Source organism: Pseudomonas sp. Kh14 (assembly GCF_900291005.1).
GTDB lineage: Bacteria > Pseudomonadota > Gammaproteobacteria > Pseudomonadales > Pseudomonadaceae > Aquipseudomonas > Aquipseudomonas alloputida.
Window position 1 is genome coordinate 57274 of the sequence record NZ_OLKJ01000029.1, and the last position, 56776, is coordinate 114049.

Sequence of the window (56776 nt, forward strand, 5' to 3'; positions counted from 1 at the left end):
GTACCTGCTACTGGGCATTGCCGGGGCCACCTTGATGTCGCTGTTCGCCGCCTTTCCCGCCGTACTGATCGCTGCCCTGGCCGGTTTGGCCCTGTATGGCGCCATCAGCGAAGCCTTGGTCCGCAGCCTGGCAGAACCGGCCGAGCGCGACGCCGGGCTGTTCACCTTCCTGGTCACCGCTTCGGGGGTGGCTTTCCTGGGCCTGTCGGCGGCGTTCTGGGGGCTGCTGTTCGGCCTGCTGGCGCACGCGATGCTGAGGCTGCGCCAACCAGGTGCCCGGGAGGTGCTGCGCCGTACCCCATGAACTGCCGTGTTTCCAACGCTTTACCCATAAAAACAAGATCAAGAGAGCTTCGGAATGAACCACACCCCTTGCGTTGCCCTGGGCCTGACACTGCTCAGCCAGCCACTGCTGGCTGCCGAAGGCGGCTTCTTCGAGGACTCGAAGGCCACCCTGAGTGCCCGTAACTACTACTTCAGCCGCGATTTTTCCGACATTGTCGGGGCCAACAAACAGTCCAAGGCCGAGGAGTGGGCCCAGGGTTTCATCCTCGACTTCAAAAGTGGCTACACCCCGGGCCCGGTCGGCTTTGGCGTGGACGCCCTGGGCTTGCTGGGGATCAAGCTGGACAGCAGTCCAGACCGTACCAACACCGGCCTGTTGCCGGTGCATGGCGACGGCCGCGCTGCCGACGAGTACAGCCGCCTGGCGCCGACCTTCAAGGCACGGATATCAAAAACCGAACTGCGTGCAGGTGAACTGCAACCGAACCTGCCGGTGCTGACCTTCAGTGATATTCGCCTGTTGCCGCCCACCTATCAGGGCGTGAGTTTGAGTTCGGCAGAAATCGACGGGCTGACCGTGCAGGCCGGGCACCTGAAAAGCACCCACCTGCGCAACGAAGGTGGCGACGGCAAGATGAACGCGATGCTCGGCCATGTGCCGATGCGACAGGCCGAAAGCGACGCGTTCAACTACGTGGGTGGGGATTATGCGTTCAATGCCAACCAGAGCAACGTCAGCCTTTGGTACGGTCAGCTGGAGGACATCTACCAACAAGGCTTCGTTGGCCTGAAGCACAGCAAACCCGTCGGGGACTGGGTACTCAGCGCCAACCTGGGTTATTTCACCGCACGTGAGGAAGGCGATGCGCTGCTGGGCAACATCGACAACCAGGCGTTCTTCTCGCTGTTCACTGCCCGCCATGGCGGGCACAGCTTCCATGTCGGCTACCAGGGCATTTATGGCGATAGCCCGTTCCCACGGGTATTCGCCAACATCTCGCCGTTGGGCAATGAGGTGCCGACCTATGAGTTTGCCTACACCGACGAACGCTCGTACCAGGTGCGTTACGACTACAACTTCGCCGCCATGGGCGTGCCGGGCCTGACAGCGACCGTGCGCTACATAACCGGTAACAATGTCGATACCGGGCTGGGTTACGAAGGGCGTGATCGCGAGCGTGATCTGGATATCGGCTATGCGGTGCAGAGCGGGGCACTGAAGGGCTTGGGGATACGGGTGAGGAACGCCATGGCGCGCTCCAACTACCGCAGTGATATCGACGAGAACCGCCTGACGCTGGTGTACACCTGGCAGCTGTTCTGAGCCATTCAGGAGAATTGCGCATCAGGGGTGGATGGGGGTAGCGTGCGCAAACGACTTTTTCAGGAATCCCCACCTTGGACTCCATCACCCAAGCCGTACTTGGCGCGGCGCTGCAAGGGACCGTGCTCGGGCGCATCCAGGGCCGGCGCTCGCTGCTGTACGGTGCAGCACTGGGCACGTTGCCGGACCTGGATGTGATCATTCGCTACGCCGACCCGGTGTCGCAGATGACCTACCACCGTGGTTTTTCCCACTCGCTGTTCGTGCTAACGGGGCTGGCCTTGCTGCTGGCCTGGCTGGTCAACAAATGCTGGCCTGGCAAAGGCTATACCTTGCCACGGCTGTTCCTCGCATTCTGGCTGGTACTGGTTACCCACCCGTTGCTGGACGCCTTTACGGTCTACGGCACGCAGCTGTTCTGGCCACTGCAAGGCACCCCGCAAAGCTGGGCGGCGGTGTTTATCATCGACCCGGTCTATACCGTGCCACTGCTGCTGGCGGTCATCTATGCCATCGCCAAGGGCGTGACTGCCAGGGCTAAACGCCTATTGACCCTGGCGCTGGTATTCAGTACCGCATACCTAGGGTTTGGCCTTGCCGGGCGCATGGCGGCCGAGCAGCGCTTCGAGGCGGCGCTGCACCAGCGCGGTATCGCTACCAACGAGGTCCGCGCCGTGCCGATCGCTTTCAACAGCCTGGTCTGGCGGGTGCTGGCCAAGACTGCGGAAGGGGATTACTACGAAGGCATCAGCAGTGCATTCGACCGGCAACCGCCAGAGATGCAGCGTTTGTCACGTAACCTGCAGCTTGCCCAAGCGCTGAGCGATGATCCACTGCACCAGCGGTTGCGCTGGTTCACCGATGACTGGCTGCGATACGACCAGATCGGTGATGCGCTGGTGGTCACCGACCTGCGTATGGGTATTCCAGGTAACTACACCTTCCGTTTCAACATGGCCCACCGTGATAACCAGGGGCGCTGGATTGTCGATGTGCCTTCGATGTTCCAGGGCGCTGGCCCAGGTTCGATGTTCAGTGGTGCAGACCTGGCGTTGATCTGGCGGCGCATTATCGAACAGCAACCACCCTTGCCTCTGGCAGTGTGGACCGAACGTTATCTGGGCGTCAGCCCCGTAGAGCGCTAGCGCTTGCGCTCGGCCGGGCTGGATCTGGTCAAATGGACGGCGATGTTGACCATGGTCGTCGATCACTTGCGTTTTCTGTGGCCCGAGGCCGATAGCCTGTTCGTGTTGGGGCGGCTGGCGTTTCCGCTGTTCTGCCTGGCGATTGCAGTGAATGTTGGGCGAGCCCGTGCGGGGGCGCTGTATACCCGTGGCAACCTGCGCTACCTGGCGCTGATGCTGATGTTCGCGGTGCTGTCCGAGCCTGCGTATCGTTGGCTGGACAGTGGCTCGCAGACATTCAGCGTGATGCCGACCTTGTTATTGGGGTTGGTGGTTGCCTGGGGTGTGCATCACCCCTTGATATCGGCACGCGTGCTTGGCATCGCCGGCCTGCTGGCGGGTTGGTTGTTGCGTGAGCAGCTGATGTATGGGTTGCCGGGGGTGTTGCTGCCGGGCGCCTGGTTGATGGCGCGCAGGCAAGGTGGGGTTGCCGGGTTGTTGCCTTGCCTGTTGGCTGCGGGCGGCAATCTGACCAATAGCTGGTTGCGCGAGCACCTGTTGGCGCCGTTCACGGTGCTGACACTGACTGCTGCAACTCTGGCGATTCCGCTCGGGGTGCTGTTGTTACGGCAAGATGAATGGCGGGTGCCCGTGGTGGGGCGCTGGGGTTACCTGTTCTATCCGGTGCATTTGCTGGTCATCAAGGTCCTGTCATGAGCCAGGCATCGGGCCGCGGTGAAAAAGGGGATCGGGAGCCCGGCGTTGGGCCCCCATTGCCCGCGAAGAGGCCAGTACAGGAAGACGCTCAGCTGCGTGCCAACCGCCCACTCACATAATGCGCGACATCATTGAACCCTGGGGTCGACGCATGCCCCGGCGTCACCAGTGAGTCAATGAACGCCTCGTCCTCTGCGGTGATCTTCACCGCCAGCGCACCCCCATAGGTCTCCCACTGTTCCTCGGTGCGAGGCCCTACGATTGCGGAACTCACCAGCTGGTTGTTCAATACCCAGGCAATGGCGAACTCGACGATCCCCACACCTTTGGCCTCGACATAGGTCTGGATCTGCCGGGCAATCGCCAGCGATTCCTGGCGCCACTCCACCTCCATGATGCGCTTGTCCTGGCGCCCGGCACGGCTGCCAGCGTCCGGCACCGCGCCCGGCGCATACTTGCCACTGAGCACGCCCCGGGCCAGCGGGCTGAAGGGTACGACGCCCAGACCATGGGCGGCGGCGGCAGTGAGCTGTTCGGGCTCGGCCTGGCGGTTGACGATGTTGTACAGCGGCTGGCTGACTACCGGCCTGGGCACACCGAGGCGCTCGGCAACATGGCAGACCTCGGCAATGCGCCAGCCACGGAAATTGGACACCCCCCAGTAGCGGATCTTGCCCTGGCGCAACAAGTCGCCAATGGCCTGCACGGTCTCTTCCAGCGGTACCTTGTGGTCTTCGCGGTGCAGGTAGTAGATGTCCAGGTAGTCCATGCCCATGCGGGTCAGCGTGGCATCCACGGCATTGAAGATGTGCTTGCGCGACAACCCGCTGCGGTTAGGCAGGCCGTCGGCCGGGCCGAAGCCGACCTTGCTGGCGACGATCCAGTCATGGCGATGGCGCGCCACGGCTTCACCGACGATTTCTTCCGAGCGCCCGGCGTTGTACACGTCGGCGGTGTCGATGAAGTTGATGCCTTGGTCCCAGGCCTTGTCGATGATGCGCAGGGCATCCTCGGTACTGGTCTGCTCGCCGAACATCATGCTGCCCAGGGTAAGGGCGGAAACCTGCAGGCCACTGTGGCCGAGGGGGCGGTAGATCATGCGCGTGGGTCCTTATGCAGTGGGCTGACCTACCTGTTTTACACACAACCGGGATGCATTGAAAGGCACCCCTCAGCCAATGAGCGCCACAGCCTCCTGCAGGCTCAAGGGGCGCTTCAGGCGTTGCGACAGCGTCGCCATGGCATCGGAGTAACCCTTGGCGATAACGGCCTCGACGCGTTCATCCACACACTGCAGGGCAATGAAATCGCCGTTTTCCGGCTCTCCGACGAATTCGATCCGGTTCCAGTCTCTGGCATGGCCTAGCACTTCATAGGTACGGCCATGCTGGTAGGTCCAGAAGAAGGGTACATCGGCATAACGGCGTTGTTCGCCAAGCATGTTGGCGGCGGCGATAACCCCGTGCTGCTGGGCCAGGCGCCAGTGCTCGATGCGCACCGGGCGCCCCGTGAGCGGGAAGGTGGCGATATCACCGGCGGCCCACAAACCGTCAGCTGCGCGCATTTCTGCGTCGACCCTCACCGATTTGTCTTCGCCAAGCGGCACGCCTTGAAGGAACGCGGTGGCGGGCTTTACCCCGGTGCCGAGCAGGACCAAGGGGGTCTGCAGCCGTTCACCATTGGCCAGTTGCACCGCTTCGACCTTGACCAGGCCTTCGAGCCGCTCGACCTCGGTGGGGCCGTGGAAAGTGATGCCTTTTCGTTCATGCAGCGCGCGAATGCAGCGCCCGATCCGCTCGCCCAACTGTCGGGCCAGAGGGACTTCGTGGCGCGAGACCACGTGCACCTGCAAGCCATACTTGCGCAATGCCGAGGCTGCTTCCAGGCCGATAAAGCCGTCACCGACGATGACCACCGGTTGGCCAGGCTCGGCTGCGTCGAGCAACTGTGCAGCATCTTCCAGTGAGCGGAGGGTGAACACCCCGGGCAGGTCGGCACCGGGAATGTCTGGGCGCAGTGCTTTACCACCGGTGGCCAGCAGGCAGGCGTCGTAATCGATCTGCTGACCATCGGCGAGGGTGACCTGGCGCTTCTGGCTGTTCAGGGTGCGCACCTTGCCGTGCTTGCGCTGCAGTTGGCCCTTGCGCAAGGCGTCGGCTTCGAGCAGCGCGGGGACCTCATCGGGCGGCATCTGCCCGGCAATCACGAATTTGCTCAGAGCTGTGCGATCGTAGGCCGGCTGGCGCTCCTGATCGATCCATACCAGCCGCCCAGCGAAGCCATGAGCCAGCAGGGTGGCGACGGCGGCGCTGCCGGCGGCACCGGCGCCGACCACCACAAAACAGCGGGCATCGCTGTGTCTGGGCGGTTCGGTTGCCGGCAGGGGCTGGTCATCGACCCAGACTTCATCGCCCTTGATCCACGCCTTGTAGCGGCGCAGGTCGGCGAGTGCAGGCGGCTCACAAACCACGCCGTCGTCAACGGCGAACGCAGCTTTGTGCCAAGGGCAGACCAGCAGGCCACCGCAGACTACACCTTCGTCGAGTGGGGCCCCGGCATGGGGGCAGTTGCCTTGATAAGCGTGTACCTGCTCCCCTTGGCGGACGAGGATGAGTTCTTCGCTACCGGCCTGCACGCGCAGGGGGCGGTGTTCGTCGAGCTGGGCCAAGTGGGCCACGGCGTACTGGGTCATGGGGCTTCTCCAAAGGGGCCTTTGGAACCATTTGACGCCTGGGGCGGGAAGGGGATGCGTTGAGCTGACGATCGGTGGAGGGTGTGGCTTGAGTGGGCTTCATTGCAGGCTTGCCCGCGCCCACAGGCTTGAAAACCTGTGGGTGTGGGCAAGCCGGCCAATGCCTCAACTCGCCCGTGCAGTACTCAGCGAACCCGCTCGCGTTACACGCAAGGCCACCAGGCTACCCAATACGATCAACGCCGCGAGCGAATACAGTGCGGCATCGGTTGAGCCGGTCTGGTCCTTGATGAACCCGACCAGGTACGGGCTGAGAAACCCCGCCATCTGGCCTACCGAGTTGATGATCGCCAGACCTGCCACGGCGGCTCCGGCACTGAGCAGCGCAGTCGGCATTGGCCAGAACATCGGCAAACCGGTAAGCGCGCCCATGGTGGCGATCGACAAGCCAAGAATGGCAATAGTCGGGTTGCCGGCGAAGTTCACCGCAATCAGCAGGCCGACGGCGCCCATCAGCATTGGCACCACCAGGTGCCAGCGGCGCTCGTTGCGCAGGTCGGCCGAGCGCCCGCAAAGGATCATGAACACACCCGCCAGCAGGTACGGGATGGCGCTGAGCCAGCCGATCAGCAGCGGGTTGTCGAAGCCCATGCTCTTGATGATCGAGGGTAGCCAGAAGTTGATCGCGTACACGCCGCTCTGGATGCAGAAGTAGACGAAGCCGAAGGTCCAGATCAGCGGGTTGGTCAACACGGCCAGCACGCTGTCGCTGGTGGTGTCCGGTGTGCTTGCGGCATCGGCCTGCAGGTCGGCAGCAATCAGTTGACGTTCAGCCGGGCTCAGCCAGGCGGCTTTCTGGTAGCCGTCACTGAGCAGGAATACCGCCAGTACGCCCAAGGCCACGGTTGGCAGGCCCTGGATCAGGAACATCCACTGCCAGCCGGCCAGGCCGTGCTGGCCGGCGGCAAAATGTTCGAGGATCCAGCCGGAGAACGGCCCGCCAAGCAGGCCCGATACCGGGATCGCCGACATGAAAAGGGCCATGATGCGGCCGCGCCGGGCCGCCGGGAACCAGCGCGAGAGGTACAGCACCACACCCGGGAAGAAGCCGGCTTCGGCAGCGCCGGTGAGCAGGCGCAGGGTGTAGAACTCGGCAGGGGTGGTGACGAACAGCAGGCAGGTGGACAGGCTGCCCCAGGCGATCATCATCAGCGCGATCCAGCGCCGTGGGCCGAAGCGGTTGAGGGCCAGGTTGCTTGGCAGGCCACACAGTACGTAGCCGATGAAGAAGATGCCGGCGCCAAGGCCGTACACCGTTTCGCTGAATTTCAGGGCGTCGAGCATCTGCAACTTGGCAAAGCCGACGTTGACGCGGTCCAGGTAGTTGAACAGGTAGCAGATGAAAATGAACGGAATCAGCCGCAAGGTGATACGCCGGTACAGCGCGTTGCGGGTGGTGTCCGTGCCTTGGTCAGGGGCGGGGCTGTGTGCCATGATCGGGTTCTCTGTTGTTATGGTTTTCGCCGCGTCGCCTGTTCCGGCGCTCGCCCTGACGAGTCTCGGGGACTGCGGCCAGCCTGTCTTTGTGCTTTTGCACAGCGCTTGGCCCAGGCTGCTGTGCCCGAGCCCAAAAGCCAAACACCTAAAGGACCCCGCAATGTTCGAACTCGACCATGACCTGGCGCAGGATATCGTTGACCGGGCAATGGCCATCTTGCCTTGCAACGTCAATGTCATGGACAGCCAGGGGTTGATCCTGGGCAGCGGTGAGCCGGAGCGTATCAACACCCGTCACGAGGGCGCGCAGCTGGTCTTGGCCAATGGCCGGATCGTCGAACTGGATACCGACGCGGCCAAGTGCCTGAAGGGCGTGCAGCCCGGCGTGAACCTGCCATTGATGCTCGATGGGCGGCTGATGGGCGTGTTGGGCCTGACTGGCGACCCGCAGCAGGTGCGCACCTATGGCGAGTTGGTGCGCATGACCGCCGAAATGCTGCTGGCCCAACGCAATTTACAGGCTGACCAGCAATGGCGAAGGCAGCGCTGTGACGACCTGCTGGCGCTATTGCTCGGCGGCAGCGGTAACTCGCCGCGCTTGCTGGACGAAGCCCGTCAGTTGGGCCTGAAACCTCAGCTACCGCGGATACCGTGCCTGTTCGAGATTACTTCCGGGCCACCTGCCGAGGCGCTGGCCGCATGGTTGATGAGCCGTTATCCGGATAGCTGGTGCGTCAGCCCGGCTCGCCAGTCGTTGCTGTGGTGCCGCCCGGCAGGCGTGGCCCTGGATGAATTGCGCCTGCTGGAACGCCTGCAACGCCACGGCTGGGACATTGAGCGACTGGCCCTGGGCAGTGCAGCGCAGAGCCTGGAGCAGTTACGCCGTGGTTACCGCCGGGTGCGTGACTTGCTGGCCTACGGCCGCGAGGTATTGCCCAGCGAACGATTGCTCAGCCTGCAGCGCTACCGGCTGCCGGCGCTGCTGTGGCGCCACCGTAACGACGATGCGCTGGACGAGCTGCTGGAGCCGTTGCAGCGCATCCGCGCCAAGGACAGCAGTGGCCAGTTACTCGCCACCCTGCGCGCCTGGTGTGCCCATGACGGCCAGAGCCAGTCCTGTGCCGACGCCCTCGGCATCCACCGCAACAGCCTGCGCTATCGACTGGAGCGCATAGCCGAGCTGGGTGAGGTCGACCCGCTGCGCCTGGAAGGGATGCTTAGCTTGTATCTGGGGTTGCAGCTGTTGCCAGCTGACTGAAGGATTCACTTGCCGGCGATTGGGCCAGAACAGGCAAAAGGCATCTGCCCAAACAACCCGGCCGGCGTTTTGTGCATTTGACCGAGGTCACCTTGGCTGCCACCTGTCAGCATGCCGCTCATCAGGACAGGAGAAACCTCATGAAGATCGTCATTGCCCCCGACTCGTTCAAGGACAGCCTGGACGCTGCCGGTGTCGCCCGCGCCATCGCTGCGGGCCTGAGCGAAGCGTGGCCGGAGGCTGAACTGGTCGAGTGCCCAATGGCAGACGGTGGCGAAGGCACCATGGAGGTGATCCTGGCCGCCAGCTGCGGTGAATTGCGCCGCCAGACAGTGCGCGGGCCATTGGGGCAGCACGTCGAGGCTGGCTGGGGCTGGTTGCCGCAAAGTCGCACCGCAATCATCGAAATGGCCCAGGCCAGTGGCCTGCAACGGGTGCCAACCGGCCAGCGCGATGCTTGCCGCAGCAGCACCTGGGGGACCGGTGAGCTGATTGCCGCAGCCCTCGACGCCGGAGCCCTGCGTGTGGTGCTGGCCATCGGCGGCAGCGCCACCAACGATGCCGGCAGTGGCATGTTGCGAGCGCTTGGCCTGCGCCTGCTGGACGCTGACGGGCAAGCGCTGGAAGAGGGCGGCCTGGCCTTGGCCAAGCTGGCCCGTATCGACGCCAGCGGCCTCGACCCGCGCCTGGTCGGGGTGCAGTTTGAAGTCGCGGCGGATGTCGACAACCCCTTGTGTGGCGCCAACGGCGCATCGGCGATCTTCGGCCCGCAGAAAGGTGCCAACCCGCAACAAGTGGAGGCGCTGGACCACGCGCTAAATCATTTTGCCGACCATTGTGCGCTGCTGTTGGGCGAGGATGTGCGCGATTACCCTGGTTGTGGCGCGGCCGGTGGCATGGGCTTCGCTGCCCGGGCATTCATGGACGCGCAGTTCCGCCCTGGGGTGCAAGTCGTGGCTGAGCTGGTTGGTCTTGACGCCCTGGCGCAGGGGGCAGATCTGGTGGTGACGGGCGAGGGGCGTTTCGATGCCCAGACACTGAGCGGCAAGACGCCGATGGGGGTGGCGCGGGTTGCCAAGCGCCATGGCGTGCCGGTGGTGGTACTGGCCGGGACCTTGGGGGAGGGGTATCAGCAGTTGTATGCCCATGGGGTCGATGCTGCATTTGCACTGGCCAGTGGACCGATGAGCCTGGAGCAGGCGTGTGCAAATGCTGCCGAGCTGTTGCAGGCCAGGGCTTGTGATATCGGTCGGCTGTGGCGCTGCGCGAAACGAGGCTGAACACCCTGTAGAAATAGCCTTATTGCTGTGTCTCGAACATGGCAATGAAGTTGGCCAGCGCTGGTGAAGCATTCTGGGCGCTCCATTTCATGTACAGCCCAAGCCCTGGGGCGGGCTGGTCATCGATAGGGCGGATGGGGCAAAACTGCACGCGTTCGCGCGGGGTGGAGCGGACGAACGACTCCGGCACCAGGGCCACGCCAAAGCCGCAGGCCACCAGGCCAAGCAGGGTGTGGATCTGCGCCGCCTCCTGCACGACCTTGGGGTAGAACCCGGCCGCTTCGCACAACGCAACCAACTGCGCGTGGTAGCCCCCGCCCAGCGCTTGTGGGGTGAACACGAAGTCTTCATCGGCAAACTCGCGCAGGTCGACGGCCTCGTGCCGCGCCTTGGGATGGCTGGCGGGCAGCGCCATGACGATCTGCTCGTCAAGCAGCAAGCGTGCCTCCAGGGTGCCGGCCGGCAGCGGTAGCCTGCGCATGAAGCCGATGTCCGCCTCACCGGCCAGCAAGGCCTTGGCCTGAGAGGCGGATGGCATCTCGCGGATGGTCAGCTGCACGTTCGGATAAGTCTCCCGAAAGCGGCGCAAGCGGTTGAGCAGCGAGTCGTAATAGGCGATGGAAATGGCCGTGATGGTCAATTTGCCGCTGACCCCCGCAGAAACGTTGCGCGCGTACTCGATCCCTTGTTCCAGTTCAGCAAGCGTGCGGTAGGCGGTGTCGAGAAACGCTGCACCCGCTGCGGTCAGGCGCACCCCGCGCTTGTTGCGCAGAAGCAGGCCGAAGCCGAGCTTTTCCTCGAGCCGGTTGATCGCCTGGCTCAGCGGCGGTTGCGCCATGTGCAAACGCTGGGCGGCCTTGTGAAAGTGCAGCTCTTCGGCCACGGCGATGAACTGCCTGAGCAAACGTGTTTCGATCATCCAGCATTCCTGCAGCGCGGCGACTCGGCGGTGATATTCATGGGATATCAAAGTTGCATGCTTTTAATATTAAGTCATTGATTTTTTTGTTGATATCGTAAAAAGGAGAACTGAAGGTAGTCAGAAATGCCCGTTACAGACCCTTTTCATACTAAAGTTGCGGTCATCACCGGTGCCGCACAGGGCCTGGGCTTGGCCTATGCCATGGCGTTGGCCGAACGCGGCGCGCGGGTAGTCATCAGCGACCTGGGCACTGACCGTTCGGGGCAAGGGCAAGATGGCTCGGCGCTTGAGCACGCACTGGCGGCCATGCGTGCCAAAGGCTTCGCAGTGGTTGGGCACGCCGGCCAACTGGAAAGCGAGGAAGGCTGCAAGCAGCTGGTCGAGTTGGCCATCGAGCATTTCGGTGCGCTGGATATCCTGATCCACAATGCCGGCTGGGTCGATTACCAACGCATCGAGGTCCAGGAAGATGCCTTCCTGCAACGCGCCCTGGGCATCAATGTGCAGGCCCCCGTATGGCTGGCCAAGCATGCCTGGCCACATCTCAAGCGCTCCGCAGCGCCACGGGTGGTATTGACCACCTCGGACCGCGCCATGTACCAGCGCTATGCGCAACCCGGCCTGGTGGCCTATGCCGCGGGCAAGATGGCCCAGGTCGGCATCATGAACGCCCTGAGCATGGAGGGCCAGGAGCACGGTATTCTGGTCAATGCCATTTCGCCGGTGGCCAAAACCCGCATGTGGGGCATCAGCCAACCACCTGAAGAGCTGAAGCCCGAGTGGGTGACGCCCGGCGTGCTTTACCTGGCCAGTGCGCTGTGCCATGACACGGGTTACATCTTGCGCGCCAGCAACGGCCAGTTCACCGCCACACGCTTCAACGAAAACAGCGGCGTCAGCTACCCTCGTGACCTTGGCCGCGTGCAGGCCAGCGACCTGGCGCAGGTGGCCGAGCGCTGGAACCGCATCAAGGAATGCAATTACGTGCCAGTCAAAGTTGCCAACACGCGCGCGGATCTTGGTGAAAGCCTGGTCTGGGATGAGCGCAGCGGCGTATTGTATTTTGTCGATATCTCTGGCGGGCGCATCAACAGCCTGACACCCGATGGCGAAGTCGAGTGCCTTTACGAGTCGGCCGCGCGCATTGGCGCCTTGGCGCTGACCGACCGGGGTAACCTGATTTTCACCGAGGATGCCAGCGTGGCCATCTTCGATGTGCCAGCACGCAAGGTGAGCCAGCATTCGGCATCAGTGCATCCGCGCTCGACTTACCGCTTCAACGACGGCGCCTGCGACCCGCAGGGACGCTTCGTCACCGGTCTGATGGACGAGGCCCTCAGCGGCAGTACCGGGGCGCTTTTTCGTTTTGACTGGCAATTGAGCGACCAGGTGATCCACGATGACATGGCTTTGCCCACCGGCCTTGCCTGGTCTCAGGACGGCCACACGGTGTACTTCGTCGATTCGGCGGCGCGTGCGATCTACCGCGCCGAGTACCTCATCGAAGGCCGGCTGGGTGCTGTTACGCTGTTTGCCGAAACCCCCGCCGAACTGGGCCGGCCGGATGGCCTGGCGCTGGACCGCGACGGCGGGCTGTGGGTGTGCCAGTACCATGGCAGCTGCCTGCTGCGCTACGACCGCCACGGGCACCTGACCGACCAGGTGTTGATGCCAGTACCGTGCCCCACCAGCTGCTGCTTTGGCGGGCCCGGGATGAACACCTTGTACATCAGCACCGCGCGTTACGACATGACGCCAGAAGACCTGCACCATTATCCGGACGCTGGCGACCTGTATGCCATCCGCCCGGAAACGGGCGGCGTTGCCAGGCACAGCTTCAAGGAATAAGCGGTTGCACCTGACTGGCCGGTAGCACGGCCAGTTCGCCAAAACGCTGTGCCGAGTCGATGTAGCGCAGCGCCGACTTGGCGTCTTTCCAGCCCACATAGCTCATCAGCGACTTCAGCTCCCAACCATTGGCCGTGGCCCAGGTGGCGAAGCCACGCCGTAGCGAGTGGCCGGTATACAGTGCCGCCGGCACCCCGGCGCGTTCCAGCATGCGCCGCAGCAGGCCCACCAGGCTGTTGCTGTTTAGCGCGTTGTCGCCAAGGTTGCCCCAGCGGTCGAGTTTGCGGAACACCGGCCCATGGGCAATACCGGCGACTTCAAGCCATTGCAGGTAGGCTGTGACAGGGCACAAGGCCTTGAGGGCAGGGGTGCGGTGCTGTACGCCCAAGGCTTCGCGGTCGCCCTTGCTGCGCGGCAGGAAAAGCGTAATGCCGACACCGGCTTGCGCCTGGATGTGTTCGATGCGCAGGCGTGCCAGCTCATCGCCGCGAAAACCACGCCAGAAACCCAGCAACAGCAAGGCGCTGTCACGGCGAGCCCGGCGCAGGGCTGCCAAATCATGGTGCTCGCGGGCTTGTCGGGCTTCTTCTTCAAAACACGCTACAGCGGTTTGCAGGTGTTGCAGCAACAGCGGGGCGGCCTGTTTGGGTGGCGTGGGGTGCAGGGTGCGGATGCCGCGTAGCACCTGACGCACCAACGGCGCCTTGGTCGGATCGGGGAAGCCTTGGGCGACGTGCCATTGGCTGAGCGCGGCCAGGCGTTGACGCAGGGTGCTGACTGCATGCTGGTCGGCATGATCTGCCAGGTAGCGAGCAATACTTTCGGCGGTGGCCGGGAGAAAGCCGCCCCAGTGGCTTTCGAAGTGCTCGATGGCGGCCTGGTAGCTGCGCCGGGTGTTGTCACGGGTGGCGGCGCGAAGGTAGCGCTCGATATCGGTCATGGTGCGGGTGTCGGTGTGTGATCGGTACACGATAAACCGAAATGCGTTGTCTGTCCTTGCCCAACGTCCTCGGCAAGCCTGTCGTTGCGCTCAATACACGCATGCCTTGTCCTCGACACCGTTGAAGGGCGGGTAAGCCCACAGCTGCGGCAGCGACAGTGGCCGGCTGAAGTGGTAGCCCTGGGCGATATCGCAGCCGGCAAGCTTCAGGTACACCACCTGCTCACGGGTTTCCACCCCCTCGGCCACCACTTCCAGGCCCAGGCGCTTGGCCAGGATGATGGTGGAGGACACGATCGGGCTGTCGTCATGGCTGTTGGACAGCGCCGCGATCAGCGAACGATCAATCTTCAGCTTGCTCAGGGGCAGTGAATGCAGGTGGGCAAAGCCGGCGTAGCCACGGCCAAAATCGTCCAGACTGATACCCAAACCTGCGCCGCGCAACGTATGCAAGTGAGTCACCGCCGTGCCTTCGGGGTCGAGGATGGTGGTTTCGGTAATTTCCAGCTCCAGCTGCTGGGGCGCGATGCCATGATGCTGTAATTTGCTCAGCAGCCGGTCAGCGAAGTCGGCTTGACGCAGCTGCAGGGCGGAGACATTGACGGCCAGCCGTGTCTTGCGGCCCTGGGCATCCCAGCTCGACAAGGCTTCACAGGCCAGCTGCAGTACTTCCCAACCCAGCTCGACAATAAAGCCACTGCGCTCGGCCAGGTCAATGAAGCGGTCCGGGTACAGCAGGCCGAACTCAGGGTGGTCCCAGCGCACCAGCGCCTCGTAGCCCTGCACCTGGTGGGTGTCCAGGCGCATCTGTGGCTGGTAGTGCAGCACGAACTGACGTTCGGCCAAGGCACTGCCGAACGCTTGCTCAAGGGTGAAAGCCTGGATATCGGCCAGGTTCAGCGAGGGGTCGAAAAAGCGATACTGCGCGCGTCCTGCCTGCTTGGCCGAGTACATGGCAGCATCGGCACTGCGTATCAGGCTGTCGATGTCCTGGCCATCACGCGGGCAGATGCTCACCCCTACGCTGGGGCTGGTGTTGACCTCTTGGCCATCCAGGGCGTACGCGGCCGACAGTTTCTGCACCAGTTCGTGGACCCAGGCGTTGATCTGTTCCTCGCTGCGCTCGCCGGCCAGCAGCACCACGAATTCGTCGCCGCCAAAGCGCGAAGCCTCGTCGCCGGGCTCCAGCAGGCGCTGGATACGCCCGGCCACAGCCTGTAGCAGCAGGTCACCAATCTTGTGTCCGAGCGAATCGTTGATCGACTTGAAGCGGTCCATGTCGATGAACAGGATCGCCATCAGTCGGCGCTTGCCACGTTGCCGAGTCAGCGCCTGGCTGGCCACTTCAACGAACTGGCGGCGGTTGTGCAGGCCGCTGAGGTGGTCGGTGGCGGCGGCGTGGCTGCTGCGCCGGTGTTCATCCTCCAGGCGCACGATCAGTTGCTGATTGACCTGCTGGGCATGTTCCAGCGCGTCGAATGCCTCCTGGCGTTTGCGCAGCAGGCGCAAGGTCCATAGCAGGCTGGCCAGGATCATCAGGGTCATGCTCAGGTTCAACCAGAACTGCCGGGAATAGGCCAGCGTCGAGGGTGCGAGGATTTCTGCCTGGCGCTGGCTGACCACCACGCTGAAGCCGTGCTCGGGTACATGGCGGTACAAGCTTTGGTAGGCATCACCCGCTACGTATTGGGTCAGCATGCCTGCTTCGGTGTTTAGCGCCGGCAGCGGTGGCTGCAATAGGTCGCCCGCAGTCACCACGCCGCTGTTGTCAATGCGCAGCCGCTCCAGGCCGTCATCCTGCAGCAGACACACCAGGCCACTGTTGCCCAGGTCGATAGGCTGGAACAGCACCGCCAGGTAGCCGACGTCCAATTGCACCACCAAAAGGTTGTCGATTTCCCGGCCGGTCGAATTGGTCAACGGCAGCAGGAAGGGCAGGCGCCCAGTGGGCGGGGCAGCGTCTTGGCTGACAGGCTGAATGCTCGGCAGGAAAGGTTTGAAACCGTAGCGGTCAATGTGCCGCTGCAGTTGGCGCAACCAGTCTGCCGGCAACTCGGCGGCCTCATCGGTATGGCTGGCCGCTAGCAGCCGGCCTTGTCGGTCGTACAGGCTCAAGCGCTTGAACACTGTGTCTGCTGCCAGGCTGAGGTTGCCTTGGCGCCGCGCTTTCATGTCGTCCTGAGTAACACGACCCACCGCCTGGGCGCGGTCAACAAGCTGTCGCAGGCTTTCGCCCACGATGCTGGCCAGGTTCAGGTGCTCGATGGCCTTGGTCGACAGTGCATTCTGTCGGGCGGCGGCTTTCTGGGTGACGTGCAGCCCCCAGAGAAACGCCAGGGTCGCTGCACAGAGCATCAGGATCAGCAGTCGCAGAAGGCTGGTGGAGGAAAGCGAACGGCGAATCACTGCTGATAGTTCCCGACCCTGGGTAATGCTCGGAAAATACGACAATAAGATGACAGCCTGATGACTGGTGGCCAATAGCCTTTAGGGGCCACACTTCCAGCGCGCCGTCGCCGCTGAAACCGCCGTTGGTGGATTGATTGGCAATGGCCGCGTCGCTCATGGCGGATGTCTGCATTGGCTTAAGTCTCGCTCATAGGTTGGGTAGTTGAAGTAGTGACAGGCGCGGCGCCCTCGGGTATACCTGAGCGCTACCAAGGGGAGCCCGGCAATGGGCTGAGAAACCGCTGAACGCTACAGCGCGGTGACCCTTCGAACCTGATCCGGATCATGCCGGCGAAGGGATGGGGCTTGTAACCTGCCTTTTTGCCGGCCTCACTGCGAGGCCAGTCCATGCCAACTTTCAAGGTCTCGCTGTCACCCTCATCAAGGACAGCAACATGACCGAACGTTTCAGCCAGTCCCTGCGCCGCCAGAACGAGCCGACCTGGTCGGCGGCCGTTGGCCACCGTTTCGTGACCCGATTGTGCGACGGCAGCCTGCCTGACCCGATCATGGTCGACTACCTGGTTCAGGACCACCGTTTCCTCGACAGCTTCGTGACCCTGCTAGGCGCGGCCATCGCCACCGCTGACACGTTTGAAGCCCGCCTGCGCTTCGGCCGCTTTGCCGGGATGATCTGCAGTGACGAGAACACCTACTTCCTGCGTGCCTTCGAGGCCTTGGGTGTCAGCCCGGCGCAACGCATTGAACCGGCCGATACCGCGCCTACCGCTGGTTTCAAGGCGATCATGCGCGAAGCGGCAGCCACCCGTTCCTATGCAGCGGCACTGGCGGTGCTGAACGTTGCCGAAGGCCTGTACCTGGATTGGGCGCTCAACGCGCCGAAACCGATGCCGGACAACTTCGTCCATGCCGAGTGGATTACCCTGCATGACAACCCGGCATTCCAGGCATTCGTCGCTTTCCTGCAGGCCGAACTGGACCGCGTCGGCCCGCACGAGGCCGCATTGGCAAGTGACTTCTACCAGCGCACGGTGGCGCTGGAGCTGGCTTTCTTCGATGCAGTGTACCCAGAGGGCAAATGAGCATGGATATCTTCGAGCGCCTCAAGGCCGCTGCCACACCACAATGGAACAACTACGTAGACCATGACTTCGTGCGGCAGATGGGCGAGGGCACGCTGAGCGAGGAAGCGTTCCGGACCTACCTTGTGCAGGATTACCTGTTCCTGATCCAGTTCGCCCGCGCCTGGGCGTTGGCCGCCTACAAAAGCCGTCGCCCGGCAGACATTCGTGCGGCGCAGGCCGGGCTGTCGGCGATCCTGGATGAAACCGAGCTGCACTTGCGCCTGTGCGCGCGCTGGGGCTTGACCCAGGCAGACATCGAGGCCGCACCAGAGCATCAGGCCACGGTGGCATACACCCGTTATGTGCTGGACTGCGGCGCAGCCGGCGACCTGCTGGAGCTGCATGTGGCACTGGCACCTTGCGTGATCGGCTATGCCGAAATCGGCCGGACCCTTGCCGAGCGCATTGGCGACTTGAGCAATCACCCCTACCGCGAGTGGATTGGCGAGTATGCCGGGGAGGGCTACCAAGGGGTGGCCGCAGCAGCGCGCAAGCACCTGGACGAACTGGCAGCGCGCAGCATGACCGAGCAGCGGTTCGCCGAACTGGCAGGCATTTTTGGCCAGGCCTCCAACCTGGAGGCTGATTTCTGGCAAATGGGGTTGGACGGGACCGCGTAAACCGCCGTGGGCTGGGTGATTACTACCCAGCCCAGGCCCGCTTTGGTGCATGGGCGCCTCAAAATAAGTCGTCCCGCACACTCCAGATCGTCAGATCGCAGCTTTAATGTGCACAGTGCATATGGATTTTTGGGCGAACAGCCCGATTTCTTCCGGGTGGCGGCGCAGGAAAAAGCGGCCCGCATATTGCTCTTTCTGCTCCCAACTACAAACCCGGAGCCCCCGTGCAATGAGCTCACCCAGCGAATTTCCCCTCAGCGAAGCCCCCCAGTCCGCCCGCAAGGGCCTGCTGCCGATCGCGATGGTCTTGTTCAGCTTTACCTTCTTTACCGGCACGATGTTCGCCGGCGGCAAGCTGGGCATGGCATTCAGTTTTGTCGACATGCTGTGGGTGGCTACCCTCGGCAACAGCCTGCTGGCCTTGTATGCCGCAGTGCTGGCTTTCATTGCCTCGCGCAGCGGGCTTAATACCGTGTTGATGGGGCGCTTCTGTTTCGGTGAAGCGGGTAGCCGGCTCTCGGACTTTCTGCTGGGTTTTGCCGAACTGGGCTGGTATGCCTGGGGTACGGCCACGGTGGCCATCGTGCTGGTCAAGCTGCTGGGGCTGGCGGATGGCTTCGGCATGCCATTGATGGTGCTGTTCGGGCTGGGTTTCAGCATTACGGCCATCATCGGGTTCAAGGGGCTGGACCTGTTGTCGCGGGTGTCGGTGCCATTGATGTTCGTGCTGCTGTTGGTGTCCATGTACATCGCCACCCGTGATGCCGGTGGCTTTGCCGGCCTGGCTGCAGTCGTCCCGCATGAAACCATGACCTTTTCGGCGGCAGTGACCATGGTCTTCGGCACCTTCGCCAGTGGCGCCACCCAGGCCACCAACTGGACACGGCTGGCACGCAGTGGCCGGGTAGCGGTGATCGCCAGCGTGGTGGCATTCCTCCTTGGCAACGGCCTGATGGTGGTGGCCGGGGCGTGGTGCGCGATGGTGTATCAGCAGGCCGATATCGTCGACGTGATGATGCTGCAGGGCCTGTCGTTCGCAGCCGTTGTGATGTTGTGCCTGAACCTTTGGACCATTCAGGGTCCGACCATCTACAACGTGTCGGCCGCAGCCTGCCACTTGTTGCGCAGCGAGCGCCGGCGCACGGCAACGCTGGTGGCGGCCGGGGTTGGCATTGTGCTGGCGATGGGTGGCATGTACGAAATGCTGATCCCGTTCCTGGTGCTGCTGGGGTCGATCATTCCGCCGGTGGGTGGGGTGATCATGGCTGACTTCTGGTATCGCCACCGCGGCAAATACCCGGCACTGGGGACGGCAAACCTGCCACGCTACAACCTCACCGGGCTGTTTGCCTATGCCGTGGGCGCTGTACTGGCCTATGCCTCACCGTGGGTCGCGCCGCTGGTGGGCATCGCCGCCTCGGCAGTGTGCTACATCGTCATTCTGGAGCTGGGCGCACGCCGCCGGGCTCCCGGCCAGGCGGGCGTCGAACCGTGAGCCTGGCGCTGGACGAGATCCTGCAGTTGCCCGGCTTGCACGAGATGCATGTGCGGGCCGGAGCGCGCAACCTGCAACGGCGGGTACGCTGGCCTTACGTGGTGGAGAACGAGGGTATCGCCGAATGGGTGATGGGCGGTGAACTGGTATTCGTCACCGGCATCAACCACCCGCGCGGCGAAGCCAACCTGCTGAGCCTGGTGGAGGATGGCGACGCCGTGGGCATTGCCGGCATGGTGATTCTCACCGGCGGCAGTTTCATCCAGAGCATCCCGGCGCCCGTTATCGCGCGCGCCGATCAACTGGGCTTGCCGCTGATCGAACAGCCCTACGCACTGAAGATGGTGGTGGTCACCCACCTGATCGGCACTGCACTGGTGCAGATGAGCCAGGTACGCCGCTCGCGCAACGACATCCTTGGCCAACTGCTCACAGGCGACTACCCGAGCCTGGCAATTGCCCGGCAGCGGGCAGCACACCTGCAACTGGCGTTGGATAAACCGCGGCGCCTGCTGGCGTTGCGCCTGACGGGCGTGGACGCCTTGTTCGAGCGCCACGGGCTGGCGCACGGCGAGCGTACCTGGCAGGCCACCCGGCAGGCCCTGGAAGACCAGCTCGAAGCCTGGTGCCGCCAGCGACCCGGCAGTGTGACGGCGCAGTTGCCGGGCGACCTGTTCGTGGTGCTGCTGGCCGATACACACGACTTACCCGAGACGTTGGGCGCGCTGTACCGGCAGTTGCAGGCCGCCACAGATGAACTGGGCCTTTACATGGGCTTGTCGAGCCTCGCTGACGATTGCGCGCACTATCGCCAGGCCCTCAACGAGGCACGCCAGGCGCTGGATGTGGCGCAGCATCTGCGCCCGGCCAGCGGCTATTGCAACTTCAGCGAGCTCGGCGTGTTGCGCCTGCTGCAAGGTATTGTCGACCGCTCGCTGGTTGACGATTTCGTCAGCCGCACCCTGGGTCCGCTGATCGCCCCTGGCCGCAAACACGCCCATGCTTTGGTGCATACCCTCGACGCCTTGCTCATGGAAAATGGCAACGGGCTCAAGGCCGCACAGCGTTTGGGGTTGCACCGCAACACGATCAATCAGCGCATCCAACGCATCGAACAACTGAGCGGGCAGTCGCTGGACGACCCGCTTTTTCGCATGAATGCTTCGGTCGCCATGCTGGTATGGCGCATGAGCGAAGCCCACGGCAAGGAGTAACAGCATGAACATCATCAACGCACGCCTGCGCGGCAAGCCTGGCCTGTTCCGCGTCGAACTGAACGGCGAGCGCATTGCCGCCATCGTGCCCCAGACCGACGTCGTGGCGCCCGCTACGGTCAATGACCTGGACGCCGGGCAAAACCTGGTGGTCGCGCCCTTTGTCGAGCCGCACATTCATCTTGATGCCACGCTGACCGCTGGTGAGCCGAAGTGGAACATGAGCGGCACGTTGTTCGAAGGCATTGAGCGCTGGTCGGAGCGCAAGGAAATTACCACCCACGACGACATCAAGACCCGTGCGAAAAAAACCATCGGCATGCTGGTGGACCACGGTATCCAGCATGTGCGCACCCATGTTGATGTGACCGACCCGAAACTCACCGCGCTCAAGGCCATGGTCGAGGTACGTGACGAAGTGCGTGAGCTGATCGACCTGCAGATTGTCGCCTTCCCGCAGGAGGGCATCGAGTCGTACGCCAACGGCCGGGCGCTGATGACTGAAGCCGTGGCGATTGGCGCCGACGTCGTCGGCGGCATTCCGCATTTCGAAAATACCCGCGACCAGGGGGTATCGTCGGTGAAGTTCCTGATGGACCTGGCCGAGCGTACCGGCTGCCTGGTGGACGTGCACTGCGATGAGACCGACGACCCGCAATCACGCTTCCTCGAAGTGTTGGCCGAAGAAGCGCGGGTACGCGGCATGGGGGCCCGGGTCACGGCCAGCCACACCGTGGCCATGGGCTCGTATGACAATGCGTATTGCTACAAGCTGTTCCGCCTGCTCAAGCTGTCGGGCATCAACTTCGTGTCGTGCCCGACCGAGAGCATTCACCTGCAAGGGCGCTTCGACAACTACCCGAAACGTCGTGGCGTTACCCGCGTGGCCGAAATCGACCGCGCCGGCATGAACGTGTGCTTCGGCCAGGACTCCATCGTCGACCCGTGGTACCCACTGGGTAATGGCAATATCCTGCGCATTCTCGAAGCCGGCCTGCACATCTGTCACATGCTCGGCTATGAAGACCTGCAGCGCTGCCTGGACCTGATTACCGACAACAGCGCCCGCACCCTGAACCTGGGCGAGCGCTATGGCATCGAGGTGGGGCGGCCGGCGAACCTGTTGCTGCTGTCGGCGCCGGATGATTACGAGATGGTGCGCAGCCAGGGGCACGCGTTGGTGTCGGTACGCAATGGCAAGGTGCTGATGCAGCGCACGCCAGCGCAGGTGCAACGTTTGCGCTGACGCTGTGGTCGCCTCAGGTGCACAGGGCGGCCAAGGCGTGGCTTGCGACTTGTGCATCCTGCACTGCCACACCGGTCAGGTCCGCCAAGGTAATCTGGCTGTCGTGCTCACGCCCCTTGGCACGGCCAGCCAGCAGCGAACCCAGCTCGATCAGCTGGTGAGCATCGATCCGGCCACTGCCGAGGGCATGGGCCACTTCGCCGTACTGGCTGCACTGGGCGATGGAGTCGACGATGATGCGGTCCGCCCTTGCCACCAGTGCCGGGTGCAGTTCCTGCTTGCCGGGCGCATCGGCACCGACGGCGGTGATATGCGTACCCGGCTGGACCCAATCGCTGTGCAACAGCGCCTGGCGAGAAGGCGTGGTGCAGACGATCAGGTTTGCAGCGCCCGCAACCTCGGCAGCATCCTGCGTGCTGTGAACCCCGAAGCCCAGTTCGCGGGCAAATGCGGTATAGGCCGCAAGCCCGCGTTCATGCCGGCCCCAGACAATCACCTGGCGGCAATCGGTTACCGCGCGAAGCTGCTCAAGCTGCATCTGTGCCTGCATGCCGGTGCCGAGGATGCCAATGGCCTTGACCTTGGCCGGCGCCAGCAGCCGGGCGGCGATACGCCCGGCCAACGCGGTGCGCATGGCAGTCAGCCAGCCTTGGTCCTGCAGCAGTGCCAGCGGCTGACCGGTGTGTGCAGACAACACAAGCATCAGGCCATCATTGCTCGGCAGGCCTTTGGACGGGTTGTCGTAGAAGCCGGTCGAAAGCTTGACGGTGAAGGTCGGGCTGCCTTCGATGTAGGCCGACTTCACGCAACAGTCACCGTTCGCGCCCTTGAAAGCGAAGCCCTGCACGGGCGGCACCTGCACCTTGCCTTCGGAGTAGGCGATAAAGCCTTCCTCCAGCTGGCTTACCGCCAGCTCTGGGTTGAAGCGGGCGATGATCTGCGCCTTGCTGAAGACCTTCATTGAACGGCCTCGAGGAACTTTTCCAGCAGGATGTTACGGCCACACAGGATCACCGCGACACGCTTGCCCTGATAGCGTTCTGCGAGCTTTTGCATGCCGGCGACCGCAACCGCTGCAGCGCCTTCGATGATCCAGCGCTCACTGCTGGCGATGTCGCGCATGGCGCAGCGGATTTCGTCCTCGCTGACCAGCACCGTATCGGTGAGCAGCGCCTGGCAAAGCGGGAAGGTGATGGAGCCTGGCTCGACGCCACCTGCCGTGCCATCCGACAGCGTTTCGCTGGCATCCACTTCGATGATTTCACCGGCCTTGAGTGATTGCTGCAGGGTTGGGTCATTCGCCGGCCAGCAGCCGATGATCTCAGTGCCCGGCTTGAGTACGCGCAGGGCGGCGCCGATGCCGGAAATCATCCCGCCACCGCCCACGGCGACGAACACCGCGTCCAGGTCTGGCGCCTGCTCGAACAACTCCATGCCTATGGTGCCCTGGCCGGCAATGACTTGCAGGTCGTTGTAGGGGGACACGAAGGGTACGCCGTGGACCTTGGCTTGCCTGGCTGCTTCCAGCTCTGCACTCAGCGGGTCGGTGGGCAGGCAGACCACTTCGGCGCCCAGCGCGCGCATTGCCTCTGTTTTGTATGCCGATGCGCCCGTGGTGGTGTAGACCTTCACGGGCACGCCAGCCATCTTGCCGGCCAGGGCCAGGGCCTGCCCATGGTTACCGGAAGAGGCGGCTATCACCCCCTGCTTGCGCGCCTCGGCCGGCAGTAGGCGCATCTTGTTGCTGGCACCGCGAAACTTGAATGAACCGGTGTGCTGCAGGTGTTCGCATTTGAGCAGCACTTCACAGCCGGTCAGTGCCGACAAACGAGGGCTGTGCAAGAGCGGGGTAATGCTGACGGCCGGGCGGAGCGCCACATGGGCGTCCTGAATGTTTTGGTACAGTGTATCAAGGTACTGGGCATCAACGGACGGGGTGGCTGGCATGACGGGTCCTTGCAGGCTCGTGGATAATTTGTCCACCATAGAATAATATTCCACAAACAGCAAGGGCGTGTGCCTACAGCCAGGCAATACCTGCTAGGCCCTGACTTCCTTCAGGTATTTGTACACAGTGGCCCGCCCCATATTGAGGACGTTGGCAACGTAATCGGCGCCGCTGCGCCCCTCAAATGCACCCTCGGCGTGTAAGGCCAGTACGAGGTTGCGTTTGTCTTTCATCTTCAAGGTCTGCAGCGACAGGTTATGCGCTTGCAGCCACGCTTGCAGGAAGGTGTTGATGCGCTCCTGCCAATCGTTGCGGAACAACGCATCCGGTTGCGGCTCCAGCCGGCTCATCTGGAAAAACGCATCCAATGCCACACGCGCCTGTTCCAGCACCGACACGTTCAGATTGATGCACATCAGATACTCGGCTTCGCCTTGCGGATTGTGCAGCACAGTGCTGATCGAGCGGACCTTCTGACCGTTCCAGTTCAGCTTCTCGTAGGGACCAAGGTTGGTACCCTTCAAAAGGTCACCCAGTTCTGAACCGAGTGCCGAATCATCGCCGAGCTTGCGATGTGAGAAATTATTGGCGATATGAACGATTGTCTGGCCGCGTATCTCATGAATGACGACTTCCGCGTGGGGGTACAGCAGCAGGGCAATGCTTTCAGCGATTGCCTGGTAATTTTCCAGTGTCATGCATTAGCCAATGGTCTGTTGAAGAATGCCTATGGTGGCCCTGGAGAATCCTGGGCACAAGACGGAGCTTTACCGGGTCAGGATCAAGGCCTGGCTGCGAGCCGCTCGCCTCGGCCATTACTGCGTCAGCAGCATCCCAGGTCCTCCAGTGGCATCCGCGGCAGGGGAGCGACCTCGCCTTGGCCTGGCTCCGCCACTTGCTGGTGGAACAGACCAAGGCGTTGGCTCAGAGCTGAAGATCGCCGCTGTCGCCGATCAGCCCGAGCGCTTCGATGGCCAGCAGCGCGCACCGCTCATCGTTGTCCGAGGTATCTCCACTGACGCCGATCGCGCCCAGCAAGCGGCCTTCTGCATCGCGCAGAAGAACGCCGCCGGCGACCGGAATCACCTCGCCACCGGTGAGGCTGTTGATGGCATCGAAGAACACCGGCATGGTCTGGGCGCGGCGCGCCAGTTCCCGGCCGCCGAAGCCCAGGCCCAGGCAGCCGCGGGCCTTGCCGGTGGCGATCTGCGGGCGCAGGTAGCTGGCCTGCTCATCGCGCAGCACCGCCAACGGGTGGCCGGCGCTGTCGAGCACCGCTGCGGCCATAGGCTTCAGGTTCAAAGCGCGTGCCTGGTGCAGGGTCGCGACGGCCAGTTGCACTGCCAGTTCGAAGTTGAGCGTTGTCATGCTCACAGCCTCCATTTGCCGAGTTCGGACACGCGGTCGCGGGTGTAGAGGTCGGTCCATTTCAGCGAATTGAAGTCCGACACCTGCTTGGGGTTGTAGGCGGTGCGTTGCAGCCGTACCGGCTCGCCGGCCTTGTACACCGCCTGCAGCCGATCGCGGTCTTGAAGGATGCGGATGTCGTCCAGGGGCGAACCGTCGAGCACCAGCAGATCGGCCTGTTTGCCCGGTTCCAGGGTGCCGAGCGTCTCGCCGCGCGGCATCAAGCGTGCGCCGACATGGGTTGCGGCGAATAACGCTTCGGCCGGGGTGAAGTCCAGATGCCGTACCAGCAGCTCCAGTTCGCGAGCGTGCCATTCGCCATAGGGTGTGACAGCAAAGCCGCTGTCGCTGCCGCAGGCGAAGGGTACGCCGGCGGCCTTGGCACGCTTGAGTACCGGCGCGCCGAGCTCGAGGGTCCGGGCGCAGTAGGCGGCGTAGCCGGTGCTGATCGCGGGGTCATGGGGCTGGCAGAAGTCCACGGTGTTCTGCGGGAAGGTCATGGTCGGAGCGAGCACGCTGCCAGCCTCAAGCAGCGCTTCGATGCAGGCGTCATCCATGTAGAAGGCGTGGAACACTAGGTCGACGCCAGCCTTGGCCGCGTACATCACCGCTTCTCGGCCATAGGCGTGGGTAGCCACCCGGCAGCCGAGGCGATGAGCTTCGTAGACCATCTCACGGGTCTCGTCGGCGGTGAAAGCGGCGATGATTTCGCCGTTGGGGCGACGGTGAGTGCCGTCCATGGCGATCTTGATCAGGTCCACGCCGTCCTTGGCCTGCTTGCGGATCTGGGCAATGGCATCGTCACGGCTGGTGACCAGCGCGGCGGTGAAGTACTCAGGGGCGCCGACGCGGCTTGGGAACCAGTCGTTCAGGCTCTGTCGATTGGTGATCACTCGGCTGCTTGCAGCGATACGAGGGCCTTCGAACAGTCCGGCGTTGACCGTATTGCGCACGGCAATGCTGAGTTGGCCACTGTCGCCAGGGCAGACCATGGACGTCACGCCGGCAGCCAGAACGTGCTGGGCGAAGAACAGCCCCCGCAGGGCGCGAAACTCGTCGCTGGTCCAGATGTCGATGTCTTCCTCGCTCTGGGCATTGCCAAACGCCAGGTGGGTGTGCACGTCCACCAGCCCGGGCATGACGAACTGGCCGTGGGCTTCACGGTCGCCGGGTTGCGGACGGGGTGCCTCGGCGGATGGCCCGACATGGCGGATCACGCTGCCTTCGATGATCAATGTCTGTCGTTGGCGGGTGTGCAGGCCAGTGCCGTCGAACAGGGTGGAGCAGTGCAGGTGCAGGGCACTCATTGGTGAGCTCTCTCATCTTGGGGGTGGTGCAAGGCTAGGCTGTGGCGACTGCCCGGCACCAACAGATGCTATTGATGGCCAGGTATCGATGGCATCGATACCTGGCGCTCTCTGGCGCAGAAACGAGAACGGCGCCAATCGGCGCCGCCCAAGCCAGGGCCGGCAGCGCCGATCAGGCCGTGTGGCCGCCAAGGGTTTCGGCGATCCAGTCGGCGATGTAGTGCCCGGCATTGATGCTGTTGTCGAAGCTCGAATGCTGCACGCCGCCTTCACGGTCAGTGAAAATCTTCAGTTCGCGTTTCGGGCTGTTGACCAGTTGCTCGTAGGTGCGGTGTGCCCATTTGAGCGGGATCTGCGAGTCTTTCTCGCCGTGGGTAACCAGGAAAGGTACGTGGATGCGGTCGAGTACACCGTCGAGGTGTACGTTTTCGGCGATGCGCATGAAGTCGTCCAGGTCCTTCGCCCCCCAGACCCATTGCACGTGCGCCCAGTAGTGTGGCACCGGGAAGTTGCCTTCCTTCTCCAGGCGACGCTTCTGCACGTCGCGCCAGTCGTGGTTGGCGCCCCACACCACGCCGCAAGCAAAGCGCGGTTCGAACGCCACTGCGCGCGGACAGTAGTAGCCGCCCAGGGAAACGCCTTCCAGGCCGATGCGCTTGGCATCGACATCAGCGCGGGTTTCCAGCCAGTCCACTATGCGGCTGGCCCAGTGTTCGCTGTCATGGCGTGCCGTCATGCCGTGGAGGCGAAGCGCTTCGCCGGTGCCGGGCTGGTCGACAATCAGCGACGACACGCCTCGCCTGGCCAGCCAAGCAGGCAGGCCGACGCGGTATTTCATTTCCTTGGTCGAATCCAGCCCGTTGACTTGCACCAGCAGCGGTGCCGGGCCACTCACGCCTTCTGCGCGCACCAGCAGTCCCGAGAGGTGCTTGCCTTCATACGGGATCTCTACGCGCTCACAGTTCTCCTTGGCCAAATCGATGCCACGGGCGAAGGTGTCGAGGAAGCGCTGATACAAGGCCGCACGACCCGGCGCGCCGTGGGCCTGCAAGCGTTCGCAGGTGAGGTAATAGGTGGCCGCGCGGTTGTATTTTTCGCCGGCGGACAAGCGTCGGCCGGCGGTTTCGTCCTCTTCGGCCAAGCCGCACAGCTTGTCGGCCATGGTCGACCATATTTCCCGGAAGGCCTGGGTGCCGGCGGCGTCGGGCTGTTTGGCGGCTTCCTGCAGCGGTGCGCACATTTCCTCGATTTCACCCATGCGGGCACCCATTTCAATGGCCAGGTCCACCGAGAGGTTCCAGACGTAATTGGTGGGGAAGTAACGGAACATTCTTGTTGTCCTTCTGCGGTCGTGGAGTCCGGCGCCCACTTGAGCGACAGGCAGGCAGGGCGCGGTTTGAAGGCAAGGTACGCAGGCAGGGCAGGGTGGGGCCAATCGTGATCAGGGATGCGAGGTATCGCGAAACGCGATGCCCCAGCACCGTCGCGGTGTCTGGGGCGATGGTCACAGCTCAGGCGGTGGCGCGCAGAGCATCTGGCTGCGTGCTGGCGCACTGAATGACATCGCTGATGCGCTCGCGAAGCCATCTGTGCATGGGGTCGCCGTCCATGCTGCGGTGCCACAGCATGAATTCACGCATAACCGGGATCTTCACTGGCGGTGGCAACAGGCGCAACGGCAGGTAGCCGGCATAGAGTTCGGCCAGTCGGCGGTGCATGGTGGCGACCCGAACGGTGCCCACCAACAACTGGGGCAGGGTGTTGAAGTCGTTGGTGATGACTTCCAGCCGCCGATTGAAGCCGTACTGGTTCATGAACCAGTCCTCGATGCTCAAGTGGCGGTTGCGGCCAAAGCCCACCGAAATGTGGCCCATCTGCATGTACTGCTCAAGTGTCAGATGCTCGCCCACCTCGGGGTTGTCGCGCCACACCACGCAGACATGATCTTCCTCGAACAGCAGCTGCGCCGGATGGCCCTCGATGAGATAGCGCTCGGGCACGATCATCATGTCGACCTCGCCGCGCATCAGCAATTCGGCGCTACTGTCGCCTGGGCCGATCATCTCGAAGGTAATGTGCGGCGCCTCCTGATGGATTTTCTGGATGACTTGAGCGAATACCACACTGATCAGGTAGTCCGAGGCCACCAGGCGGAAGTGTCGCTTGCTGGCGGCCGGATCGAACACCGGCTTGGCCGTTATCGAGGCGCGAATGGTCAGCAGCACCTCGCGTACCGGCTTGGCCAGTTCCAGAGCATAGGGAGTGGGCTGCATCTTGCGGCCGACCTGCACCAGCAACTCATCCTCGAAAAACGTTCGCAAACGCCCCAGCACGCCACTGGTGGCCGATTGAGTCATGTGCAGGCGCTCGGCGGCGCGTGTGATGTTTTGCTCCTCGAGCAGGATGTCCAGGGCAACCAGCAGGTTCAAGTCCAGGTGGTGAAAGCGCATGGTGATAGCTCTCGGTTCTTGTAGTTATTTTCGCGATACCTTCCCGCTGCATTGCCGATACGTCAAGACCTTCAAGCCACGATACCGAGCCAACGCCACAGCACATGGGCTGTGGCCCAGGTATCGCGATTGCCGATGCCTCGCATTCTGACTCGCGATTGGTCACGCCACCCCGCCACCGAGCAACCTGCACGCCAGTCGTACGGCCGATGTGCCGCCGCGACCCACTACCGGTGACCTGCCTCGCCGAATAACAATTTCAATGGAGTGGTAGCCATGAATATTCTTGGTCTCGACGCGCTGGTGTTTGGCGTCGACGATATCCAGGCCTGTGCCGATTGCCTGCGTGACTATGGCCTCGATGCCGTTCAACTGGACGGCGACGGTGGCCGTTTCGAGGCGCTGGACGGCACCTCGATCATTATCCGCCGCGGCGACGACCCTGGCCTGCCGGCGGCGCTCGGGCCGACCCCATCGCTGCGCGAGACCGTTTACGGCGTCGCGTCGAGCACCGATCTGGCGGCCATCGCCGACGAGCTGGGCCGTGATCGCGAAGTGCGGCGCGACGCCAGCGGCGCGTTGCACACCTTCGACGACCTGGGCTTTGCCATTGCCTTCCAGGTGACCTGCCGTCGCCCCTTCGACGCGCCGGCCGACCTTACCAACGCCCCCGGTAGCGCACCGCAGCGCCCGATCAACCAGCTGGGCATTGCCCCGGACATGCCGGCGTTGCCGCGCACCTTGTCCCACGTGGTGTACTTCGTACCCGATGCGGCCAAGGGCGAAGCGTTCTACCGCGATCGCCTGGGCTTCGTCACCACCGACAGCTTCATCGGCGTCGGCCCGTTCATGCGCACCGCCGCCATGGACGATCACCACTGCCTGTTCATGATCCAGACCCCACCGCACATGCAGGGTTGCGAGCACTTCACCTTCCATATGGGCAGCGGCACCGAGGTCCTGCTGGCCGGTACGCGTTTCCAGCAGCAGGGCTGGACCAGCTTCTGGGGCCCTGGCCGACATCTGCTGGGTTCCAACTGGTTCTGGTACTTCAACAGCCCGCTGGGCTGCCACATCGAGTACGACGCCGACATGGACAAGCACGATGACGCATGGGCGGCGCGTCAGGCGCCGATGTCGGCCGACAACTCGCAGCTGTTCCTGTTCGCCTCGCGGGAGAAATGGGCACCCAGCGGCCCACCTGCGAAGCAGAGTTGAAACATGGCGTGGGTGGAGCTGTGCCGGCTCGATGAGCTGGGCGAGGGTCAAGCGCGCGGTTTCGACCCACAGGGCAGGGGCGCGGACAGCCTGTTCGCCCTTCGGTACCTGGGCCAGGTACGCGTCTACCGCAACCTGTGCCCGCATTTGATGGTGCCCATGGAGTACCGCAAGAACCGCTTTTTGAGCGCCGATGGCCAGTGGATCGTCTGCTACGCCCACGGCGCGCGCTTCACGCCCGAAGACGGCACTTGCGTTCACGGCCCCTGCCGAGGCGAAGCCTTGGAGGCACTTGATCACAAGGAAGCGGACGGCTGGCTGCTATTGCCGCTGGAGCAGCTCGATCGCTGACCTATCGCGCCGCGCGATAGGTCGCATCCCGCGACGCGATTGGTCATGGACCGGCGCAGGCGGGAAGCTGTGCATAGGCACAGGAAACGGCCGCCCTGCATGACGGGGCGCACAACAAGAACAAAACGTGAGACATGCCATGAATACTGTGAACAACGTGTTGATCGTGGGCGGTGGAATTGGCGGGCTGTGTGCCGCCATCGCCTTGCGCCGCAACGGCATCGCCGTCGATCTGGTCGAGCTGAAAACCGAGTGGACCGTCTACGGTGTCGGCATCATTCAACAGAGCAATGTGGTGCGCGAGATGCACCGGCTGGGCCTGCTCGAAGCCTACCTTGATGCCGCCTACGCCTTCGAGGACGTGGCCATCTATACCACCGAAGGGCAGCAACTGGCGCGCATCCCAGGCCAGCGCCTCGCCGGTCCGCAGTATCCGGCCAATGTGGGTATCTCGCGCCGCGCCCTGCACAAGGTGTTGAGCGAAACTGCCATCGAACTGGGCACCCAGGTGCGCCTGGGCACCTCGGTGGAAAGCTTCGAGCAAGACGACAGCGCAGTGGACGTGTTGTTCACCGATGGCAGCCAGGGGCGCTACGGTCTCATGGTCGGCGCCGACGGGTTGTTCTCGAAAGTCCGCAGCGTGCTGTTCGGTGATCGTTATCAGCCGCGTTTCACCGGGCAGTCGGTGTGGCGCTACAACTTCCCGCGTGCGGCAGGTATCGACCACCTTGCCAACTACCAAGGGCCCTCTGGCAACGCGGGGCTGGTTCCGCTGGCCGATGACCTGATGTACCTCTTCACCACCTCCCACGAGCCGGGTAACCCCTGGATGGAACCGGCCGCTTTGGCTGATGGCCTTCGCCAGCGCCTGGCCGGTTTCGGCGGGCTGATCGGCGAATTGCGCGAGCAGATCGTCGACAACGCCGGGGTCGTTTACAAGCCGCTTGAAGCGGTGTTTGTCGACGAACCCTGGTACTGCGGTCGAGTGCTGCTGATCGGGGATGCCGCCCATGCCACCACGCCACACCTGGGGCAGGGGGCTGGCATGGCCATTGAGGACGCCGTGGTGCTCGCCGAAGAACTCACCGCGGGTGGCAGCCTCGACGCGCAATTGCAGCGTTTCATGGGCCGGCGTTTCGAGCGCTGCAAGTTCATCAGCGAAATGTCCCTGCTGGCAGGTGTGAAGGAGATCCAGCGCGATCCTTCCTTCGACCGCATCGGCCTGGTCAAGCGCATGCTGGAGGTCACCGCGCAGCCGATCTGACTCCCCGTACCCGGCACGCCCTGCCTTGTCGGCGCGCCGGCCCTATGCCAACACCGACGCACAATAAAAAGAAAGAGGAAACCCCGATGTTGACTCGCAAAGGTGCATTCACACGGCCGTTACCGGCGCTCAAGCCCCTCAGCCTGGCGCTTGTCGCGCTGGCCGCAAGCCAGGCGCAGGCCTTCGAATTCGATACCGGCAACCCCGACCTGCGGGTGCGCTGGGACAATACGCTGAAATACAGCGCCGCCTGGCGTACACAGGACGCGAGCAGCAAGCTCACCGAAGGGCAGACCGCGCTGAACCTGGACGACGGTGACCGCAACTTCGACAAAGGCCTGATCTCCAACCGCCTCGACCTGCTGTCGGAACTGGACATTACTTACAACAACGTCGGCGCACGGGTCAGCGGCGCGGCCTGGTACGACGATGTCTACAACCAAGGGACTGACAACAACGACCCTGGCCGTGCCAACAGTTATTCGGTCGACTACGACGCGTTCACCGACGACACGCGCAAGCTGCATGGACGCAAGGGCGAGCTGCTCGACGCCTTTATCTTCGGCAAGACCGAGATCGGCGACATGCCGCTGTCCGGCCGTTTGGGTCAATACGCCATGCAGTGGGGCGAGAGCCTGTTCTTTGGCATGAACGGCATTGCTGGCGGCATGGCTCCGGTGGACGTGGTCAAGGGGCTGTCGGTACCCAACACGCAGTTCAAGGAACTGATCCGTCCGGTACAGCAGATTTCCGGACAACTCCAACTGACGCCGGATGTGTCGGTGGGGGCCTACTACCAGTTCGAGTGGGAGGCCAACCGCCTGCCGGCAGCGGGTAGCTATTTCTCCACAGACGACTTCTTTGGCGATGGCGCCGAGCGCATGTTCGTCGGCGCGCCGGTGTTCCCCGGTGGCCAACCTCTGGCGTTCTTCCACGGCAACGACAAGCAAGCCAAGGACTCAGGGCAGGGCGGCATGCAGGTGCGCTGGCGCACTGAGACTGTCGACTGGGGCCTATACGCCATCCGTTTCCACGACAAGTCACCGCAACTCAACGTACGTCCGGACTTCGCCAACCTCGACCCGGTCAGCGGCAAGGCCGGCGAGTTCTACTGGGTGTATCCCGAGGGTATCGAGGCGTTCGGTGCGAGCTTCTCCACCACCGTTGGCAACTTCAACCTCGCCGGTGAGTTGTCAACGCGCTGGAACCAGCCGTTGGCCTCGACCAACCAGCATGCGTTGGCCGTGGGCGAGGCGATCGACAATGACGATAACCCGGTTTACGCCACCGGCCGCACGCTGCACGCCAACGTCTCCTGGCTTGCCAGCCTGGAGCCGAACTTCATCGCTGCCGAGTCGAGCTTCCTCGGCGAAATCGCCTGGAACCGGGTGATGAGCGTGAGCAAGAACGCCGATGCCGTTGACCCTAACGCCGACCGTGACGCCACCAGCCTGCGCCTGGTGTTCGAACCGATGTACCGGCAGATCTTACCGGGTCTCGACCTGTCGGTGCCGATCGGCGCGAGCTACACCAACGGCGCGTCGATGGCGCTGGGCACCGGTTTTGGCACCGATCATGGCGGTGACCTGAACATCGGCCTGAAAGGCAACTACCTCAACACCTGGAGTTTGGGCCTGACCTACACGCACTACTACGGCCCGGAGAACACCTTCCTCGACGCCGATAACCACTACACCTTCGAACAGTCGCTCAAAGACCGCGACTTCATCGCCTTCACTGTCAGCCGCACCTTCTGACCGAGGACCACCCGATGAAACACAATAATAAAGTCGTTTCCCTGCTCACTGCCCTGAGTGCCTCGCTGCTATTGGCCCACGGCGCCGTTGCCGCAGTGCCCGCCGAGCAGGCGGCCATGCTCAAGACCAGCCTGACCCCGCTCGGTGGCGAGCGGGCCGGCAACGCGGATGGCAGCATTCCTTCCTGGACCGGTGGCTACATCCAGGCCGACCCGGCCTACAAGGAAGGCGGCAAGCGTGGCGATCCGTTCGCCAGCGACAAGCGGCTGTTGAGCATCACCGCGCAGAACATGGCGCAGTATGCCGACAAGCTGACGCCGGGCATCCAGGCGATGCTGAAGAAGTACCCGGACAGCTATCGTCTCGACGTCTACCCGACGCGCCGCAGCGCTGCCGCTCCACAGTCGGTGTACGACGCTACCCTCGCCAACGCCACCAGCGGCAAGCTGGTGGACGGCCCCGCCGGCCCCATGCCCGAAGGCGCATCCGGCGGCATCCCGTTCCCGATCCCGGCCAATGGCGTGGAAGCCATGTGGAACCACCTGCTGCGTTGGCGGGGTGCGTCCTGGCACGCCAGCTTCAATCAGTACCTGACCACCGCCGACGGCAAGCACGTGCTCACCAATGACTCGCGGGCCGATTTGCAGATGCCCTGGTACCTGCCCGGTGGCAGTGGCGACAAGGGTGTGTTCTGGTCCATCCGCATGACCAACGACGGCCCGCCCCTGCGTGCCGGGGAGGCCATTACCGGCCTTGAGAACCTCAACGCCGACAAAGCAGCGGTCTGGACCTACCTGCCTGGTCAGCGCCGTGTGCGTCGCCTGCCCAACGCCTGCTGTGACACGCCGACCCCGGCCACCGCCGGCGTCATGAGCTTCGATGAGCTGTACGTGTTCAACGGTCGTCTCGACCGCTTCGACTGGAAGCTGGTGGGCAAGAAGGAGATGTACATCCCCTACAACGCCAACAAGGTGTTCACCGCCAGCAACGCCGAGGCGCTGCTGGCCCCCCATCACCTGAACCCCGACGCCATCCGCTGGGAGCTGCACCGTGTGTGGGTGGTGGAGGCGACGCTGAAGAATGGCCAGCGCCATGTGATGCCGCGTAGCACCTACTACCTCGACGAAGACACCTGGGCTGCCGTGCTGGGCGAGCGCTATGACGCCCGCAACCAGTTGGCCAAGGTGGTCTGGACCTCGCCGGTGGTGCTGCCTGACCTGCCGGGCGTGGTGACCTTGACCAACGGCTTCTACGACCTGCTCTCCGGTGCCTGGTTCGCCGGTGACCTGTTCGCAGGCAAGAACGAACAGTACCGCATCGTGCCGCCATACAAGGACTCGGTGTTCACCGCCGACGCCATGGCCGGCGAGGGTGTGCGCTGAGCAGGCGCGCTGCGCAGGTGCTGTACCGACTCTAAGAACAAAAGGTTGCGTGCGATGAACAAGATGCTCTACGGCTGGCTGCTGGCAGCCTGTTGCGGGCTGCCGCCGGCGTTCGCCGGTGACAGCGTGGATGTGCTCGCGCAGCCCGCGCTGCACGGCCCCCAGGCCTTGCGTGCGGTGTTGCAGGATGTGGCCCGGGCCGATGCACGCCTGGTCGCGGTGGGTGAACGTGGCGTGGTACTGCTGTCCGATGACAATGGTGCCACCTGGCGCCAAGCCACTGCCGTGCCGGTGGGTGTCAGCCTGACCGCCGTGCAGTTCATCGACGCCCGCAACGGCTGGGCGGTCGGCCATGCCGGCGTGGTCTTGCACAGCCAGGACGGTGGTGAGCACTGGAGCGTGCAGCTCGACGGCAAGCGCGCCGCCGCCCTGGAGGTGCAGGCAGCCGAGGCTGCCTCAGACGAGCGTCGCCTGGCGGCGGCGCAACGGCTGCTGGCCGACGGCGCGGACAAGCCGTTGTTGGCACTGAGTTTCACCGATGCCCGCAACGGCCTGGTCGTCGGTGCCTACGGGGTGGCCATGCGCACAGCCGACGGCGGGCGCAGCTGGCAGTCGGAGATCGGCCGACTGCCGAACGGGCGTGGACTGCACCTGTATGCCCTGGCGCGCCAAGGCAACCAGTTGTACATCGCCGGCGAGCAGGGCCTGCTGCTTCGCTCGCGTGATGGCGGTGAGCATTTCGAGGCGCTGCACGGGCCCTACGATGGCAGCTACTTCGCCGCCACCGTGTTGCCTGATGGCCGTCTGCTGCTCGGCGGCCTGCGCGGTTCGCTGTTCGCCTCTGACGACGGTGGCGACAGTTTCCAGGCGCTAGCCAACCCGACTCCGGCATCGATCAACGGCCTGCGCGTCGCCGGTGGCCAGTTGTTGCTCGCCAACCAGGCAGGGATGCTCCTGCGCAGCGGCCTCGGCGCCTTTGTCGCCCAGCCCGTTGCGGTCTCCGATGGCCTGCCACTGACCGCCGCTACCACCGCCGCCGATGGCTCCATCGTCGCCGTCGGCATGGCCGGTGCGCGCCGCCTGGAACCTTCCTCTCTTTCCACCACGACGGACTGAACCATGCACGTCATGAATTCATCTGCGCCTTCCAGCGGCCATCTCGACGACTTCGACAGCGCGTCCGGCTCGCTGCTGGAACGTGCGCTCTTCAACCACCGTGTGCTGGTGTTGCTGCTGTGCCTGGCGGCGACCTTGCTGCTCGGCTGGCAGGCCTCGCGCCTGACCCTCAATGCCAGCTTCGAGAAGATGATCCCGCGCGATCATCCGTTCATTCACAACTACCTGGAGCACCGCCAGGAACTCGCCGGCCTGGGCAACGCGGTGCGCATCGCCGTGGCCAATCCGCGCGGTAGCATCTACGACAAGGACTACCTGCACAGCCTGCAGCAGCTCAACGACGCGGTATACCTGCTGCCTGGCGTCGACCGTGCGGCGATGAAGTCGCTGTGGACGCCGTCCACCCGCTGGACCGGAGTCACCGAGGAGGGCCTGGAAGGTGGCCCGGTGGTGCCCGACGGCTACGATGGCGCTGCCGCTAGCCTGGAAGCGCTCAAGCGCAACGTGGAACGCTCCAACGAGATTGGTCAACTGGTAGCCTTCGACCAGCGTTCGAGCATTGTCTACGTGCCGCTGCTGGAGAAGACCCCGGACGGCCAGGCCCTCGACTACACGGCCTTCGCCCATGAGCTGGAAACCCTGCGCGAGCGCTTCCAGGCGCAGGGGGTGGAGATCCACATCACCGGTTTCGCCAAGGTCGTCGGCGACCTCATGGACGGCCTGCGGCAGATCCTGCTGTTCTTTGCCGCCGCCATTGCCATCACCGCCGCCGTGCTGTACTGGTACACCCGCTGTGTGCGCAGCACCGCACTGGTGGTGGTGTGTTCGCTGGTGGCAGTGATCTGGCAGCTCGGCCTGCTGCCACTGCTGGGTTACGCGCTCGACCCCTATTCGGTGCTGGTACCGTTCCTGGTGTTCGCCATTGGCATGAGCCATGGCGCCCAGAAAATGAACGGCATCATGCAGGACATCGGCCGCGGTATGCATCGCCTTGTGGCAGCGCGGTTCACCTTCCGCCGGTTATTTCTGGCCGGGCTCACCGCGCTGCTATGCGATGCGGTCGGTTTTGCTGTGCTCATGATCATTCAGATACAGGTGATCCAGGACCTGGCCGTCATCGCCAGCCTGGGCGTGGCGGTGCTGATCTTCACCAACCTGATTCTGCTGCCGGTGCTGCTTTCCTACGTGGGCGTCAGTGCCCGTGCGGCGCGGCGCAGCCTGCGCGCCGAAGAGGCCGAGGCCAGCGGGGCGGGCAAGCATGCGGTGTGGCGCTTCCTCGACCTGTTCACCCGCCGACGCTGGGCGGCGGCGTGCATCGCCGTCGCTGCGCTGATGGCTGCCGGGGGCTACGCCGTGAGCCTGCACCTGAAGGTCGGCGACCTCGACGCCGGCGCTCCCGAGCTGCGCGCCGATTCGCGCTACAACCGCGACAATGCCTTCGTCACCCGGCATTACGGCGCCAGCAGCGATGTGTTCGCGGTGATGGTGCGCACCGCCCCCGGTGGCTGTTCGGCCTACGGCACCTTGAAACACGTGGACGACCTTGACTGGCAACTGCGTGGCCTGCAGGGCGTGGACTCGACAAACTCGTTGGCGCTGCTCAACCGCCGGGTGCTGGTCGGCCTCTCCGAAGGCAGCCCGAAGTGGTATGACCTGGTCAACAACCAGGCGACCCTGAACATGGTCACCGCCGGTGCCCCGCGCGGGCTGTACAACGACGACTGCAGCCTGCTGACGCTCTATGCCTACCTGACCGATCACAAGGCCGACACCCTGGCGCGGGTGGTCGACAGCGTCCAGGCGTTTGCCCAGGCCAACGACAGCGAGCAGGCCAGCTTCCTCATGGCTGCCGGCAGTGCAGGCATCGAGGCTGCCACCAACCAGGTGGTCAAGCAGGCCAACCGCGACATGCTCTGGTGGGTCTACGGCGCGGTGATCGTGCTCTGCCTGGTGACCTTCCGCTCCTGGCGCGCGGTGCTCTGCGCGGTGCTGCCGCTGGTACTCACCTCGATCCTCTGCGAAGCGCTGATGGTGGCGCTGGGCATTGGCGTGAAGGTGGCGACCCTGCCGGTGATCGCCCTTGGGGTCGGCATCGGCGTGGACTACGCGCTGTATGTGATGAGCATCGTGCTGGCCCAGCTGCGCCAAGGCGCGAGCCTGTCCCAGGCGTATTACCGCGCGCTGTTGTTCACCGGCAAGGTGGTCATGCTCACCGGTATCACCCTGGCCATCGGCGTTGGTACCTGGATCTTCTCGCCGATCAAGTTCCAGGCCGACATGGGCGTGCTGCTGGCATTCATGTTCGTCTGGAACATGGTCGGCGCATTGATCCTGCTGCCGGCGTTGGCCTACTTCCTGTTGCCGCACCGCAAGGCCTGTACCGAGCAGCTGGCATTGCCGGCGCATGAGCACACAAGGCGCGAGCACAGCAGCGGGATGCTGGAGCAGGGCGCCAGTTTTCGCCCGCTGGAGGAGGTGAGCCATGGCCGCTGAACGCACCGCTGGAAGCGCCCAGGCTGCCTTGCTGCTGTTCGGCAGTTGCCTGCCCGTCCTGGGGGCGGTGCTCATCGCACCGGTGCTACCCCGCATGCACGCGCATTTTGCCGAGACGCCGGGCGTGGCCGTGCTGGTGCCGGTGGCCCTGACATTGCCGGCACTGGTCATAGCCTTGTTGGCGCCGCTGGCCGGGGTGTTGGCAGACCGAGTGGGGCGGCGAGCACTGCTGCTGGCGAGCATGTTGCTCTACAGCCTGTGCGGTTTGTTGCCGTTGTGGCTGGATTCGCTGGTGCTGATTGTCGCCAGCCGCGCCGGCATCGGCTTGGCCGAAGCCGGCATCATGACCTGTTGCACCACGCTGATGGGTGACTACTTCGACGGCCAGCGCCGGGCGCGGTTGTTCGCTTTGCAGATGGTGGTCACCTCATTGGCGGCAGCGTTGTTCATGGGCGTGGGCGGTGCGCTGGGGGAAAGCGACTGGCGGACACCGTTCACCCTCTATGCGGTGGGTGCGCTGTGTCTGCCCTTGATGGCTCTGCTGTTGTGGGAGCCGCGTGCCTGCCAGACCGCCAGCGAAGCCACCGTCGATTCGCGTTTTCCATGGGCGGCCCTGACGCCGTTATACCTGCTCACCGTGCTGGCTGGCGTCAGCCTGTTCATCGTCCCGGTACAGGCCGGTTACGTGCTGCAGTTACTGCACATAGATGCGCCCCGTCAGGTCGGCCTGGCCATGGGCGCCAACCAGCTCGGCGTGTTGGCCGGCGCACTGGCTTTTCGCTTACTGGCGCGCTTGCCGGCTGGGCGGTTGCTGGCCTTGGGCTTTGCCACGGCGGGGCTCGGTGGCGGCCTGATGGCGCTGGCGAGCAGCCACGCGCCAGTGGTGCTGGCGGTGCTGATCAACGGCCTGGGTGTTGGCCTGTTGCTGCCGACGCTGATCACCCTGGTGATGCAGCAGGTTGGCTTCGATCAGCGCGGCCGTGCCACGGGTGGGTTCACTTCGGCGATTTTCGCGGGTGAGTTCGTCAGTCCATTGATCGTCCTGGCATTGACCGCTGGTGTGGCTACGCAACTGCCGCATGCACTGCTGCTGGTCGCCATCGGACAACTGCTGCTGGCGCCTGTGTGCCTGTCCTTGATGCGCCACCGGCGTGCGGTGACGGTGGCAGGTGCACGATGAACGAAATTTTCCTTGGCGGGCGAGCCGGTGCCAGTCGCTCTCTGCGCAGCGCCATGTGGCTGACCAGCACGCGCCTACCGGCCATGGCTGAAGGCGCAGCGTTCATCAGCGAACAGAATCTTATTGTCGACGGTGGCTCGACCATCGGCGACGGCAATTGAAAGGAGACAGCATGCAATCGCTTCCTGCATTCAAACGTGTAGTCACCGGCCACGATGCCGAGGGCCAGGCGGTCGTCGCCAGTTGCGGCCCGACACCGAACAACTTCCCACTCAAGGCGGTGCCTGGCACCCTGTTCTACGAAGTCTGGAACAGTGTCGGCAGCCCGGCGACACTGGACAACGGCGATGATCCGACAGCGCAGCCGCTGCAATTGAGCCCTGGCCCGCTGGGCAGCGTGATTCGAGTGGTGGACATACCGCCCGACAGCGTGCAGAACCAGGTCAGTGCCGAAGATGCAGCCGCTGCCTTCGCCGAGATCGGCGAGGCGAGTGCCGGCACGGGCAAAGCCGATTCGAAGCACAAGCTGATGCACCGCACCGAAACCCTGGACTACGGCATCGTTACCGAGGGCGAGGTCTGGCTGGTGCTGGACGATGGCGAAGTCCACCTCAAACGGGGCGACATCGTGGTCCAGCGCGGTACCAACCATGCCTGGAGCAACCGCAGCGAACAGATGGCCCGGATGGTCTTCATCCTGCTCGGTGGGCGTTATGCCGAGACGCTCAAGGAGCTGCTGCCATGAAGCTCGCCACGTTCGACGACGGCAGCCGCGATGGTCGCCTGCTGGTGGTGGCCCGTGACCTCGGGCATGCGGTCGATGCCAGCGACATCGCCACCAGCTTGCAGGTCGCACTGGAAAACTGGCCCCAGGTCGAAGCCCGCTTGCAGGCGCTGTATCAGCAGCTCAACGACGATGCGGTTGCGGGTGCCTTCGCGCTCGACCTCGCTCGACTGGCTGCGCCCCTGCCGCGTGCCAGCCAATGGCTGGATGGCTCGTGCTTCCTCAGCCATGGCGCGTTGATGCAGAAGGCCTTCAACCTGGACCCGATCGAAGGCGTCGAGCACACCCCACTGATTTACCAGGGTGCCAGCGATGACTTTCTCGGGCCACTCGCGGACATACCCTTGCCCAGCGAGGCCCACGGCATCGACTTCGAGGGCGAGTTCGCGGTGTTGCTCGACGACGTACCCATGGGATGCCCGGCGGAGCAGGCCTTGCAGCATGTTCGCCTGATCCTGCAACTCAACGATGTCAGCCTGCGGGCCCTGGCACCGCGGGAAATGAAGACCGGCTTCGGCTTTCTCCAGGCCAAGCCCGCCAGCAGTTTCGCGCCCGTTGCGGTCACCCCGGACGAACTCGGCGAGGCCTGGCGCGACGGCCGGGTGCACTTGCCGCTGCACGTGCACTGGAACGGCGAGTGGTTCGGCCATCCCCATGGCGGCGCCATGCACTTCGGTTTCCACCAGTTGATTGCCCATGCGGCGCTGACGCGACGCTTGAGTGCGGGCACGCTACTCGGCTCCGGCACCGTGTCCAACGCCGAGCGCAGCGTGGGCTCGGCGTGCATCGCCGAGCGCCGCGCCATCGAAACCATCGCCTGCGGTGCGCCGCGCACGGCCTTCATGCGCTTTGGCGACCGGGTGCGCATGGAGGCTCGCGGGCCCGAGGGCGAGGTGCTGTTCGGGGCCATTGACCAGCGCGTGGTGCGGGGAGGCTGGCCATGCGAGTGATGGTCACCGGCGCCAATGGCTTCGTCGGGCGCCAGTTGGTGCAGCGCCTGCTGGACCTGGGCGAGCTGCGCGGGCGGCGAATCGAGGCATTGCTGGTGCTGGATCAGGCACTGGATGGCCTGCCCGAAGACGCGCGCCTGCGTCGTCATCACGGTAGCGTCACCGACGCGGCCTTGCTGCGTCGGGTGCTGGCTGACGGTGTCGATGTGGTCTTCCATCTCGTCAGCGTACCTGGCGGCGCTGCCGAGGCGCAGTACGAACGGGGTTACCAGGTAAACCTGCAAGCAAGCCTGGAGCTGCTCGACCAACTGCGTAATCCCCTCTGTCCACCGGTGCTGGTGTACGCCAGCAGCGTCGCGGTGTACGGCGGCAAGTTGCCGACGCGCATGTACGAAGGCCAGCCAGCGTCGCCGCAGCTGTCCTATGCGGCGCACAAACGCATGGTGGAGATCGCGTTGCAGGACCTTGCCCGGCGTGGCGAGGTTGACGGCCGCGCCTTGCGCTTGCCCGGTATCGTTGCTCGCCCGCGCGAGCCGAATGGTCTGCGCTCGGCGTTCATGAGCGACCTGTTGCACGCCTATGTGGCCGGGGAGGCCTACACCTGCCCGGTGTCACCCGAAGCGAGCGCCTGGTGGATGTCGGCCCGTTGTTGCGTGGACAACCTGCTGCACGCCGCCGAGCTGGAAGCGCCGGGCAGCCAGCGGGTTTGGCAACTGCCTGTGTTGCATTTGACCATCGCCCAGGTGCTGACCGGGCTGGCGGCTGTTGTTGGCGAGGCCAACCGTGAGCGCATCGCCTTCGCCCCCGATCCCCAGCTCGAAAGCCTGTTTGGCCGCTACCCACCGTTGCGGACCTCGTTCGCCCGCGAACTGGGCTTCTGCCACGACGGTTCAGTGGCCGGCCTGCTGCGTAATGCCCTCGACTTGCCGCCGCGCCACACCCGTCGCGCGGCCATCCGCAAAGGAATCCTCGTATGAGCTTGAACACACGTCGCTTGCTGGACCTGTCTGTCACCCTGGACAACAACCCTTACACTGATCCGCCACCTTTGCTGCCGAAGATCGATTATATGGATCATCAGCAGGGTTGGCCGGAAATGGCCGCGATGTTTCCCGGGCTGCGCAAGGAGGACCTTCCGGGCGACGAGTCCTGGGCGGCGGAGCGCCTGCAGATCACCACTCACAGCGGTACTCACATGGACGCGCCCTGGCACTACGCATCCACCACCGACGGTGGCAAGCCGGCCTTCGGCATCGACGAACTGCCGCTGGAGTGGTGCCTGCAGCCGGGGGTGAAGCTGGATTTTCGTCATTTGCCGGATGGCCACGTGGTCACTGCGGCGCAGGTCGAGGCGGAGCTTGCGCGTATTGGTCATGAGCTGCAGCCGCTGGACATCGTACTTGTGAACACCCGCGCGGGCAGCATGTTCGGCCAGCCTGGCTATCTCGAAGCCGGAGTGGGGATGGGCCGCGAGGCGACCTTGTACCTGCTGGAGCGCGGGGTGAGGGTGGTCGGTACCGATGCCTGGAGTTGGGATGCGCCATTCAAGTTCACCCGCGAACGCTTCAGTGAAACGGGCGACGCCTCGATCATTTGGGAGGGCCATAAGGCCGGGCGTGATATCGGCTATGGGCAGATGGAGAAGCTGGCCAATCTGGAGCAGCTACCGGCGGATGGGTTTCTGGTAAGTTGCTTCCCTTACAAGATCCGGCATGCCTCAGCCGGCTTCGTCCGGGCGGTAGCAATCTTCGATTAGGGACAAAGCCATGGGCCGCGAGGAGGGGGCGTGCGCAGCTGCCGGCAGCCGTTGGCCTTCGGGCAGCTGCGGGCGATGGTCAAACGTCCAGCACCAACCGGGCGCTGTGGCAGCCCGATACGCAGGGCGTTATCCATTCTCCGCTGTTGCGCTGGGCATCGCTGAGGTACTCGTCGCGGTGATCAGGCGCCCCCTCGATGACCCGGCTGACACAGGCGCCGCAGATACCCATCCCACATGACACGGGTAGCTCCACGCCAGCCCGCGATGCTGCTTGTACCAAACTTTCGCCCGGTTGCACCTCGACCTGGAGGCGACTGCGCTGTAGCACCAGTGTGCAGCGACGCTCAAGGTGCAAGGAGGGTTCTGCGGCCTGGAAATGTTCGCGGTGAAGCGCCGTGGTTGGCCAGCCGCTTGCCAGCGCGACGTGTTCGACACACGCCATGAAACCGGCAGGGCCACAGCAATAGAGGCTTGCGCTGCCGTCCCAGGCCGGCAAGTGTTCCTCCAGGTACCCGGTGATCATCGGGGCGCGCAAGCCTGCATGAACCTCGGTATTCGCATCGAGGTACTGGACAAAAGGCACCTGTTTGGCATCGCGGGTGAAAAACAGCAAGCGCACCGACCGACCTTGAGCTTGGCATTGCCGGTACATGGCGAGCAGTGGCGTGATTCCTATGCCTGCGGCCACCAAGACGACCTGTCCTGTGCCAGGTTGCAGGCTAAAGAGGTTGCGCGGCAGGCCCACCTCCACCCGGGCACCCAGCCGCAGGTGCTCGTGCAGCCATTGCGAGCCGCCGCGGGAGGCTTTTTCGCGCTTGATGCCCAGGTATACATGACCGTCCTCGGGCAGGCTGACCACTGAGTATTGGCGTACCACGCCATTGCCCAGGCGTAGGTCCACATGAGCACCGGGTGCCCAGTCGAAGGGCAGGGGAGCTGGACCCGGCGGGGCCAGTTCCACACCCAGCACGTCTTCGGCTTCGAGGCGCAGGGCCCGCACCTGCAGAGGCGTCCAGCTCATGCGCGTACCCCCGCGGCCTGTTGCAGACGAAGTACAGCTTGGCGTGCCTGGCTGCCCAGTTCGGCGAGGTCCAAGCCAGGAAGCGCATCGTTTTCCACGCTCAGGCGGCCGCCCACCAGCAATGCCCGCAGCGTCGGACGGCCACCGCCTACCACTGGCGCGATGCCCAGATCATGCAGACCGAAGTAGCGGGGTTGATCGAGGCGATAGATCGCCAAGTCCGCTGCCATGCCGACCTGCAGCGTGCCGATGGCGTCCAGGCCCAGCACCTGGGCGCCACCTGCTGTGCCCCAGCGCACAACGTCCTCCACGGTGGCGACATGCGCACCGCCCTCCAGATCGCCGCCAGCATGGCGGGCCATGGCGCGTTCGCCGGCCTTGGCCCTTTGCATCAGCCAGGCGGCGTGGGCTTCGCTGATCATGTCGCAGGCTTCGTTGGAGGCAGCGCCATCCACGCCGATCGAAACCGACATGCCTGCAGCCTCCATGGCAACGATATCTGCGATACCACTGCCAAGCCGGCCATTGCTTTGGGGGCAGTGGGCGATGCCGGTGCCGGTGGCGCCCAGCAGCTGGAATTCTTCGGTGCTCAGCTTGACCAGGTGCGCGAACCACACGTCCGGCCCGAGCCATTCCTGCTCCGCGCAGAACACCACGGGCGAGAGGCCGTGGCGATCATGGACTTCGTTCTGGTACTCCACGGTTTCGCTCAGATGGCTGTGCAGGCGGATGCCCAGGCGGCGTGCGGTGCGGGCGGTCTCGCGCAGGTGCTCGGGCGGCATGGAGTAGGGGGGGCTGGTCGGCGCCATTACCACACGGCGCCAGGCATCATCGGCGGGATCATGGTAGACCTGCACCAAGCGCTGAACATCGTCCAGGTACTGTTTGAGGGTCTCAGGTCCGGCCGTCGCGGGGCCTTCCGCCTGACGTACCTGGGTTGCGCCGCCCCGGCAAAGGACGAAACGCAGCCCCAGGCGCTCGGCTTCTTCGAAGAGGATCTGTGCGCTGTCGAAGGCCATGCCTGGCAAGTACAGGTAATGATGGTCGGCCACCGTGCTGCAGCCAGAGCGGGCCAGTTCCACCAGCCCGACCCGAGCGGCCAAGCGAAAACTGTGCTCATCGAACAGCCCGCGATAGCGATAGGGTACGGCCCCCAACCAGGCACCGAGGCTCTGGTCGATGCCAGCGGGAATGCCCTTGAGCAAGGACTGGAACAGATGATGATGGGTGTTCACCCAGCCTGGATACACCACGCAATCGGTGGCATCGAGCACTTGCTCACCTGGTAACGGTTGCAGCGGGCCCAGGGCAGCGATACGCCCCTGGGTGATACGGATGTCCGGCCCCACATGGCGCGCGGCGCCGCCGCGCAGGCCAGTGAGGATGGCGCTGGCGTTACGGATCAGCCAGCTGTTGGTGTGTTTCATGTTCGTCTCCATAGGCAGGACGGCGTTTCGCATGGAAGTCAGCCCAGTTCGCTTTCGTGCCAGTGACGCAGGCTCAAGCGCGCCAGCAAAGCCATCAGGCTGAACAGCGCCACGCCGGTCAGGGCGATCAACACCAGGGCGGCGAATAGGCGGGGAATGTTGAGCTGGAATCCCGCTTGCAGGATCTGATACGCCAAGCCCGCGCCCGTGCCACCCGTACCGGCGACGAACTCGGCCACCACCGCGCCGATCAATGCCAAGCCGCTGGCGATGCGCAGGCCAGCGAAAAAGCACGGTAAGGCGCTGGGAATGCGCAAGCGCAACAGCACTTGCCAGCGGCTGGCGCGGTTCAGGCGGAACAGGTTGAGCAGGCCCGGGTTGACGCTGCGCAGGCCCAGGACGGTGTTGGCGATGATCGGGAAGATCGCCACCAGCGTGGCGCAGATCACCAACGCCAAGGTCGTGTCGCTGCACCAGATGATGATCAGCGGTGCGATGGCCACCACCGGCGTGACCTGCAGCAGAATCGCGTAGGGAAACAGACTGGCCTCCACGACGCGGCTCTGCACGAACACGAACGCCGCCAGCGTGCCGATGACAACGGCGAGGGCGAATGACAGGAAGGTGATCTTCAGGGTCATCCACAGTGCCCCCAGCAGCATCGGGCCATCGGCGGCCAGGGTGCGGCCGATATCGGCTGGTGACGGTACCAGGTACACCGGGACTTTCCAGGCGATGCATGCCAGTTGCCAGACGCCGAGCAGCAAGGCGCCAACCAGTAGCGGTGAAACGATGCGTAGTACAGAAGGGTGGCTTAGCCAGGGAGTAGAGGGTCGGCTCATGATGATGCTCTCAGGAAGGGTCGCCATTGGCCTGGGCCAAGAGTCGTGACAGGTGCGCGCATTGCTCGATGAACGCCGGTGAAGTGCGGTATGTCTCGTCGCGTTCCAGTGGGCCGTCGATGATTACATCGGCGATCACTCGACCGGGACGCGCGCCCATCACGATCACCCGCGAAGACAGGTACACCGCCTCGAAGATGCTGTGGGTCACGAATACCACCGTCAGGTCGCGCTGGAGCCAGAGCTGGCGCAGGTCGCTATCGAGCTTGTTGCGGGTGAACTCGTCCAGGGCGCCGAAGGGTTCGTCCATCAGCAGCAGATTGGGTTCGGTGGCTAATGCCCGGGCAATGGAGGCGCGCATCTGCATACCGCCGGAGAGCTCCCGCGGGTAAACGTCGCCGAACTTGCCCAGCCCCACCAGTTCCAGGGCGGCTTGCACCTTGTGCTGGCTCTGGGCCTTGGGGGCGCCGGCCAAGTCCAGGGGCAATCGCACGTTGTCGTGCACCTTGGCCCATGGCATCAGGGTGGCTTCCTGGAACACCATGGCCAAACTGCGCCCCGGTGTGCCTGCGTGGTGGTCCGTACCCGGGGCATCCTTGCCCCACCAGCGCACATGGCCGGCAGAGGGCTGCTCGAGCCCGGCGAACATTTTCAGCAGGGTGCTTTTGCCACACCCCGACGGACCCAATAGCGAGACGAACTCGCCGCGTTCGATCGCCAGTTTCACGCGGCTCAAGGCATGGGTGCCATTGCTGTAGGTTTTTTCCACCTGATTGGCGAACAAAGGAGTGTCCACACCGATGGTGTTCGGCAGGGCCTGCGGCTGGACGTCGGCCTTGGATAGGGTCTGCATCAACATAGCGCTCCCCCCGTGGGTCATGAGCGGTGGTGAATGCCCCGGCGCACCGGGGCGTTGGGCAAGTGTCAGTGGCTGAGGAACACTTCGCTCTCGCCATGGGCTTCAAGCAGACCCAGTAGTTGCCGGCGAATAACCAACCCAGGCTTGTCCGATGGCATGTGCAGTTCCACCCTGCGGCGGGTGTCGACACAGGCGTCAGGATCGGTGGCTTCCAGGATGTCGCGGTCTTCGGCTGTGATCGCCGCGTCCCAGTCGATCAGTTCCTGGGTTGAGCATTGGTCTTCGCTGTCGTTGCGATACAACCACTGCACGAGCATCAGTCGGTTGTCGTCGATGGGCGTGGCGCAGTTGTAGATGATGTGATGGATGCCGCTGTCCGGATACATGCAGCCAAAGCGCCGAGAGAAGGGCAGGTAATAGCGGTTGAGCAGGTGCCGTTGGGTGATCGGCTCGGTCGTACCGGTGATACGGAAGCTTGCCTCGGGGTTGCGGATCGGCACGCGGGTCTCGGCTTCGAAGCCATAATCGGTTTCGCGAAATTCGTAACTGGCCGGTTGCGGCTGGTCGAACAAGCCGAAATTGGCCTTGTGCACGAAGGAAAAATGCGAGTTGTCGAAGGAATTCTCCATGACCCGCAGCGGGCTGGTCTTCCACTCTTCGTAAAACTGGAAGATGCGTCGGTAACCGGGGGTGCCGTCTTCCGGGAACTCAGGGATCGGTTGTAGCGGGTCGTCCAGGCTGACCCAGGCATAGCCGTACTTTTCCTGGCAGTGATAAGCCTTCACCGCGGCACCCGGAGGAATAGCGCCGGTGGGGTTCTGCGGGATCTTTACGCACGTGCCGGTGCAGTCGTATTCCCAGCCGTGATACCCGCAGGCGATATTGCCCTCAGCACTGACGAAGCCTTTGGACAGTTTGGCGGTACGGTGGCAGCAGCGGTCCTGCATTGCCACCGGGGTACCATCGGGACGCTTCCACAACACCAGCGCTTCACCCAGAAGGGTGAATGGCTTGGGGCCGTCTTCGAGGGCTGTCATAGGGAGCAGGGCATACCAGAAACGGCGCAATACCGGTTGTTTGGTAACCAACATAATCAGGATTCCTCACAGCGTTGAGCTTGTTATGGTGTTCAGCGGCTGCCGACCTGCTCGGCCTCAGGGAGTACCTTCAGGTCTTGCACAAAGCGCGTGGTGTAAGCGTTGCGCCACGGTGCGTCGGGACCGAGCAGACCCGCCTCGACCATGAAGGCGCGCGTCGCTTGCCAGCGGCTGTCATTCATGGTGCCGATCCCCTGGGTTGCAGCCTCTCCACCGGTGACCAGGCGATACTGCTTGAGGGTCGAGACGCCCCAGGCCAGCAGTTCATCTGTCATGTTGGGGTTGTCGCGCTTGATCAGTGCATTGCCGGCGCTGGGGTCATCCAGATAGCGCTTCCAACCCTCCATGGACGCGCGCACGAAACCTGCTACCCGCTCCGGGTGCTGAGCGATGATGTCTTGACGGGTGACCACGGTGGATCCGTAGGGTGGATAACCGGCATCTGCGAAGAGGAAAAAGTTAGGGGTGACGCCTGCCTTTATCGCCTGGAACAGTTCCGAGCTGGCATACGCCTGCTGTGTGGTTTGCGGGTCGGCTAGGAAGGGTTGCAGGTTGAAGGTGTAAGGCCGCGCCTGGCTGTCAGCCAATTGATACTTACCCTTCAGCCAAGGCCACCAGGTTTGCTGGCCCGAGGTGGACACCAGCACAGGCTTGCCGCCAAGCCCATCAAGTCCGCTGACGTCCGCGTGGGTCATCAACCCTTGCGGGTCTCCCTGGAAGGGCGCAGCCACTGCGACCACTGGCAAGCCTTGCTCGACACTTTTTAGAATCTGCAGGTCATAGTTGACGATGAAATCAGCTTGCTTGCTGACCAGCAGTTGCATGCCATTGACCTGTGGTCCCCCCATGCGGATGGACACATCCAGGCCTTCCTTTTCGTACAACCCATCGGCCAGTGCCTGGTAGAAGCCGCCCTGTTCGGCCTGAGCATACCAAGAGGTCAGCAACACGACTTTGTCGCCAGCGATCGCCAGGGGAGCGATCGTCAGCGTGGTGGGGAGCAACGCTGCTGCCAACAGCGAGCGTAACGGGCGAGCCAAGGCAAAACGCGTTTTCATCATGTGTTCTTCACCCCGATTCAAAAAACCGCCGTGCGCCTGATAGCGCGACAGCGAAGGAGCCGGGCGGAGAGAACGTGGGAAGAGAATGGCGTCGCGAAGCAAAAGGGCCTGAACTGGCGACTGACATTGCTCTCTTGCCCGGGGCTGCCATAGCCTCGTTCAAACATCCGCTCGGATGTACGCCCCAAAGGACGCAAGAGCAATGCCCCATGCCATGCCTGGCACTGACCGCTTCTACTCGCAGGTACAAGAAGCCAGAAGCATGCCAATTTCATGAAGCCGCTGACTTTGCGGTGTAGCGACCCGCATCCGAGGGGGCCGGCATTGACGCGTGAGTTGAGAAGGTGCAGACCGTACCGATTGAGCACTAATAAAGTGCGCAATGTTCTGCGGGGATGGTGTTCATTGATGCTTAGGATTGCTCACAATAAGTAAATTACGTGTATCCGATTAGTTGGCACGCGCCCTGCTTTGCGCTAACTCGAGTAGAAGCGGTCAGTGCCCAAAGATGGCATGGGACATTGCTCTGGCGGCCTTGCGCCGCTCACCCGGCAAGGGTGGCGCCTCGGCATGAGCCGGGGCCAGAGGAGAGGTCGTCCGCTGCTGCATACCCTTGCTGGCGAAAACCAACAATCACGACCCAAGGGATGCACATGAAACCGAACGCTCTTTCCTGGCTGCCTCACAGCGTCGTCCCACTCTGCGCGCTGGCCACTGGTAGTGCCCAGGCGAATCCGCTGATGTGGAGCAACAACAGCCTAAGCTACCTCTACGGGCACGGTTATAAAGTCGATGGCACGGGCAACGATATCCAGCAAACCATCACCTTCGAGCACGCCAGTGGCTGGACATGGGGCGACATCTTCTTGTTCGTCGACAACAAGTGGTCCAACGGCTTGTCCGGCAACGATGGCTACACCTATTACGGCGAGTTTTCACCGCGACTGTCGCTTGGCAAAATCAGCGGCCACCGTCTTAGCTATGGCATCGTCAAGGATGTGTTGATCGCTGCCACCTATGAGCGCGGAGAAGGGCGCAATCGAAAGTACCTGCTTGGGCCCGCTGTTGACCTGAACCTACCTGGGTTTGATCGTTTTTCACTCAACACTTACTACCGCAAGCCCGATGGGATCACCGGTAAAGCGTCTGGACAGTGGCAGATCAACCCGACCTGGGCGATGACGATACCGCTCGGGCGCTCAGACATTTTGTTCGACGGTTATCTGGAGTGGTACGTCAATGATGTAGGCACGAAGGGTACCTCGAACTATGTAGCCAAGAGTTTCCACTTCAACCCCCAGATCAAGTACGACGTCGGTAAGGCGATGGGGCAAGCGCCGGCACGTTTCTATGCCGGGATCGAGTGGGACTATTGGTCCGACAAATATGGCATCGAAGACAGCCACGGTTTTCCGACCGATCAGAACGCGTTGAGTGCATTGATCAAGGTGCATTTCTAATGTGATGTTTCACACGTACCACTGAGTATCTGGTACAGGCTCCGTTGATCCTCACTCATCAAGCGTTTGTATCGACGAGAGCCGACCAGCAACTGGGGATTGCCCGGCACGCGAATTGCCGCAGCCTTTCTGAAGCGCAATGGGTGTTCCGCCTGGCCCTGTTCGAAACGCCCATGCAGGAAGTGAGCGGCCTGAGGGCGCTGCCCCCCTGCAGATGAGCAGCGTTGCCTCGCGCAGTTCGTCCTGTTGCCCGAGGAGGGGCGTGCAGTCACGGCTTGAAGCAATCAACGCCCCCCCATCCGCTGAATGCCTACCAGCGCGACTTCGGACGTAGGCAAGCAGGCTATGGCCTGGCGGGCCATCGAGCGCAGCACACTGTCCAGATCGTCTTCGTCATACAGGCGAACCCTCGAAGGAGCGGGGCGATTCATGGTGTTTTTCGTTTATTGGATATCACTCTGTTCGGGAGCCTACCCGGGCACCTTGAGGTGGGCTTGATAAAAGCCAAGTGATCGAATCGAAAACAAGCCCGTTTTGCGCATCACATGCGATAAGCCGTGATTATTTCACCTGAGGAAATGTTTGCAGGAGGGTTTTTCTATCGCCATAATTGGTACGTAATTACATGTTACATAACACAGTACAAAATCGTAGGAGCAAGCATGGCCCGTGGCGGCATCAACAAGGTGGTAGTGCAACAGGCGCGTCAGGCACTGATCGCCCGGGGTGAGAACCCCAGCATCGATGCCATCCGTATCGAATTGGGAAATACCGGTTCCAAAACCACGATTCACCGCTACCTGAAGGAACTGAACGGCCAGCAGCCGGTGGCTTCCGAAGGCGGGGTCGCGCTGAGCGATGTGCTGAGCCGCCTGGTCGGGCAACTGGCAACGCAGTTGCAGGACGAGGCCGACCTGAAGATCGAGCAGGCCGAGAGCACATTCACGCAACAGCGCGAGCAGCTTGAGGCGCAGCTGGAAATCGCCCGGCAGGCACTGGCCGCAGCGCATCAGCAACACAAGATCGATGCAGCAGCATTGGCCGCAGAGACCGAAAAACTGCTGTCCACGCAAAGCACGCTGCAGGCCGAACAGCTGCGCAGTGCCAGCCTCAACCAGTCGCTGGGTGAGTTGCAGGTGCGCCTGGCTGACAAGGACGAGCAGGTCAAGTCGCTGGAGGACAAGCACCGCCATGCCCGCGACGCCTTGGAGCACTACCGCAATGCCAGCCGCGAACAGCGTGAGCAGGAACAGCGCCGCCACGAAGCGCAGTTGCAGCAGATGCAGGTGGAATTACGTCAGATGCAGCAGGGCATGATCGTCAAGCAGGACGAACTTACCCGCTTGCACCGTGACAATGAGCGGTTGCTGGGAGAGCATCGTCAGGCGGCCAGTGAATGCCGGGCGCAGGATGAGTTGCTGGAACAACGCGATGCGCAGATCCAGGGGCTGCGCACGATCCTGGCCCAGGCACAAGGCGCCAGCGAAGAGATGCGCCGGCAGCTGGATGTGCAAGCCCAGAGCCTTGAAGCCAGGCGCGACGTGTGCGCCGAGCAGGCGCGGCAGTTGCAGTGGCTTGAGGAACAGTTGAAGGCACGCGACGAGGCGCTGGCGCAGTGTCGGGCGCAATTGGCCTCGGTTGCAGATTAATCAAACTTTTCCTGGCGGGTGGTTTCTTCCTTAGACACTCACCGGAGACAACGCCATGCCTGGATCTCAACCACCACACAAAGAGGGGCCTCACTCGGCCGAGCAGGCCGATAAAAAGGCAGACCTTGGTTTCGACCCCGACTCCCCGGATGCCGAAGACCCTCAAGTAGACCCACAGGGGCCGGCCAAACCGCCTAGAGACATTGAGAAAAAGGAGTAAACCACTGCCTTGATTACTGGTCTCGTCGCCGGCAAGCCATATGCGATCCCTTGGGAACCGACTTGCCGGCGACGGTCACCACAGACGACTGTCAGCCTTCAGCGCGCCTGGCGGCCTCTACGCCCGCCGCCGACAGCTTGATCGGGTAGTGCACGCTGATCTGATGATCACTGCTCACCGCCACGCTACCGTCGTGAATCAGACCGGCTTCTTGCAGCGTCTTGAGCATGCCGGCCACCGCCTTTTCGCCGCGGTAGTTGTCCAGCACTTCCTTGCCTAGCCCTTCGGGGTGCGCATGCAGCAGACGGGTAAGTACTTCGGTCTTCAATGCATCGTTACTCATGTGCGACCTCACTTGCCGTGCTTGGACTGAAGTGCCTTGGCATGCTCCAGGTGCTGTTCGAGTTTGGGCAACGTTTCGCTGGCAAAGGCCTTCAGTTCAGCCTTATCGGACGATGCAGCCTCCTTCTTGAACAGCTCCACCGCTTTTTCGTGAGCGTCTACCTGGTTGTTGAGGTACGACTTGTCGAAGGACTCATCGCGCCATTCCAGGATCATTTTCTTGACCTTGTCGGTCATGGCGGCCTCATCCGGCACGGAAATGTCCAGCTTGCGGGCAATGTCGCCGAGTTTCTGATTGGCCTGGGTGTGGTCGGTGACCATTTGCTGGGCAAACGCCTTGATCTCGGCGTTCTGGCTTTTCTCCTGAGCCAGATTGCCGGTCACCACTTCGGCAATGCCGGCCTCGGTGGCCGCTTCGACGAAATCATCGGAAGTCGCGGCCATTGCGTGCACCGATGCCAGGCCCAGCACCATGGAAAAACCGATGCGTTTGATGAAGAGGCTATTCATGCTTCACTCCTTTAAACCGTGGCGCGACCTCAGTGTCGCGTACGGTTGAGGGTGAAGGCGTGGCAAAGGTTTAATCTTTTTTGCCGCCGGTTCCGATATTCGACGCTGAACTATAGTAAAAGGCGGCGAACGCGGTATGGTCAGGGATTCCAATGTGCGCAGCCCGGAAACAGTATGACGACGGGGTTTTCGCCATAAGTGGCGAGGACCGCGCCGTGGCGCTGTTCCGTCTGGTACTGGCGTTCATGCTGGTTGTGATGCTGGCATTCGTGCTGGTGGAGGGCTGGCGCATCTGGCGTGACTACCGTTTTGCCTATAACAACGCCGAGAACATGGTCAGCAACCTGGCTCGGGCCACGGCACAGCACGCCGAGGACGCTATCCGCCAGGTCGACGTCATTACCGCGGCCTTGGCCGAGCGCCTGGAAGGCGATGGTTTCGATCACATCGACCGGCCGCGCCTGCATGCCTTGCTGGCGCAGCAAAAAAGCATCATGCCGCAGTTGCACGGGCTTTTCGTTTACGGCCCGGACGGCAGCTGGGTCGTCACTGATCAGGCGGCCATCCCGCCCAACGCCAATAACGCCGACCGGGACTACTTCGTCTATCACCGCAGCCATACCGACCCTGGTGTACATATCAGTTCGGTGGTGCGCAGCCGCTCCACCGGCGACCTGATCATTCCTATTTCGAGGCGCCTGGAGTATGCCGACGGCAGCTTCGCCGGTGTACTGCTCGGCACCATCAAAGTGGAGTGGTTCGTACGTTACTACGGGGACTTCAAGATCGACGAGCGCGGCGCGCTGGTGCTGGCCAAGCGCGACGGCACCCTCCTGGTACGGCGCCCGTTCGTGGAACAGGTAATAGGCCGCAGTCTCGCCAACAGTGAGATCTTCCGCAACCACTTGCCATACGCCACAGAAGGGGTAGCCGAGGCGGTAGCGGTAGTCGATGGTACACCTCGGCTGTATGGCTATCGCGCGTTGTCCAGCTATCCATTGGTCGTGGAGGCGGGGCTGTCGCGTGAATCCATTGTCGCGCCCTGGCGGTACGATGCGATCAAGTCGGTGGCGGTCTTGCTGCTGTTGCTGGTGGGGCTGGCAGCGTTTGGCGGTGTGGTGCTGCGCCAACTGCGCGAGCGGATCGTGATCGAGCGGGCGCTGCTCCAGGCGCACCAGACGCTGAAAGCGTTGGCCTTGACCGACAGCCTTACAGGGCTGGGTAACCGTCGGCGGCTGGATGGCGTGTTCGAACCTGAACTGCGCCGTGCACGGCGCCAAGGCTACCCCCTGGCACTGGTGATGCTAGACCTGGATTACTTCAAGGCCTACAACGACCACTACGGACACCCGGCTGGCGACCAGTGCTTGCGACGCTTTGCCGAGGTGCTGCAACAGGCCTTGAAACGGCCGGCCGATCTGGCAGTGCGCTATGGTGGGGAGGAATTTACGCTGTTGCTGCCCGATACCGATGGCCGCGGCGCGGAACTGCTGGTGCAGGAGTTACAGCAGCTGTTGCGCCGACAGGCGCTGGAACATGCCGCGAGCCCGTTGGGAAGGGTGTCGTTCAGTGCCGGGATCGCGGTGGTCGACCTGGCGCGGGAGGGGGGCACTGCCGAGGCGCTGGTCGCGGCGGCAGATGGGGCCTTGTACCAGGCCAAACAGCAGGGGCGGGACGGGTATTGCGTGGCGGGTAGTGTGGCGGCGGGGCAGGGTTGCTGACCTGGCTGGAGAGCGCGGGGGCGCCATGCGTCGCGATGAAACGCTAAAGCCCCAGACGCATTGCACAACGCCCGCTGAGACCGTGAGCATGCTCGCTTGCGAGGATGCTCTGGAGTCGTTCGCAAAGCCGGCTTTCCTGAAGCATCTCGAACCCGAAACGTGCATAGAACGGCGCATTCCAAGGCACATCCACAAAGGTGGTCAGCGTCAGCTCGCCTACACCGGCGCAGCGGCCTGCATCGACCACTTGCTGCAGCAACCGGCGCCCGACGCCTTGCCCCTGGGCCTCCTGGCACACCGATATTTCATGAAGGTGCAATGCCTGATCCGCCAGCCGGGCGCAGGCAAAACCCACAATGCGCCCAGCTGGATCCTGCGCCACCCAACTACCACCTGCCTCGACGAAAGCCCTGTGCGTCGCGCAATCCATGACTTCGCCTTGCGCCAGCCAGGCCAGTGCCGGCCAACTGACAAAAGCCCGGGCTGCCGAGCGCTCGACGTCCGGTAGCCACGTGATGTCTCGCTCAAGGGTAGGGCGGATAAGCATGAGTCACTCCTGTCGTTCTAATCCGTCGCCAGCACCTGCGGCTGTAATTGCCAGCGCACCGAGCTTACACCTTTCTCCAGGCTGACCCTGCTGACCAGGCGCTCCAGTTGCGCCGGCGCCTGCGCGGTGCCCAACAGCTCGGCGCGCACTTCCAGGCGCGCAGGATTTTCCAGGTCCTGGCTCTGCAACGACTGCAGGCGCAGTTGTGGATCGCCCAGGCTATGCAACATCAGGCTACGCACCTGGATCTCATCCTCGCCGCGGCAGACGATACGGACTTCGAAGTGCTGTTCCACCTCGTTGGCCGGCACCACGTCCTGACGGTCGAGGCGCTGGGCGATGTCACGCAACAAGATGTTGGCGCAGAGCACCACCAGGCTACCCAGCGCCGCCTCCATCATCAGCCCGAGGCTGCACAGCACGCCGACCGCAGCCGTGCACCACAAGGTGGCTGCGGTGTTCAGGCCACGTACATTGAAACCATCGCGCATGATGACACCACCGCCGAGAAAGCCGATGCCCGACACCACATAGGCTGCGACGCGCGACGCATCGGCAGGAGCCATGCCTGGCACCGCCTGGGTCATCAATACGAACAGGCAGGCACCGGTACTGACCAGCGCATTGGTGCGCAGCCCGGTCAGGCGTTGGCGCAATTG

52 protein-coding genes, 2 pseudogenes and 1 riboswitch (2 of these 55 running past the window's edge) are annotated in these 56776 nt (G+C 63.3%); of the genes and pseudogenes, 30 read left to right on the top strand and 24 right to left on the bottom strand.

Annotated features, from left to right (window positions below; all coding sequences use genetic code 11):
* From FQ668_RS15015 to FQ668_RS15030, 4 genes are all read left to right on the top strand, one after another.
* A protein-coding gene (locus FQ668_RS15015) for a benzoate/H(+) symporter BenE family transporter (RefSeq protein ID WP_019438643.1) crosses the window boundary here: on the top strand, positions 1-304 show its 3' portion. Its footprint begins 896 nt before the window's first position; 304 of the gene's 1200 nt are visible here — the last part of the coding sequence; its start codon lies beyond the left edge, outside the window; it ends in the stop codon at positions 302-304.
* A 54-nt stretch (positions 305-358) separates the two neighbouring features.
* Positions 359-1609 (top strand): OprD family porin, encoded by a 1251-nt coding sequence (locus FQ668_RS15020; RefSeq protein ID WP_019438642.1) that lies wholly within the window; start codon positions 359-361, stop codon positions 1607-1609.
* A 74-nt stretch (positions 1610-1683) separates the two neighbouring features.
* Positions 1684-2754: a metal-dependent hydrolase gene (locus FQ668_RS15025; protein WP_014591003.1), complete on the top strand. Its 1071-nt coding sequence runs from the start codon at positions 1684-1686 to the stop codon at positions 2752-2754.
* A gap of 3 nt (positions 2755-2757) precedes the next feature.
* On the top strand, positions 2758-3450 hold the full coding sequence (locus FQ668_RS15030; protein WP_014591002.1) for a TraX family protein: 693 nt from the start codon (positions 2758-2760) through the stop codon (positions 3448-3450).
* Between the two features lie 88 nt (positions 3451-3538).
* Here FQ668_RS15030 and FQ668_RS15035 read toward each other — a convergent pair whose 3' ends face one another.
* The 3 genes from FQ668_RS15035 to FQ668_RS15045 all read right to left on the bottom strand — a co-directional run bounded on the left by FQ668_RS15035 (position 3539) and on the right by FQ668_RS15045 (position 7636).
* Complete coding sequence (locus FQ668_RS15035; protein WP_019438640.1) at positions 3539-4549, bottom strand: aldo/keto reductase; 1011 nt, start codon at positions 4547-4549, stop codon at positions 3539-3541.
* 72 nt (positions 4550-4621) lie between these two features.
* Positions 4622-6142 carry an FAD-dependent oxidoreductase gene (locus tag FQ668_RS15040; RefSeq protein WP_019438639.1) on the bottom strand — a complete coding sequence of 507 codons (1521 nt, stop codon included), beginning with the start codon at positions 6140-6142 and terminating at the stop codon, positions 4622-4624.
* Between the two features lie 165 nt (positions 6143-6307).
* On the bottom strand, positions 6308-7636 hold the full coding sequence (locus tag FQ668_RS15045; protein ID WP_019438638.1) for an MFS transporter: 1329 nt from the start codon (positions 7634-7636) through the stop codon (positions 6308-6310).
* 163 nt (positions 7637-7799) lie between these two features.
* Here FQ668_RS15045 and FQ668_RS15050 point away from each other — a divergent pair, with 163 nt between their 5' ends.
* Positions 7800-8897, top strand: coding sequence for a sugar diacid recognition domain-containing protein (locus tag FQ668_RS15050; protein WP_019438637.1), 1098 nt, complete (start codon positions 7800-7802; stop codon positions 8895-8897).
* A 140-nt stretch (positions 8898-9037) separates the two neighbouring features.
* Positions 9038-10177 carry a glycerate kinase gene (locus tag FQ668_RS15055; protein WP_019438635.1) on the top strand — a complete coding sequence of 380 codons (1140 nt, stop codon included), beginning with the start codon at positions 9038-9040 and terminating at the stop codon, positions 10175-10177.
* Positions 10178-10196: 19 nt separating this feature from the next.
* Here the strand turns inward: FQ668_RS15055 and FQ668_RS15060 are convergent, their stop codons facing one another.
* A complete protein-coding gene (locus FQ668_RS15060) occupies positions 10197-11096 on the bottom strand; it encodes a LysR family transcriptional regulator (RefSeq protein ID WP_019438634.1) in 900 nt (299 codons plus the stop codon).
* Between the two features lie 204 nt (positions 11097-11300).
* On the opposite strand from FQ668_RS15060, the pseudogene FQ668_RS29005 reads away from it, so the two are divergent.
* Positions 11301-11780: pseudogene (locus FQ668_RS29005) on the top strand (SDR family NAD(P)-dependent oxidoreductase); the annotation flags it as partial.
* A 57-nt stretch (positions 11781-11837) separates the two neighbouring features.
* The gene (locus tag FQ668_RS29010; RefSeq protein ID WP_230678110.1) at positions 11838-12947 is read left to right on the top strand and encodes an SMP-30/gluconolactonase/LRE family protein; all 1110 of its coding nucleotides are present in this window, start codon (positions 11838-11840) and stop codon (positions 12945-12947) included.
* On the opposite strand, the gene FQ668_RS15070 is transcribed toward FQ668_RS29010, so the two are convergent.
* Positions 12937-13917 (bottom strand): site-specific integrase, encoded by a 981-nt coding sequence (locus FQ668_RS15070; protein ID WP_014590994.1) that lies wholly within the window; start codon positions 13915-13917, stop codon positions 12937-12939. The genes FQ668_RS29010 and FQ668_RS15070 overlap by 11 nt on opposite strands.
* A 60-nt stretch (positions 13918-13977) precedes the next feature.
* Positions 13978-16293 carry a bifunctional diguanylate cyclase/phosphodiesterase gene (locus tag FQ668_RS15075; protein ID WP_014590993.1) on the bottom strand — a complete coding sequence of 772 codons (2316 nt, stop codon included), beginning with the start codon at positions 16291-16293 and terminating at the stop codon, positions 13978-13980.
* A gap of 244 nt (positions 16294-16537) precedes the next feature.
* Positions 16538-16652: riboswitch (TPP riboswitch) on the top strand.
* A gap of 78 nt (positions 16653-16730) precedes the next feature.
* Here FQ668_RS15075 and FQ668_RS15080 point away from each other — a divergent pair.
* From FQ668_RS15080 to codA, 5 genes are all read left to right on the top strand, one after another.
* The gene (locus FQ668_RS15080) at positions 16731-17378 is read left to right on the top strand and encodes a TenA family protein (protein WP_014590992.1); all 648 of its coding nucleotides are present in this window, start codon (positions 16731-16733) and stop codon (positions 17376-17378) included.
* Positions 17375-18040 (top strand): thiaminase II, encoded by a 666-nt coding sequence (gene tenA / locus FQ668_RS15085; RefSeq protein WP_019438632.1) that lies wholly within the window; start codon positions 17375-17377, stop codon positions 18038-18040. Before FQ668_RS15080 ends, tenA begins: the two co-directional genes overlap by 4 nt.
* A gap of 229 nt (positions 18041-18269) precedes the next feature.
* Positions 18270-19535: a cytosine permease gene (codB, locus tag FQ668_RS15090; protein ID WP_014590990.1), complete on the top strand. Its 1266-nt coding sequence runs from the start codon at positions 18270-18272 to the stop codon at positions 19533-19535.
* The gene (locus FQ668_RS15095; RefSeq protein WP_019438631.1) at positions 19532-20749 is read left to right on the top strand and encodes a PucR family transcriptional regulator; all 1218 of its coding nucleotides are present in this window, start codon (positions 19532-19534) and stop codon (positions 20747-20749) included. Before codB ends, FQ668_RS15095 begins: the two co-directional genes overlap by 4 nt.
* 4 nt (positions 20750-20753) lie before the next feature.
* Positions 20754-21995 carry a cytosine deaminase gene (codA, locus tag FQ668_RS15100; RefSeq protein ID WP_014590988.1) on the top strand — a complete coding sequence of 414 codons (1242 nt, stop codon included), beginning with the start codon at positions 20754-20756 and terminating at the stop codon, positions 21993-21995.
* Positions 21996-22008: 13 nt separating this feature from the next.
* Here the strand turns inward: codA and FQ668_RS15105 are convergent, their stop codons facing one another.
* From FQ668_RS15105 to FQ668_RS15140, 7 genes are all read right to left on the bottom strand, one after another.
* Complete coding sequence (locus FQ668_RS15105) at positions 22009-22956, bottom strand: ornithine cyclodeaminase family protein (protein WP_019438630.1); 948 nt, start codon at positions 22954-22956, stop codon at positions 22009-22011.
* Entirely contained in the window at positions 22953-23942 is a 990-nt protein-coding gene (locus FQ668_RS15110) for a threonine/serine dehydratase (RefSeq protein WP_014590986.1), read from the bottom strand. Before FQ668_RS15110 ends, FQ668_RS15105 begins: the two co-directional genes overlap by 4 nt.
* Before the next feature lie 93 nt (positions 23943-24035).
* Positions 24036-24641, bottom strand: a complete 606-nt coding sequence (locus FQ668_RS15115; RefSeq protein WP_019438629.1) for a transcriptional regulator — start codon at positions 24639-24641, stop codon at positions 24036-24038.
* Positions 24642-24867: 226 nt separating this feature from the next.
* Positions 24868-25311 carry a heme-binding protein gene (locus FQ668_RS15125; RefSeq protein ID WP_019438628.1) on the bottom strand — a complete coding sequence of 148 codons (444 nt, stop codon included), beginning with the start codon at positions 25309-25311 and terminating at the stop codon, positions 24868-24870.
* A gap of 2 nt (positions 25312-25313) precedes the next feature.
* Positions 25314-26657 carry an amidohydrolase family protein gene (locus tag FQ668_RS15130; protein ID WP_019438627.1) on the bottom strand — a complete coding sequence of 448 codons (1344 nt, stop codon included), beginning with the start codon at positions 26655-26657 and terminating at the stop codon, positions 25314-25316.
* Positions 26658-26829: 172 nt separating this feature from the next.
* Complete coding sequence (locus FQ668_RS15135) at positions 26830-27987, bottom strand: S9 family peptidase (protein ID WP_014861071.1); 1158 nt, start codon at positions 27985-27987, stop codon at positions 26830-26832.
* A 181-nt stretch (positions 27988-28168) separates the two neighbouring features.
* Complete coding sequence (locus FQ668_RS15140) at positions 28169-29107, bottom strand: LysR family transcriptional regulator (RefSeq protein ID WP_019438626.1); 939 nt, start codon at positions 29105-29107, stop codon at positions 28169-28171.
* A gap of 276 nt (positions 29108-29383) precedes the next feature.
* Here FQ668_RS15140 and FQ668_RS15145 point away from each other — a divergent pair, with 276 nt between their 5' ends.
* The 13 genes from FQ668_RS15145 (at position 29384) to FQ668_RS15200 (ending at position 43358) form a co-directional block, all read left to right on the top strand.
* A complete protein-coding gene (locus tag FQ668_RS15145) occupies positions 29384-30325 on the top strand; it encodes a VOC family protein (protein ID WP_019438625.1) in 942 nt (313 codons plus the stop codon).
* 3 nt (positions 30326-30328) lie between these two features.
* A complete protein-coding gene (locus FQ668_RS15150; RefSeq protein WP_019438624.1) occupies positions 30329-30676 on the top strand; it encodes a Rieske 2Fe-2S domain-containing protein in 348 nt (115 codons plus the stop codon).
* Between the two features lie 139 nt (positions 30677-30815).
* The gene (locus tag FQ668_RS15155; RefSeq protein WP_053867987.1) at positions 30816-31940 is read left to right on the top strand and encodes an FAD-dependent oxidoreductase; all 1125 of its coding nucleotides are present in this window, start codon (positions 30816-30818) and stop codon (positions 31938-31940) included.
* A gap of 86 nt (positions 31941-32026) precedes the next feature.
* Positions 32027-33697 carry a DUF1302 domain-containing protein gene (locus FQ668_RS15160; protein WP_019438622.1) on the top strand — a complete coding sequence of 557 codons (1671 nt, stop codon included), beginning with the start codon at positions 32027-32029 and terminating at the stop codon, positions 33695-33697.
* A 14-nt stretch (positions 33698-33711) separates the two neighbouring features.
* Positions 33712-35079 carry a DUF1329 domain-containing protein gene (locus FQ668_RS15165; protein ID WP_019438621.1) on the top strand — a complete coding sequence of 456 codons (1368 nt, stop codon included), beginning with the start codon at positions 33712-33714 and terminating at the stop codon, positions 35077-35079.
* Between the two features lie 54 nt (positions 35080-35133).
* Positions 35134-36195: a YCF48-related protein gene (locus tag FQ668_RS15170; protein ID WP_019438620.1), complete on the top strand. Its 1062-nt coding sequence runs from the start codon at positions 35134-35136 to the stop codon at positions 36193-36195.
* Positions 36196-36198: 3 nt separating this feature from the next.
* Positions 36199-38688, top strand: a complete 2490-nt coding sequence (locus tag FQ668_RS15175; RefSeq protein ID WP_019438619.1) for an RND family transporter — start codon at positions 36199-36201, stop codon at positions 38686-38688.
* A complete protein-coding gene (locus FQ668_RS15180) occupies positions 38678-39868 on the top strand; it encodes an MFS transporter (RefSeq protein ID WP_014862037.1) in 1191 nt (396 codons plus the stop codon). Before FQ668_RS15175 ends, FQ668_RS15180 begins: the two co-directional genes overlap by 11 nt.
* Entirely contained in the window at positions 39865-40029 is a 165-nt protein-coding gene (locus FQ668_RS28560; RefSeq protein ID WP_019438618.1) for a hypothetical protein, read from the top strand. The genes FQ668_RS15180 and FQ668_RS28560 overlap by 4 nt, the downstream gene beginning before the upstream one ends.
* A gap of 11 nt (positions 40030-40040) precedes the next feature.
* Entirely contained in the window at positions 40041-40613 is a 573-nt protein-coding gene (locus tag FQ668_RS15185) for a cupin domain-containing protein (RefSeq protein WP_019438617.1), read from the top strand.
* Positions 40610-41602: a fumarylacetoacetate hydrolase family protein gene (locus FQ668_RS15190; protein ID WP_010954090.1), complete on the top strand. Its 993-nt coding sequence runs from the start codon at positions 40610-40612 to the stop codon at positions 41600-41602. Before FQ668_RS15185 ends, FQ668_RS15190 begins: the two co-directional genes overlap by 4 nt.
* Positions 41593-42579 carry an NAD-dependent epimerase/dehydratase family protein gene (locus FQ668_RS15195; protein ID WP_019438616.1) on the top strand — a complete coding sequence of 329 codons (987 nt, stop codon included), beginning with the start codon at positions 41593-41595 and terminating at the stop codon, positions 42577-42579. Before FQ668_RS15190 ends, FQ668_RS15195 begins: the two co-directional genes overlap by 10 nt.
* Positions 42576-43358: a cyclase family protein gene (locus FQ668_RS15200; protein ID WP_019438615.1), complete on the top strand. Its 783-nt coding sequence runs from the start codon at positions 42576-42578 to the stop codon at positions 43356-43358. The genes FQ668_RS15195 and FQ668_RS15200 overlap by 4 nt, the downstream gene beginning before the upstream one ends.
* Before the next feature lie 79 nt (positions 43359-43437).
* Here the strand turns inward: FQ668_RS15200 and FQ668_RS15205 are convergent, their stop codons facing one another.
* From FQ668_RS15205 to FQ668_RS15230, 6 genes are all read right to left on the bottom strand, one after another.
* Complete coding sequence (locus FQ668_RS15205) at positions 43438-44382, bottom strand: PDR/VanB family oxidoreductase (RefSeq protein WP_019438614.1); 945 nt, start codon at positions 44380-44382, stop codon at positions 43438-43440.
* The gene (locus FQ668_RS15210; RefSeq protein ID WP_144180396.1) at positions 44379-45809 is read right to left on the bottom strand and encodes an amidohydrolase family protein; all 1431 of its coding nucleotides are present in this window, start codon (positions 45807-45809) and stop codon (positions 44379-44381) included. Before FQ668_RS15210 ends, FQ668_RS15205 begins: the two co-directional genes overlap by 4 nt.
* A gap of 38 nt (positions 45810-45847) precedes the next feature.
* A complete protein-coding gene (locus FQ668_RS15215; protein ID WP_014590982.1) occupies positions 45848-46576 on the bottom strand; it encodes an ABC transporter permease in 729 nt (242 codons plus the stop codon).
* 85 nt (positions 46577-46661) lie between these two features.
* A complete protein-coding gene (locus FQ668_RS15220; RefSeq protein WP_019438613.1) occupies positions 46662-47510 on the bottom strand; it encodes an ABC transporter ATP-binding protein in 849 nt (282 codons plus the stop codon).
* Between the two features lie 65 nt (positions 47511-47575).
* Positions 47576-48601, bottom strand: a complete 1026-nt coding sequence (locus tag FQ668_RS15225; protein WP_019438612.1) for an aromatic ring-hydroxylating dioxygenase subunit alpha — start codon at positions 48599-48601, stop codon at positions 47576-47578.
* A gap of 38 nt (positions 48602-48639) precedes the next feature.
* Positions 48640-49665: an ABC transporter substrate-binding protein gene (locus FQ668_RS15230; RefSeq protein WP_019438611.1), complete on the bottom strand. Its 1026-nt coding sequence runs from the start codon at positions 49663-49665 to the stop codon at positions 48640-48642.
* Positions 49666-50321: 656 nt separating this feature from the next.
* On the opposite strand from FQ668_RS15230, the gene FQ668_RS15235 reads away from it, so the two are divergent.
* Positions 50322-51128, top strand: a complete 807-nt coding sequence (locus FQ668_RS15235) for a membrane protein (protein ID WP_033724985.1) — start codon at positions 50322-50324, stop codon at positions 51126-51128.
* 293 nt (positions 51129-51421) lie between these two features.
* Here FQ668_RS15235 and FQ668_RS15240 read toward each other — a convergent pair.
* A pseudogene (locus FQ668_RS15240) lies at positions 51422-51559 on the bottom strand (phosphoribosyltransferase); the annotation flags it as partial.
* Between the two features lie 231 nt (positions 51560-51790).
* Here FQ668_RS15240 and FQ668_RS15245 point away from each other — a divergent pair.
* Both FQ668_RS15245 and FQ668_RS29015 read left to right on the top strand, forming a co-directional pair.
* Entirely contained in the window at positions 51791-52777 is a 987-nt protein-coding gene (locus FQ668_RS15245) for a DNA-binding protein (RefSeq protein WP_019438609.1), read from the top strand.
* 55 nt (positions 52778-52832) lie between these two features.
* On the top strand, positions 52833-52997 hold the full coding sequence (locus FQ668_RS29015) for a DUF6021 family protein (RefSeq protein ID WP_010954124.1): 165 nt from the start codon (positions 52833-52835) through the stop codon (positions 52995-52997).
* A gap of 91 nt (positions 52998-53088) precedes the next feature.
* Here FQ668_RS29015 and FQ668_RS15250 read toward each other — a convergent pair whose 3' ends face one another.
* The gene (locus FQ668_RS15250; protein ID WP_004374436.1) at positions 53089-53340 is read right to left on the bottom strand and encodes a hypothetical protein; all 252 of its coding nucleotides are present in this window, start codon (positions 53338-53340) and stop codon (positions 53089-53091) included.
* A gap of 8 nt (positions 53341-53348) precedes the next feature.
* Positions 53349-53849 carry a DUF4142 domain-containing protein gene (locus FQ668_RS15255; protein WP_019438608.1) on the bottom strand — a complete coding sequence of 167 codons (501 nt, stop codon included), beginning with the start codon at positions 53847-53849 and terminating at the stop codon, positions 53349-53351.
* Between the two features lie 152 nt (positions 53850-54001).
* Between FQ668_RS15255 and FQ668_RS15260 the strand changes: the two genes are divergently transcribed.
* Complete coding sequence (locus FQ668_RS15260) at positions 54002-55570, top strand: sensor domain-containing diguanylate cyclase (RefSeq protein ID WP_019438607.1); 1569 nt, start codon at positions 54002-54004, stop codon at positions 55568-55570.
* Between the two features lie 43 nt (positions 55571-55613).
* On the opposite strand, the gene FQ668_RS15265 is transcribed toward FQ668_RS15260, so the two are convergent.
* Both FQ668_RS15265 and FQ668_RS15270 read right to left on the bottom strand, forming a co-directional pair.
* Positions 55614-56117 (bottom strand): GNAT family N-acetyltransferase, encoded by a 504-nt coding sequence (locus FQ668_RS15265; RefSeq protein WP_019438606.1) that lies wholly within the window; start codon positions 56115-56117, stop codon positions 55614-55616.
* A 17-nt stretch (positions 56118-56134) separates the two neighbouring features.
* Positions 56135-56776, bottom strand: partial view of an MgtC/SapB family protein gene (locus tag FQ668_RS15270; RefSeq protein WP_019438605.1) — the 3' portion only. It continues 72 nt past the right edge of the window; only the last 642 of its 714 coding nucleotides appear in the window; its start codon lies beyond the right edge, outside the window — the gene reads right to left on this strand; it ends in the stop codon at positions 56135-56137.

Bases quoted from the DNA above. Each gene is read 5' to 3' on its own strand.
- FQ668_RS15020 (WP_019438642.1), top strand. From the start codon at position 359: ATGAACCACACCCCTTGCGTTGCCCTGGGCCTGACACTGCTCAGCCAG.
- FQ668_RS15035 (WP_019438640.1), bottom strand. From the start codon at position 4,549: ATGATCTACCGCCCCCTCGGCCACAGTGGCCTGCAGGTTTCCGCCCTT.
- FQ668_RS15040 (WP_019438639.1), bottom strand. From the start codon at position 6,142: ATGACCCAGTACGCCGTGGCCCACTTGGCCCAGCTCGACGAACACCGC.
- FQ668_RS15045 (WP_019438638.1), bottom strand. From the start codon at position 7,636: ATGGCACACAGCCCCGCCCCTGACCAAGGCACGGACACCACCCGCAAC.
- FQ668_RS15050 (WP_019438637.1), top strand. From the start codon at position 7,800: ATGTTCGAACTCGACCATGACCTGGCGCAGGATATCGTTGACCGGGCA.
- FQ668_RS15055 (WP_019438635.1), top strand. From the start codon at position 9,038: ATGAAGATCGTCATTGCCCCCGACTCGTTCAAGGACAGCCTGGACGCT.
- FQ668_RS15060 (WP_019438634.1), bottom strand. From the start codon at position 11,096: ATGATCGAAACACGTTTGCTCAGGCAGTTCATCGCCGTGGCCGAAGAG.
- FQ668_RS29010 (WP_230678110.1), top strand. From the start codon at position 11,838: ATGTGGGGCATCAGCCAACCACCTGAAGAGCTGAAGCCCGAGTGGGTG.
- FQ668_RS15080 (WP_014590992.1), top strand. From the start codon at position 16,731: ATGACCGAACGTTTCAGCCAGTCCCTGCGCCGCCAGAACGAGCCGACC.
- tenA (WP_019438632.1), top strand. From the start codon at position 17,375: ATGAGCATGGATATCTTCGAGCGCCTCAAGGCCGCTGCCACACCACAA.
- codB (WP_014590990.1), top strand. From the start codon at position 18,270: ATGAGCTCACCCAGCGAATTTCCCCTCAGCGAAGCCCCCCAGTCCGCC.
- codA (WP_014590988.1), top strand. From the start codon at position 20,754: ATGAACATCATCAACGCACGCCTGCGCGGCAAGCCTGGCCTGTTCCGC.
- FQ668_RS15105 (WP_019438630.1), bottom strand. From the start codon at position 22,956: ATGAAGGTCTTCAGCAAGGCGCAGATCATCGCCCGCTTCAACCCAGAG.
- FQ668_RS15110 (WP_014590986.1), bottom strand. From the start codon at position 23,942: ATGCCAGCCACCCCGTCCGTTGATGCCCAGTACCTTGATACACTGTAC.
- FQ668_RS15115 (WP_019438629.1), bottom strand. From the start codon at position 24,641: ATGACACTGGAAAATTACCAGGCAATCGCTGAAAGCATTGCCCTGCTG.
- FQ668_RS15125 (WP_019438628.1), bottom strand. From the start codon at position 25,311: ATGACAACGCTCAACTTCGAACTGGCAGTGCAACTGGCCGTCGCGACC.
- FQ668_RS15130 (WP_019438627.1), bottom strand. From the start codon at position 26,657: ATGAGTGCCCTGCACCTGCACTGCTCCACCCTGTTCGACGGCACTGGC.
- FQ668_RS15135 (WP_014861071.1), bottom strand. From the start codon at position 27,987: ATGTTCCGTTACTTCCCCACCAATTACGTCTGGAACCTCTCGGTGGAC.
- FQ668_RS15140 (WP_019438626.1), bottom strand. From the start codon at position 29,107: ATGCGCTTTCACCACCTGGACTTGAACCTGCTGGTTGCCCTGGACATC.
- FQ668_RS15145 (WP_019438625.1), top strand. From the start codon at position 29,384: ATGAATATTCTTGGTCTCGACGCGCTGGTGTTTGGCGTCGACGATATC.
- FQ668_RS15150 (WP_019438624.1), top strand. From the start codon at position 30,329: ATGGCGTGGGTGGAGCTGTGCCGGCTCGATGAGCTGGGCGAGGGTCAA.
- FQ668_RS15155 (WP_053867987.1), top strand. From the start codon at position 30,816: ATGAATACTGTGAACAACGTGTTGATCGTGGGCGGTGGAATTGGCGGG.
- FQ668_RS15160 (WP_019438622.1), top strand. From the start codon at position 32,027: ATGTTGACTCGCAAAGGTGCATTCACACGGCCGTTACCGGCGCTCAAG.
- FQ668_RS15165 (WP_019438621.1), top strand. From the start codon at position 33,712: ATGAAACACAATAATAAAGTCGTTTCCCTGCTCACTGCCCTGAGTGCC.
- FQ668_RS15170 (WP_019438620.1), top strand. From the start codon at position 35,134: ATGAACAAGATGCTCTACGGCTGGCTGCTGGCAGCCTGTTGCGGGCTG.
- FQ668_RS15175 (WP_019438619.1), top strand. From the start codon at position 36,199: ATGCACGTCATGAATTCATCTGCGCCTTCCAGCGGCCATCTCGACGAC.
- FQ668_RS15180 (WP_014862037.1), top strand. From the start codon at position 38,678: ATGGCCGCTGAACGCACCGCTGGAAGCGCCCAGGCTGCCTTGCTGCTG.
- FQ668_RS28560 (WP_019438618.1), top strand. From the start codon at position 39,865: ATGAACGAAATTTTCCTTGGCGGGCGAGCCGGTGCCAGTCGCTCTCTG.
- FQ668_RS15185 (WP_019438617.1), top strand. From the start codon at position 40,041: ATGCAATCGCTTCCTGCATTCAAACGTGTAGTCACCGGCCACGATGCC.
- FQ668_RS15190 (WP_010954090.1), top strand. From the start codon at position 40,610: ATGAAGCTCGCCACGTTCGACGACGGCAGCCGCGATGGTCGCCTGCTG.
- FQ668_RS15195 (WP_019438616.1), top strand. From the start codon at position 41,593: ATGCGAGTGATGGTCACCGGCGCCAATGGCTTCGTCGGGCGCCAGTTG.
- FQ668_RS15200 (WP_019438615.1), top strand. From the start codon at position 42,576: ATGAGCTTGAACACACGTCGCTTGCTGGACCTGTCTGTCACCCTGGAC.
- FQ668_RS15205 (WP_019438614.1), bottom strand. From the start codon at position 44,382: ATGAGCTGGACGCCTCTGCAGGTGCGGGCCCTGCGCCTCGAAGCCGAA.
- FQ668_RS15210 (WP_144180396.1), bottom strand. From the start codon at position 45,809: ATGAAACACACCAACAGCTGGCTGATCCGTAACGCCAGCGCCATCCTC.
- FQ668_RS15220 (WP_019438613.1), bottom strand. From the start codon at position 47,510: ATGTTGATGCAGACCCTATCCAAGGCCGACGTCCAGCCGCAGGCCCTG.
- FQ668_RS15225 (WP_019438612.1), bottom strand. From the start codon at position 48,601: ATGTTGGTTACCAAACAACCGGTATTGCGCCGTTTCTGGTATGCCCTG.
- FQ668_RS15230 (WP_019438611.1), bottom strand. From the start codon at position 49,665: ATGAAAACGCGTTTTGCCTTGGCTCGCCCGTTACGCTCGCTGTTGGCA.
- FQ668_RS15235 (WP_033724985.1), top strand. From the start codon at position 50,322: ATGAAACCGAACGCTCTTTCCTGGCTGCCTCACAGCGTCGTCCCACTC.
- FQ668_RS15245 (WP_019438609.1), top strand. From the start codon at position 51,791: ATGGCCCGTGGCGGCATCAACAAGGTGGTAGTGCAACAGGCGCGTCAG.
- FQ668_RS29015 (WP_010954124.1), top strand. From the start codon at position 52,833: ATGCCTGGATCTCAACCACCACACAAAGAGGGGCCTCACTCGGCCGAG.
- FQ668_RS15250 (WP_004374436.1), bottom strand. From the start codon at position 53,340: ATGAGTAACGATGCATTGAAGACCGAAGTACTTACCCGTCTGCTGCAT.
- FQ668_RS15255 (WP_019438608.1), bottom strand. From the start codon at position 53,849: ATGAATAGCCTCTTCATCAAACGCATCGGTTTTTCCATGGTGCTGGGC.
- FQ668_RS15260 (WP_019438607.1), top strand. From the start codon at position 54,002: ATGTGCGCAGCCCGGAAACAGTATGACGACGGGGTTTTCGCCATAAGT.
- FQ668_RS15265 (WP_019438606.1), bottom strand. From the start codon at position 56,117: ATGCTTATCCGCCCTACCCTTGAGCGAGACATCACGTGGCTACCGGAC.